This window comes from Stappia sp. P2PMeth1 (assembly GCF_900185735.1).
Lineage (GTDB): Bacteria > Pseudomonadota > Alphaproteobacteria > Rhizobiales > Stappiaceae > Stappia.
In genome coordinates this window covers 225340-280773 of record NZ_FYAW01000019.1, presented here as the reverse complement: position 1 = coordinate 280773, position 55434 = coordinate 225340, and the positions used below count along the sequence as shown (strand labels likewise).

52 protein-coding genes and 1 other RNA gene (2 of these 53 cut by a window edge) are annotated in these 55434 nt (G+C 65.9%); 37 read left to right on the top strand and 16 right to left on the bottom strand.

Annotation, left to right across the window (positions count from 1 at the left end; all coding sequences use genetic code 11):
* Window positions 1–694, bottom strand: the 5' portion of a protein-coding gene (locus P2PM1_RS12280; protein ID WP_186399230.1) for a prephenate dehydratase. It extends 197 nt beyond the left edge of the window; only the first 694 of its 891 coding nucleotides appear in the window; it begins with the start codon at window positions 692–694; the stop codon falls past the left edge of the window.
* Window positions 695–706: 12 nt separating this feature from the next.
* Complete coding sequence (locus P2PM1_RS12275) at window positions 707–1471, bottom strand: 3-deoxy-manno-octulosonate cytidylyltransferase (RefSeq protein WP_256376465.1); 765 nt, start codon at window positions 1469–1471, stop codon at window positions 707–709.
* 204 nt (window positions 1472–1675) lie between these two features.
* Here P2PM1_RS12275 and P2PM1_RS12270 point away from each other — a divergent pair, with 204 nt between their 5' ends.
* From P2PM1_RS12270 to P2PM1_RS12240, 7 genes are all read left to right on the top strand, one after another.
* The gene (locus P2PM1_RS12270; RefSeq protein ID WP_186399229.1) at window positions 1676–2296 is read left to right on the top strand and encodes a cytochrome c family protein; all 621 of its coding nucleotides are present in this window, start codon (window positions 1676–1678) and stop codon (window positions 2294–2296) included.
* 382 nt (window positions 2297–2678) lie between these two features.
* Window positions 2679–4082: a diguanylate cyclase domain-containing protein gene (locus tag P2PM1_RS12265; protein WP_186397117.1), complete on the top strand. Its 1404-nt coding sequence runs from the start codon at window positions 2679–2681 to the stop codon at window positions 4080–4082.
* Window positions 4083–4281: 199 nt separating this feature from the next.
* Window positions 4282–6192: an extracellular solute-binding protein gene (locus tag P2PM1_RS12260; RefSeq protein ID WP_186399445.1), complete on the top strand. Its 1911-nt coding sequence runs from the start codon at window positions 4282–4284 to the stop codon at window positions 6190–6192.
* On the top strand, window positions 6192–8120 hold the full coding sequence (locus P2PM1_RS12255) for an extracellular solute-binding protein (RefSeq protein ID WP_186399228.1): 1929 nt from the start codon (window positions 6192–6194) through the stop codon (window positions 8118–8120). The genes P2PM1_RS12260 and P2PM1_RS12255 overlap by 1 nt, the downstream gene beginning before the upstream one ends.
* 92 nt (window positions 8121–8212) lie before the next feature.
* Window positions 8213–9322 (top strand): microcin C ABC transporter permease YejB, encoded by a 1110-nt coding sequence (locus tag P2PM1_RS12250; RefSeq protein ID WP_186397119.1) that lies wholly within the window; start codon window positions 8213–8215, stop codon window positions 9320–9322.
* Between the two features lie 3 nt (window positions 9323–9325).
* The gene (locus tag P2PM1_RS12245; RefSeq protein ID WP_186399227.1) at window positions 9326–10501 is read left to right on the top strand and encodes an ABC transporter permease; all 1176 of its coding nucleotides are present in this window, start codon (window positions 9326–9328) and stop codon (window positions 10499–10501) included.
* A 7-nt stretch (window positions 10502–10508) separates the two neighbouring features.
* The gene (locus P2PM1_RS12240; RefSeq protein WP_186388686.1) at window positions 10509–12152 is read left to right on the top strand and encodes an ABC transporter ATP-binding protein; all 1644 of its coding nucleotides are present in this window, start codon (window positions 10509–10511) and stop codon (window positions 12150–12152) included.
* A gap of 1 nt (window position 12153) precedes the next feature.
* Here the strand turns inward: P2PM1_RS12240 and P2PM1_RS12235 are convergent, their stop codons facing one another.
* The 6 genes from P2PM1_RS12235 to P2PM1_RS12210 form a co-directional block, all read right to left on the bottom strand.
* Window positions 12154–13368, bottom strand: a complete 1215-nt coding sequence (locus P2PM1_RS12235; protein ID WP_186399226.1) for a lytic transglycosylase domain-containing protein — start codon at window positions 13366–13368, stop codon at window positions 12154–12156.
* A gap of 71 nt (window positions 13369–13439) precedes the next feature.
* Window positions 13440–14048 carry a recombination mediator RecR gene (gene recR, locus P2PM1_RS12230; RefSeq protein WP_186388688.1) on the bottom strand — a complete coding sequence of 203 codons (609 nt, stop codon included), beginning with the start codon at window positions 14046–14048 and terminating at the stop codon, window positions 13440–13442.
* Between the two features lie 4 nt (window positions 14049–14052).
* Window positions 14053–14373, bottom strand: a complete 321-nt coding sequence (locus P2PM1_RS12225; RefSeq protein ID WP_186388689.1) for a YbaB/EbfC family nucleoid-associated protein — start codon at window positions 14371–14373, stop codon at window positions 14053–14055.
* 84 nt (window positions 14374–14457) lie between these two features.
* Window positions 14458–16440, bottom strand: coding sequence for a DNA polymerase III subunit gamma/tau (locus tag P2PM1_RS12220; protein WP_186399225.1), 1983 nt, complete (start codon window positions 16438–16440; stop codon window positions 14458–14460).
* A 167-nt stretch (window positions 16441–16607) separates the two neighbouring features.
* An RNA gene (ffs, locus tag P2PM1_RS12215) (signal recognition particle sRNA small type) lies at window positions 16608–16705 on the bottom strand.
* A 54-nt stretch (window positions 16706–16759) separates the two neighbouring features.
* Entirely contained in the window at window positions 16760–18409 is a 1650-nt protein-coding gene (locus tag P2PM1_RS12210) for an acyl-CoA synthetase (RefSeq protein ID WP_186399224.1), read from the bottom strand.
* Between the two features lie 172 nt (window positions 18410–18581).
* On the opposite strand from P2PM1_RS12210, the gene P2PM1_RS12205 reads away from it, so the two are divergent.
* The 9 genes from P2PM1_RS12205 to P2PM1_RS12165 all read left to right on the top strand — a co-directional run bounded on the left by P2PM1_RS12205 (window position 18582) and on the right by P2PM1_RS12165 (window position 25923).
* On the top strand, window positions 18582–19025 hold the full coding sequence (locus tag P2PM1_RS12205; RefSeq protein ID WP_186388692.1) for an HIT domain-containing protein: 444 nt from the start codon (window positions 18582–18584) through the stop codon (window positions 19023–19025).
* Window positions 19026–19043: 18 nt separating this feature from the next.
* Window positions 19044–19985, top strand: coding sequence for an NAD(+) diphosphatase (gene nudC, locus P2PM1_RS12200; protein WP_186399223.1), 942 nt, complete (start codon window positions 19044–19046; stop codon window positions 19983–19985).
* Entirely contained in the window at window positions 19964–20593 is a 630-nt protein-coding gene (locus P2PM1_RS12195; RefSeq protein ID WP_244301487.1) for a histidine phosphatase family protein, read from the top strand. The genes nudC and P2PM1_RS12195 overlap by 22 nt, the downstream gene beginning before the upstream one ends.
* A 79-nt stretch (window positions 20594–20672) precedes the next feature.
* Entirely contained in the window at window positions 20673–21332 is a 660-nt protein-coding gene (locus P2PM1_RS12190; RefSeq protein ID WP_186399222.1) for a sulfate transporter family protein, read from the top strand.
* 203 nt (window positions 21333–21535) lie between these two features.
* On the top strand, window positions 21536–21934 hold the full coding sequence (sdhC, locus tag P2PM1_RS12185) for a succinate dehydrogenase, cytochrome b556 subunit (RefSeq protein WP_186388695.1): 399 nt from the start codon (window positions 21536–21538) through the stop codon (window positions 21932–21934).
* Between the two features lie 14 nt (window positions 21935–21948).
* A complete protein-coding gene (gene sdhD / locus P2PM1_RS12180) occupies window positions 21949–22332 on the top strand; it encodes a succinate dehydrogenase, hydrophobic membrane anchor protein (protein WP_186388696.1) in 384 nt (127 codons plus the stop codon).
* A gap of 5 nt (window positions 22333–22337) precedes the next feature.
* A complete protein-coding gene (gene sdhA, locus P2PM1_RS12175; protein WP_186399221.1) occupies window positions 22338–24167 on the top strand; it encodes a succinate dehydrogenase flavoprotein subunit in 1830 nt (609 codons plus the stop codon).
* A 61-nt stretch (window positions 24168–24228) separates the two neighbouring features.
* The gene (locus P2PM1_RS12170; RefSeq protein WP_186399220.1) at window positions 24229–25071 is read left to right on the top strand and encodes an FkbM family methyltransferase; all 843 of its coding nucleotides are present in this window, start codon (window positions 24229–24231) and stop codon (window positions 25069–25071) included.
* Window positions 25072–25140: 69 nt separating this feature from the next.
* Window positions 25141–25923, top strand: coding sequence for a succinate dehydrogenase iron-sulfur subunit (locus tag P2PM1_RS12165; RefSeq protein WP_067223334.1), 783 nt, complete (start codon window positions 25141–25143; stop codon window positions 25921–25923).
* 69 nt (window positions 25924–25992) lie between these two features.
* Here the strand turns inward: P2PM1_RS12165 and P2PM1_RS12160 are convergent, their stop codons facing one another.
* Entirely contained in the window at window positions 25993–26370 is a 378-nt protein-coding gene (locus P2PM1_RS12160) for an MAPEG family protein (RefSeq protein ID WP_186388699.1), read from the bottom strand.
* A gap of 152 nt (window positions 26371–26522) precedes the next feature.
* On the opposite strand from P2PM1_RS12160, the gene P2PM1_RS12155 reads away from it, so the two are divergent.
* Together P2PM1_RS12155 and P2PM1_RS12150 are read left to right on the top strand one after the other, a co-directional pair.
* Window positions 26523–26864, top strand: a complete 342-nt coding sequence (locus P2PM1_RS12155) for a carboxymuconolactone decarboxylase family protein (protein ID WP_186388700.1) — start codon at window positions 26523–26525, stop codon at window positions 26862–26864.
* Between the two features lie 223 nt (window positions 26865–27087).
* Window positions 27088–27537, top strand: a complete 450-nt coding sequence (locus tag P2PM1_RS12150) for a low molecular weight phosphatase family protein (RefSeq protein WP_186388701.1) — start codon at window positions 27088–27090, stop codon at window positions 27535–27537.
* 26 nt (window positions 27538–27563) lie between these two features.
* Here the strand turns inward: P2PM1_RS12150 and P2PM1_RS12145 are convergent, their stop codons facing one another.
* Complete coding sequence (locus P2PM1_RS12145; RefSeq protein WP_186388702.1) at window positions 27564–28136, bottom strand: GNAT family N-acetyltransferase; 573 nt, start codon at window positions 28134–28136, stop codon at window positions 27564–27566.
* Between the two features lie 351 nt (window positions 28137–28487).
* Here P2PM1_RS12145 and P2PM1_RS12140 point away from each other — a divergent pair, with 351 nt between their 5' ends.
* The 12 genes from P2PM1_RS12140 to lpdA all read left to right on the top strand — a co-directional run bounded on the left by P2PM1_RS12140 (window position 28488) and on the right by lpdA (window position 42501).
* Window positions 28488–29054 (top strand): AprI/Inh family metalloprotease inhibitor, encoded by a 567-nt coding sequence (locus P2PM1_RS12140; protein ID WP_186388703.1) that lies wholly within the window; start codon window positions 28488–28490, stop codon window positions 29052–29054.
* Between the two features lie 52 nt (window positions 29055–29106).
* Window positions 29107–29514 (top strand): carboxymuconolactone decarboxylase family protein, encoded by a 408-nt coding sequence (locus P2PM1_RS12135; RefSeq protein WP_186397134.1) that lies wholly within the window; start codon window positions 29107–29109, stop codon window positions 29512–29514.
* Window positions 29515–29656: 142 nt separating this feature from the next.
* Window positions 29657–30820 (top strand): cell division protein ZapE, encoded by a 1164-nt coding sequence (gene zapE / locus P2PM1_RS12130; protein ID WP_186397135.1) that lies wholly within the window; start codon window positions 29657–29659, stop codon window positions 30818–30820.
* A 143-nt stretch (window positions 30821–30963) separates the two neighbouring features.
* Window positions 30964–31926 (top strand): malate dehydrogenase, encoded by a 963-nt coding sequence (gene mdh / locus P2PM1_RS12125; RefSeq protein ID WP_186388706.1) that lies wholly within the window; start codon window positions 30964–30966, stop codon window positions 31924–31926.
* Between the two features lie 77 nt (window positions 31927–32003).
* Window positions 32004–33203: an ADP-forming succinate--CoA ligase subunit beta gene (gene sucC / locus P2PM1_RS12120; RefSeq protein ID WP_186397136.1), complete on the top strand. Its 1200-nt coding sequence runs from the start codon at window positions 32004–32006 to the stop codon at window positions 33201–33203.
* Complete coding sequence (gene sucD / locus P2PM1_RS12115; RefSeq protein WP_186388708.1) at window positions 33203–34111, top strand: succinate--CoA ligase subunit alpha; 909 nt, start codon at window positions 33203–33205, stop codon at window positions 34109–34111. The genes sucC and sucD overlap by 1 nt, the downstream gene beginning before the upstream one ends.
* A gap of 203 nt (window positions 34112–34314) precedes the next feature.
* On the top strand, window positions 34315–37299 hold the full coding sequence (locus P2PM1_RS12110) for a 2-oxoglutarate dehydrogenase E1 component (RefSeq protein WP_186397137.1): 2985 nt from the start codon (window positions 34315–34317) through the stop codon (window positions 37297–37299).
* Between the two features lie 132 nt (window positions 37300–37431).
* Complete coding sequence (gene odhB / locus P2PM1_RS12105) at window positions 37432–38958, top strand: 2-oxoglutarate dehydrogenase complex dihydrolipoyllysine-residue succinyltransferase (protein ID WP_186399219.1); 1527 nt, start codon at window positions 37432–37434, stop codon at window positions 38956–38958.
* 84 nt (window positions 38959–39042) lie between these two features.
* Window positions 39043–39609: an HXXEE domain-containing protein gene (locus P2PM1_RS12100; RefSeq protein WP_186399218.1), complete on the top strand. Its 567-nt coding sequence runs from the start codon at window positions 39043–39045 to the stop codon at window positions 39607–39609.
* Between the two features lie 18 nt (window positions 39610–39627).
* Window positions 39628–40242, top strand: a complete 615-nt coding sequence (locus P2PM1_RS12095) for a LysE family translocator (RefSeq protein ID WP_186388711.1) — start codon at window positions 39628–39630, stop codon at window positions 40240–40242.
* A 34-nt stretch (window positions 40243–40276) separates the two neighbouring features.
* Window positions 40277–41035: an SDR family oxidoreductase gene (locus tag P2PM1_RS12090; RefSeq protein ID WP_186399217.1), complete on the top strand. Its 759-nt coding sequence runs from the start codon at window positions 40277–40279 to the stop codon at window positions 41033–41035.
* Window positions 40939–42501, top strand: a complete 1563-nt coding sequence (gene lpdA, locus P2PM1_RS12085; protein WP_371636671.1) for a dihydrolipoyl dehydrogenase — start codon at window positions 40939–40941, stop codon at window positions 42499–42501. The genes P2PM1_RS12090 and lpdA overlap by 97 nt, the downstream gene beginning before the upstream one ends.
* 143 nt (window positions 42502–42644) lie before the next feature.
* On the opposite strand, the gene P2PM1_RS12080 is transcribed toward lpdA, so the two are convergent.
* The 4 genes from P2PM1_RS12080 to fsa all read right to left on the bottom strand — a co-directional run bounded on the left by P2PM1_RS12080 (window position 42645) and on the right by fsa (window position 45217).
* Window positions 42645–42863, bottom strand: coding sequence for a hypothetical protein (locus P2PM1_RS12080; protein ID WP_186399215.1), 219 nt, complete (start codon window positions 42861–42863; stop codon window positions 42645–42647).
* A 164-nt stretch (window positions 42864–43027) separates the two neighbouring features.
* Window positions 43028–43444 carry a hypothetical protein gene (locus P2PM1_RS12075; RefSeq protein WP_186388715.1) on the bottom strand — a complete coding sequence of 139 codons (417 nt, stop codon included), beginning with the start codon at window positions 43442–43444 and terminating at the stop codon, window positions 43028–43030.
* An 82-nt stretch (window positions 43445–43526) separates the two neighbouring features.
* The gene (locus P2PM1_RS12070; RefSeq protein WP_186399214.1) at window positions 43527–44486 is read right to left on the bottom strand and encodes a tyrosine recombinase XerC; all 960 of its coding nucleotides are present in this window, start codon (window positions 44484–44486) and stop codon (window positions 43527–43529) included.
* A 77-nt stretch (window positions 44487–44563) separates the two neighbouring features.
* Complete coding sequence (gene fsa, locus P2PM1_RS12065; RefSeq protein ID WP_186388717.1) at window positions 44564–45217, bottom strand: fructose-6-phosphate aldolase; 654 nt, start codon at window positions 45215–45217, stop codon at window positions 44564–44566.
* A 190-nt stretch (window positions 45218–45407) separates the two neighbouring features.
* On the opposite strand from fsa, the gene P2PM1_RS12060 reads away from it, so the two are divergent.
* The 7 genes from P2PM1_RS12060 to P2PM1_RS12030 all read left to right on the top strand — a co-directional run bounded on the left by P2PM1_RS12060 (window position 45408) and on the right by P2PM1_RS12030 (window position 53587).
* A complete protein-coding gene (locus P2PM1_RS12060; protein WP_208985262.1) occupies window positions 45408–47633 on the top strand; it encodes a primosomal protein N' in 2226 nt (741 codons plus the stop codon).
* A gap of 256 nt (window positions 47634–47889) precedes the next feature.
* Entirely contained in the window at window positions 47890–48450 is a 561-nt protein-coding gene (locus P2PM1_RS12055) for a F0F1 ATP synthase subunit delta (RefSeq protein WP_244293129.1), read from the top strand.
* Window positions 48450–49979: a F0F1 ATP synthase subunit alpha gene (gene atpA / locus P2PM1_RS12050; protein WP_186388718.1), complete on the top strand. Its 1530-nt coding sequence runs from the start codon at window positions 48450–48452 to the stop codon at window positions 49977–49979. Before P2PM1_RS12055 ends, atpA begins: the two co-directional genes overlap by 1 nt.
* A 33-nt stretch (window positions 49980–50012) precedes the next feature.
* Window positions 50013–50891 carry a F0F1 ATP synthase subunit gamma gene (locus P2PM1_RS12045; RefSeq protein ID WP_186388719.1) on the top strand — a complete coding sequence of 293 codons (879 nt, stop codon included), beginning with the start codon at window positions 50013–50015 and terminating at the stop codon, window positions 50889–50891.
* Window positions 50892–50915: 24 nt separating this feature from the next.
* The gene (atpD, locus tag P2PM1_RS12040; RefSeq protein ID WP_186399213.1) at window positions 50916–52355 is read left to right on the top strand and encodes a F0F1 ATP synthase subunit beta; all 1440 of its coding nucleotides are present in this window, start codon (window positions 50916–50918) and stop codon (window positions 52353–52355) included.
* A 24-nt stretch (window positions 52356–52379) separates the two neighbouring features.
* Complete coding sequence (locus P2PM1_RS12035) at window positions 52380–52787, top strand: F0F1 ATP synthase subunit epsilon (protein WP_186399212.1); 408 nt, start codon at window positions 52380–52382, stop codon at window positions 52785–52787.
* Window positions 52788–52939: 152 nt separating this feature from the next.
* Complete coding sequence (locus P2PM1_RS12030) at window positions 52940–53587, top strand: alpha-ketoglutarate-dependent dioxygenase AlkB (protein ID WP_186399211.1); 648 nt, start codon at window positions 52940–52942, stop codon at window positions 53585–53587.
* 21 nt (window positions 53588–53608) lie between these two features.
* Here P2PM1_RS12030 and ubiB read toward each other — a convergent pair whose 3' ends face one another.
* Both ubiB and ubiE read right to left on the bottom strand, forming a co-directional pair.
* Window positions 53609–55177 carry a 2-polyprenylphenol 6-hydroxylase gene (ubiB, locus tag P2PM1_RS12025; RefSeq protein WP_186399210.1) on the bottom strand — a complete coding sequence of 523 codons (1569 nt, stop codon included), beginning with the start codon at window positions 55175–55177 and terminating at the stop codon, window positions 53609–53611.
* A gap of 7 nt (window positions 55178–55184) precedes the next feature.
* Window positions 55185–55434, bottom strand: the final stretch of a protein-coding gene (gene ubiE, locus P2PM1_RS12020) for a bifunctional demethylmenaquinone methyltransferase/2-methoxy-6-polyprenyl-1,4-benzoquinol methylase UbiE (RefSeq protein WP_371328922.1). Its footprint extends 536 nt past the window's final position; 250 of the gene's 786 nt are visible here — the last part of the coding sequence; the start codon falls outside the window, past its right edge; the stop codon is at window positions 55185–55187.

Genomic DNA, 55434 nt, shown 5'->3' with positions numbered 1-55434 from the left:
CTTCGAGTTGATACGATTCCAGCTTGGTCATGTTGACGCCGTTGGTGGCGAAGCCTCCGAGCGCCTTGTAGAGCGCGGCCGGCACGTTGCGGACGCGGAAGATGAAGGTGGTAATGATGGGCTGCCCGGAATTTTCCGCGCGCAGGGTTTCGCGCGACAGGATCAGGAATCGGGTGGTGTTGTGGGCCTCGTCCTCCACGTCCCGGCGCAGGATCTCCAGCCCATAGGCCTGCGCGGCCATCTCCGGCGCCAGCGCCGCGGCGGTGCGGTCGCCCGCCTCGGCGATCTGGCGGGCCGACCCGGCCGTGTCGGCGCCCACGATCGGCCGCAATCCGAGCGTGCGGATGATCTTGCGGCACTGGCCGAGCGCCATGACATGGCTCTGCACGCTCTTCAGATCCTCGATCCGGGTGCCCGGCAGGGCCATCAGTTGGAAACGGATCGGAAGAAAATACTCGCCGATGATCTGGAGCGAGGAGCGCGGCAGCAGATGGTGGATGTCCGCGACACGCCCGGCGACGGAATTCTCCACCGGGATCATGCCGAGATCGGCCTCTCCGCTCTCGATGGCGGTAAAGCAGTCCTCGAATGTCGGGCACGGCACGGCTTCATACTCGGGATAGACGTTGTGGCAGGCCGTGTGCGAGTTGGCGCCGTATTCGCCCTGGAAGACGATGCGTTTCTTGTTGGACATGATGGACCGGTGTCAGCTTGGGTTTGAAGGGCGCGAGGCGAAGACCGCCCTTACGGCTTCGAGGTCGCGCGGGGTGTTCACGTCCATCGGCACGCTGTCGATGAGCCCGACATCGATGCGCATTCCCGCTTCGAGCGCCCGCAACTGCTCCAGGCTTTCGCGCATCTCGAGGGGAGAGGGCGGCAGGGCGACAAAGCGGTCGAGGGCATCGCGCCGATAGGCGTAAAGGCCGATATGCTGGTAGAGCGGTCCTGGCCCTGTCGGGGCCGTCGCGCGGGTGAAGTAGAGCGCCCGCAGCCGCCGATCCGTCACCGGTGTGCCGATGGTCTTGACGAAACTGGGGTCTGTCTTGCCCGCCTCGCTGCGAATTTCCGTGGCGATGGTGCCAATATCCACCAGCGGATCGGCGAGAGGGTCGAAAGCGGCGCGGATGGCTTGCGGATCGATCAAGGGCACGTCGCCCTGCAGGTTCAAGACGATGCCGTGCCGTCGTTCCGGATCGACGGCCTGTGCGGCGGCGCGAACCCGGTCGGAGCCGCTCGGCAGGTTCGGGTCAGTCATGATGGCCGTGCCGCCCGCCGCCTCGACGGCGGCCTTTATGTCCGGATGGTCGCACGCCACGATCACCGGCCCGATGCCGGCGGACAGGCCGCGCTCGATGACATGAACGATCATCGGCTTGCCGGCGATGTCGGCGAGGGGCTTGTCCGGCAGGCGCGTGGATGCCATGCGCGCGGGGATGACCACGAGTGCGGACGGGTCGGCAGCCGTTGTCACGGGCGTCCTTTCAGAGGGCGGACGGGCGTGCGGCGGGCCCGGCTGCGGCGTGCGATCATTTGTATCATGGATTGCTCTTTTAAACCTATGGACACGAGCGTCAAAAACTTTGTAGTTTCCGGCGACTTTTTCACCACGCGCCGCGTTGCGCGGGGCCTGCTTGCATTGGCCTTGCGGCAACCGAGGGAGTTGGAGCCAGCGGGAATGAATTCTGCCAAGCTAAATATGATCGCTGGTGCGATCCTGTCCGTCCTCCTCCTGACGATGGGGCTCGGCATCGTGTCGGAAATCATCTTCCATCAGGGGGCGCCGGAAAAGCCAGGCTATGAGATCATCGTGGCTGAAGCGGATTCGGAACCGGCTCCGGCTCAGGACGCTCCGCAGGTGGAACCCATCGCCGTGCGCCTCGCCAGCGCGTCGGCCGCGGACGGAGAACGCCTGATCCGCGCTTGCGTGGCCTGTCACGATTTCTCCAGCGCCAACACCAACAAGGTTGGCCCGGGCCTGTGGGAAGTGGTTGGCCGTGCTCCGGCGAGCCATGAAGGGTTCCGCTACTCGAGTGGCATGCAGGCCTATGCGCAGGAGCATGAGACCTGGACCTACGAGAACCTTGACCACTTCCTTGCCGCGCCGCGGCAGGAGGTCTCTGGAACATCGATGGGCTATGCCGGCATGCGCAGGCCCGAGGACCGCGCGAACCTCGTCGCTTATCTGCGCACGCTGTCGGACAACCCGCAGCCGCTGCCCGAGGCCCAGGCCGAGGAGGCTCCGGCAGAGGAGACTCCGGCCGACGCGGCGCCTGTCGAAGGCACACAGGCCCAGTGACCGCGGCAACCACGCCCCTGTGGCTTGGTTGCCATCCATTTCAGGTGCTGAAGGCCGGCGCGAAAGCGCCGGCCTTTTCGCTAATTGCATAGGCGTGATGGATCTTGGCCGGGGGAGCAGCGCTCATTCGGAAGACCATTCGGCGCCACCGAATGCCGTTGAGTTTCCCCTGTAACGGGGAAGGGCTTTCGGATATAACGCTTTCGGCCCGCGCTGGAGGGATGTTGTTGTTCGTCCCGAATTTCTTCATCGAGTTGAAAATACATCTTTAACTGTGCCGTGTTACGTAGTTTTATCAGGTGTGGAAGCGCGGTCTGATCGACGTGCAAGCCGACCTGAACCAGGCGGCTCGCCATAGCCGCATCATTTCCAGGTGGGGGGCATGACGCAGGCATCCGGTGTCAAGGAATTGACGCTCATCCGGTGGAAACACCGGATGATGGCTGGGGCCGTGGTGGCATTCGTCTGCGTCCTCGGGATCACTCTCACGGCGTATATTTCTGCATTGCTCACCGAGAATGCCCACAAGCGTCTGCAGAACGAGACGCTGGCGCGACTGTCGGAGGCGCGGGCGCGGCTCGAAGGAACGATCAGCGCGACGTTGTATATTTCGCAAGGCCTGGTGAGCTTCACGGCAATCAACGGCGAACTCACGCAAAGGCAGTTCCGACGCTTTGCGGAGGAACTTTCCTCGGCAAACCGCCATGTGAAGCTGATTGCCCTGGCTCCCGGCAATGTCGTCCGCTACGTCCATCCGTTGCTTGGAAACCTGAGAGTTCTTGGTCTGGATTACAGCAAGACCCCGGCGCAATGGCCGGTGGTGAAGCGAGTGATGGATGAGCGGCGCACCGTCGTCGCCGGCCCCGTCGACCTTGTTCAGGGTGGACGCGCCCTGATTGCTCGTTCGCCGGTTCTCATTCCGATGAACGAGGATGACGGCAGGTCCGAGCGCCGCTACTGGGGCGTGGCCTCGGTGGTGATCGACATGGATGCCCTGTTCGAGGATGCAGGCATTCGCCCGGAGATGAGCGGATACCAGTTTGCCCTTCGCGGGGCCGACGGGCTGGGCCCTGCCGGCGGAATGATCCTCGGCGACCCGGCGCTGTTCGAAACGCCCCTGTCCAGTGGTGGAGGGGTGATTCTGCCGGTCAGCCTGCCGAACGGCATGTGGCAGATGGCCAGCCGTCCGGTCGGCGGCTGGGTTGCCACCTCGCCGGAAGTTCAAATCGTCCAACTGGTTGGTCTCGGCGTCACCTTTGCGATCGCGCTCTTGTCCGTCATGGTGGTGATCGCACAGCAACGGGCGCGGTCGATGGCGCTGCATGACGCACTCACCGGCCTGCCCAATCGGCGATTGCTGGAGGATCGGCTCGAGCAACTCGCCGCGCTGGGCGAGCGGACGGGACTGGGCTTCCAGGTGTTCTTTGTGGATCTCAATGCGTTCAAGCCGATCAATGATACGTTCGGCCATGCGGTGGGAGATCTGGTGTTGCAAGAGGTCGGCAAGCGGTTGCGGGCCGAAACAAGGGACTCCGACACGATCGCCCGTATCGGTGGCGACGAGTTTGTCGTCGTAGTGCCTGGGATGACCCATCATCAGACCACCGCCAATATTGCTGCGCGACTGCGGGAGGCTGTCAGCGAGCCGGTGCGCGCGGGCGATAACATCATCGCCATTCGCGCCAGTGTCGGCTGGGCGGTCTACCCGGACGATGCCACGACGATTCCCGAGATCCTCGAACTCGCCGACCAGCGGATGTATCGCGAGAAGCTCGCCGCAGCGTGAGCGCCGGGCACGCACCGAACCATCCTGCCACGATTAAACTTTCGTCATGAAGCGTTTCACGTCTGTCGGCGGGGGGCGCAACTCCCTAATATGTGTCGGCAAGACAATGCAGCAGCAACCGTGCGCGGCCGTGGGTCGTGCGCCGCGGCAAGACAGATGGATCCGTTGAAGCGCCATGATGCAGTCAGATCGCCAGACGATGCCCTCCCGTTCAAGATCCCGTGCAACAGTCGCTGTACAGGGTTGGCCGGTTCCGCGGTGGATCATCGCCCTGCCCTTGGCGGCGCTGTGCCTGCTGCTTGCCGGGCTGTCGACGGCATCGTCGCAGGAGGAACCGGAATGGCGGTATGCCTCCTCGCTGAGCGGCGAGCCGAAGTATCCGCCTGACTTCCGGCATTTCGACTATGTCAATCCCGATGCTCCGAAAGCGGGCATCGTCCGCCTCGGCGACAGCAGTGGCTTCGACACGTTCAACCCCATCCTGCCAAGGGGCAATCCGGCGCCGGGCTTGGGTCTGATGTACGATTCTCTGCTGGAGCCGGCGCTCGACGAGATCAACATCAATTCGGAATACGGGTTGATCGCGGAAGCCATGCGCTACCCCTCCGACTATTCCTGGGTGGAGTATAGGCTCAATCCGCAGGCCCGCTGGCATGACGGAACCCCGATCAGCGTCGACGACGTCATCTGGAGTTTCGGCAAGCTCAAGGAGGTCAATCCCAGCCAGGCCTTCTACTATCGTCATGTCGAGAAGGCCGAGCAGGTGGCCGACGGCGTCATCCGCTTCACCTTCGATTCTCCCGGCAATCGCGAGTTGCCGAAGATTGTCGGCCAGATGATTGTCCTGCCGAAGCACTGGTGGGAGGGGACCGGACCGGGCGGCCGACCGCGCGATATCGGCAGCGGAACGCTGGAGCGACCGGTCGGATCCGGCCCCTATCGGATCGGCGCCTTCGAGGCCGGGCGGTACATCGAGTACGAGCGGGTCGAGGATTACTGGGCCAAGGACCACCCCACACGGGTCGGCACCAACAACTTCGACAAGGTTCGCTATGACAGCTATCGCGACCAGACGGTGATGCTGGAGGCGTTCAAGGCGGACCAATATGATTTCCGTGCCGAGAACAGCGCCAAGAACTGGGCGACCGGTTACGACTTCCCGGCCGTGAGGGACGGGCGCGTGGTGCTTGAGACATTCCCCGACAAGGCGCGCGGCATCATGCAGGGCTTTGTCATCAATCTGCGGCGGAAACCCTTCGCCGATGTCCGGGTGCGACAGGCGCTCAACCTGGTTTTCGACTTCGAGACCGCCAACAAGACGGTGTTCTTCGACCAGTACAAGCGCATCCCATCCTATTTCGCGGGCACCGAGCTTGCCGCGAGCGGACTGCCGGAGGGTCAGGAACTGGCCATTCTGGAGAGTGTGCGCGACCTCATTCCAGAGCGCGTCTTCACGATGCCCTATGAGAACCCGGTGAACGGCGATCCCGCCAACCTGCGCGACAACATGCGCAGGGCTGTCGAATTGCTGGGCGAGGCCGGCTATGAGCTTCGCGGTCGCCAGATGGTCGATCGCCAGACGGGCGAACCGCTGGTCATCGAGTACATCAACAATGATCCGAATTCCGAGCGCTACGTGCTTCCCTATGCGCGCAATCTCGAGCGCATCGGCATCAAGCTCACGCTTCGCACCGTCGACACGCCGCAATACATCAACCGCATCCGCGAACGCGACTTCGACATGACGACGCTGGGCTGGGCACAGTCCCTGTCTCCGGGCAACGAGCAGCGGGATTACTGGGGCAGCGAGGCGGCGGATCGGCCGCAGTCGCGCAACTATGGCGGCATCAAGGACCCCGGCATCGACGCACTCATCGAGAAGGTTATTTTTGCGAAGGACCGGGAGGAACTGGTGGCGGCGACACGCGCGCTCGATCGGGTTCTGATGGCGCATCAGTTCGTCGTGCCGCAATGGTATATCGATGTCGACCGCACGGCCCGCTGGAACCGGTTCGGTCATCCTGACAACATCCCCGAATACACCCACGGCTTCCCGACCATCTGGTGGTGGGATGAGGCGCGCGCGGCGCGCGTACGGGGAGGGCGGTGATGGTGGAAGACAGGCTGAAGGCACCGAGGGCTGCCGGCGGCGCCCGGTTTGATCTGGATCGCAGGACCGTGCTGGCCGGAGCGGTGGCCTTTTCCGCTGCAACGCTTCTGCCGCTCCCAGGCGGGCGGGCACGTGCCGATGTGGAACAGAACGCCGGCGCTGCAGCCCGGCATGGACTGTCGGTGTTCGGCGACCTCAAGTATCCGGCGGGGTTCAGCCATTTCGACTATGTGGTCCCGGACGCTCCGAAAGACGGGCGCATCGTCTTCACGGCACCCTTCTGGACCTTCAATCAGAACCCGCAGACCTTCAATACCTTCAATACGTTCATTCTCAAGGGGGATGCGCCACCCCGGATGGAGCTGTGCTTCGACACGCTGATGGTGAGGGCGCTGGACGAGCCGGATGCCGTCTATGGCTTGATCGCCGAGACTGTCGAGATTTCCGAAGATGGAAATGTCTATACGTTCACGCTGAGGCCCGAAGCCCGGTTTCACGACGAGAGCCCGCTGACGGCGGAGGATGTCGCCTTCTCGCTGATGACCTTGAAGGAGAAGGGGCACCCTTCGATCCGTCAGGGGCTGCGCGAACTTGATGACGCGCGCGTCGAGGATCCTCACAAGGTATCGCTGGTGTTTTCCGGCAAGCAGTCGCGCAAGGTGCCGCTCATCGCGACAGGCATGCCGATCTTCTCCAAGGCCTATTACTCGCGCTACGATTTCGCCCAGACGACCCTGACGCCGCCGCTCTCGTCCGGCCCCTACAAGGTCGGGCGCCACGAGGTGGGCCGTTTCGTAGAGTATGAGCGGGTGAAATCGTGGTGGGCGGCCGATCTGCCCGTCAGCCGCGGGCACTACAATTTCGACCGTATCCGGCTGGAATTCTTCCGTGACCGGCAGGTGGACTTCGAGGCCTTCAAGAAGGGCGTTCTCACCTTCCGCGAGGAGTTCACCGCCCGCACATGGGCGACGGAATACAACTTTCCCGCCGTTCAGGACGGTCGTGTGATCCGGGAAGAAATCCCCGACGGCCGGCCCTCGGGTGCGCAGGGCTGGTACCTGAACCTGCGCCGCTCAAAGTTTTCGGACCCGCGTGTTCGCCAGGCGCTGGGTCTGGCGTTCGACTTCGAATGGACCAACACCTCGCTGTTTTTCGGAGCCTACAAGCGGACGAGTTCCTATTTCCAGAATTCCGCGATGTCGGCCGAAGGCGAACCGGACGCAGCGGAACTGGCGCTGCTGGAGCCCTGGCGCGGACAGGTGCCCGACGCGGTGTTCGGTCCGGCCGTCGCGCCACCGGTTTCGGATGGAACGGGACAGGATCGTGCGATGCTGCGCGAGGCGGACCGGCTGCTGCGGGAGGCGGGATGCCGGCGCGAGGGAGCCCGGCTGCTTCTGCCGAGCGGAGAACCGCTGGCCTTCGAATTCCTGTCGAATACGAACAGCTTCGAGCGTGTCGTCCTGCCCTATATCGGCAATCTGGAGCGGCTCGGCATCCGGGCGAATTTCCGTGTCGTGGATCCGGCGCAGTATCAGTCCCGTCTGAACGACTACGACTTCGACATCGCCTCGCGCCGGTATTCCCTGTCCGCGACCCTTGGAGAGGAGATCCGCCAGATGTGGGGTTCGGAGGCGGCAAGCCAGCCGGGATCGAGCAACCTGTCTGGCATCGCGGAGCCGGCGGTCGATGCGCTGATCGATGCTGTCGTCGCAGCGTCCACCAGGGAAGAGATGACCGTCGCTGCCCGTGCCCTGGACCGGGTCCTGCGGGCCGGCCATTATTGGGTGCCGCAGTGGTACAAGCCGATCCATACGGTCGCCATGTGGGACGTGTTCGGGCATCCTGAGGCGCCACCGACGCATGGCTTCACGCCGGAACTCCACTGGTGGTACGACCGTGAGCGCGCAGAGCGAATCGGCATACGCTGACATGCGCGAGACACTCCAACGCATCAGGCATTGCGGAGGCCAACCGGCAGGTTTGCCTGTTGTCGGCCGGCAAGAAAGGGATCTCTGATACGATGGGCGCCTATATCCTGCGCCGGCTGCTGCTGATCGTGCCGACACTGGTCGGCATCATGGCCATCAATTTCATCATCATCCAGTTCGCTCCCGGCGGACCGGTCGAGCGCGTCATCGCCCAGCTTCAGGGCACGGATGTGTCCGCCACGGCCCGCATCTCCGGCGGCGGCGGCGATTTCGCCGGCAGCGGCGCGGACACGGCCGGGGACGCGGGAGCCGTCGGGTCGAGATATCGCGGCGCACAGGGCCTCGATCCGGCATTTATCAAGGAACTGGAGCGCCAGTTCGGCTTCGACAAGCCGCCGCTGGAGCGTTTCGCCGTGATGCTGTGGAACTACGCCCGCTTCGACTTCGGGCAGAGCTACTTCCGCGACATCTCGGTGATTGACCTGGTGATCGAGAAGATGCCCGTCTCGATTTCGCTCGGGCTATGGATGACGTTCATTTCCTACGCGATCTCGATCCCGCTGGGCATCCGCAAGGCGGTGAGGGACGGCTCGCGCTTCGATGTCTGGACCTCCGCCGTGATCGTGGTGGGCTATGCGATCCCCGGGTTCCTTTTCGCGGTGCTGCTGATCGTGCTGTTTGCCGGCGGCTCGTTCCTCGACTGGTTCCCGTTGCGCGGCCTCACCTCGGAGAACTGGCATCAGCTCTCCTGGCCCGAGCGCATTCTCGACTATTTCTGGCACCTCGCCCTGCCGTTGACCGCCATGGTTCTGTCGGCCTTCGCCACGGTGACGCTGCTGACGAAGAACTCCTTCCTCGACGAGATCCGCAAGCAGTATGTCCAGACCGCCCGCGCCAAGGGTCTGAACGAGCGCCAGGTGCTCTACGGCCATGTGTTCCGCAATGCCATGCTGATCGTGATCGCCGGCTTTCCGGGCGCCTTCATCTCGTCCTTCTTTGCCGGTTCGCTGTTGATCGAGACGATCTTTTCGCTCGATGGGCTCGGTCTGCTCGGCTTCGAGGCCGTGATCAACCGCGACTATGCCGTGGTCTTCGCGACGCTCTACATCTTCTCGCTGATGGGGCTTTTGGTGAATCTCATTTCCGACCTGACCTACACCTGGATCGATCCCCGGATCGATTTCGAGAGCAGGGAGGTCTGAGGCATGGATCTGAAGGCGGAACCCACGGGCAAGGTGGAGGCCGTGGCTGCGGCCACTGCCACTGCGACGATCGGCCGGCCGAAGGGCTTTCTGTCGCCGATCAACCAGCGCCGGCTGACGAACTTCAAGGCCAACCGGCGCGGCTACTGGTCGTTCTGGATCTTTCTTCTCCTGTTCGGCCTGTCGCTCCTGGCCGAGTTTCTTGTCAACGACCGGCCGATCGTCGTCGTTTACAAGAACGAGGTTCTGGCGCCGATCTTCGTTGACTACCCGGAGGAGAAATTCGGCGGTTTCCTCGCGGTGACCGACTACCGGGACCCCTATATCCAGGAAGAGATCAGCGCCAACGGCTGGATGCTGTGGCCGCCGATCCGCTATTCCTATCGCACCGTCAACAACGAGATTCCGGTGCCCGCACCCGCCCCGCCGTCCTGGCGGCTCGACAAGCAGGAGCGCTGCGTCCGCTATCCGCTGGGAGCGGAGGACCCCAACTGCACCCTCGGCAACTGGAACTGGCTCGGCACCGATGACCAGGGGCGCGACGTGGTCGCTCGGCTTGTCTACGGCTTCCGTATCTCCGTCCTGTTCGGCCTCGCCCTGACGCTGGCTTCCTCTGTCGTCGGCATCGCGGCCGGCGCCGTGCAGGGCTATTACGGCGGCTGGGTCGACCTTCTGTTCCAGCGCTTCATCGAGGTCTGGACGGCGATCCCCACGCTCTACCTCATCCTGATCGTGTCCTCGGTCCTCATTCCCGGTTTCTGGACGCTCTTCACCATCCTGCTCGCCTTCTCCTGGGTGGCGCTGGTCGGCGTGGTGCGGGCGGAATTCCTGCGAGCCCGGAACTTCGAATATGTGACGGCGGCGCGAGCACTCGGCGTCGGCAATCCCACGATCATGTGGCGCCATCTTCTGCCCAACGCGATGGTGGCGACGCTGACCTTCATGCCCTTCATCCTGAACGGCTCGATCTCGACGCTGACGGCGCTCGATTTCCTCGGCTTCGGCTTGCCGCCGGGCTCCGCCTCGCTGGGCGAACTGCTGGCGCAGGGCAAGAACAACCTGCAGGCGCCCTGGCTCGGGATCACCGGCTTCATCGTCATCTCGGCTATGTTGAGCCTGCTGATTTTCATTGGCGAGGCGGTGCGCGATGCCTTCGATCCGCGCAAGAGCTTCGCGTGAGGACCCCATGACGAGCGCACAGAACAAACCGCCGCTGCTTTCGGTCCGCGAGTTGTCGGTGGCCTTCACCCAGAACGGGGTGACCCATACGGCGGTGGACAGGATCTCCTTCGACATCGGCCCCGGCGAGACCGTGGCTCTGGTCGGCGAATCCGGCTCCGGCAAGTCGGTGTCGGCGCTCTCGACCGTCAAGCTGCTGCCCTATCCGGCAGCCTCCCATCCGAGCGGTGAGATCCTGTTCAAGGGCGAGGACGTGCTCAAGGCCGGCGAGGCGGCCCTGCGCCGCATTCGCGGCAACGAGATCTCGATGATCTTTCAGGAGCCGATGACCTCGCTCAACCCGCTGCACACGGTGGAGAAGCAGATCGCCGAGGTGCTGAAGGTCCATCGCGGCATGGGCGATGCGGCCGCACGGGCTCGGGTGGTGCAACTGCTCGACCAGGTCGGCATTCGTGATCCCGAGAGCCGCCTGCAGAGCTATCCGCATCAGCTCTCCGGCGGCCAGCGCCAGCGCGTGATGATCGCCATGGCGCTGGCCAACGAGCCTGACCTGCTGATCGCCGACGAACCGACCACCGCGCTCGACGTCACCGTGCAGGCGCAGATCCTCAAGCTCTTGAAGGAACTGCAGCGCGACGTCGGCATGGCGATGCTGTTCATCACCCACGATCTCGGCATCGTCCGCAAGGTCGCCGACCGGGTCTGCGTGATGACGAAAGGCAAGATCGTCGAAAGCGGCCCGGTGCGCGAGGTCTTCGAGAACCCGCAGCACAGCTACACCCAGCATCTGATCGCGGCCGAGCCCAAGGGCAAGCCGCCGGTGACGGACGAAAGCCGCCCAGTGGTGGTGGAAGCGCGCGACGTGAAGGTGTGGTTCCCGATCCGGCGCGGGTTGCTGCGCCGCACCGTCGATCACATCAAGGCAGTCGACGGTATCGATGTCACGGTGCGCGAGGGGCAGACGCTCGGCATCGTCGGCGAGAGCGGTTCCGGCAAGACGACGCTGGGGTTGGCTCTGCTGCGGATGATTTCTTCCACCGGCAAGATCCGCTTCGGTGCCCGCGAGATCGACACCCTGTCATGGAAGGATATGCGTCCGCTGCGCCGTGACATGCAGATCGTCTTTCAGGACCCGTTCGGCTCGCTCAGTCCGCGCATGTCGGTGGCCGATATCGTCGGCGAAGGCCTTGCCGTCCATTTCCCCGGCATCACCGCGGACGAGCGGGATGACCGGGTGGCGGCCGCCCTTGTCGAGGTCGGCCTCGATGCCGACACCCGCTTCCGCTATCCGCATGAGTTTTCCGGCGGCCAGCGCCAGCGCATCTCCATCGCCCGCGCCATGGTGCTGCAGCCGAAATTCGTCATGCTCGACGAGCCGACCTCGGCGCTGGACATGAGCGTGCAGGCCCAGGTGGTCGATCTCCTGCGCGATCTGCAGACGCGCCACGGTCTCGCCTATCTCTTCATCTCGCACGATCTCAAGGTGGTGCGCGCGCTCGCCAACGAGGTCATCGTCATGCGCGCCGGCAAGGTGGTGGAGGCGGGCGCGGCGGCGGAGGTCTTCGATACTCCGAAGACCGACTACACCAAGGCGCTGATGGCCGCCGCCTTCCGGATGGAGACGGCGGACGCCGGCATCGTCAGCGAGTAGGTTACTCCAGCCAGCAGGTTGCCCGCCGTCCGGCCTTTTCCTGTTCGAGCCCGAGGGTGCGGCGGGTCTTGAAGCCGATCAGCCCGTCGGCCCCGCCGACATCGTGGCCCTTGCCTTCCAACTGGAGCTGCAGGTCGCGGACGGCGCCGCGCGAGCGGGTCTTCACCTCTTTCCAGCCCTGGACGAAACCGGCACTGCTGCTGTAGCGGTCGGCAAGATGGCCGACGAACAGCGCGTAGACATCGGACTCGTTATAGGCCTTCAGCACATAGAAATTGTCCGTGACGATGAAGGCGGGGCCGTTGCGGCCGGCGGGCATCAGCAGGAAGCCCGGTTGCGGCAATTCATGGGAGGGGAAGGGACGATCCCTGACGCGGCTGACGCCTTCCGCGACCCAGGCGGAGATCGGCTGGCCGCGATCGGGCCCCTCGCGCGAGCAGGAGACGGAAGCCGGCACAAGTGCCTCGTAGCCCCAGTCGCGCCCTTTCACCCAGCCGTGCCAGGCGAGATAATTGGCGATCGAGGCGAGGGTGTCCGGCACCGACCGCCAGATGTCGCGCTTGCCGTCGCCGTCGAAATCCACCGCAAACCGCAGGAAGCTGGAGGGCAGGAATTGCGGCTGGCCGAGCGCGCCGCCCCACGAGCTCCGCAGGTCGGCCCGCGTGATGTGTCCCTCGGCGAGGATCTGCAGGGCGGCGACGGTCTCGCTGGCGAAGAACTCCCGCCGGGTCCCCATGAAGGCGCGGGTGGCCAGCGTCCTCAGAGCGTCGTTGGGAATACGGGCCGCGCCATAGCCGGATTCGCGGCCCCAGATCGCCAGGATGATCCGCGACGGGACGCCGTATCTGGCCTCGATGCGCGCAAGCGTAGCTGCGTGGGTCTGCGCCAGCCGCTGTCCCTGGGCGGCCAGCGCGTTGAACTGGTTGTCGCGGAAATAGCCGGCCGGGGCGCGGAACTCGGACTGGTAGTTGACCGAAGGCGGTCGTTCGGGGCCGTCGGGATCGCCAAGGCCGGGTAGCGAGGTGTCGGGCGACAGGCCGGCGAGTTCGCGGTCGATCACCCGTTGCGGCACGCCGGCCGCGCGGGCGGCCGGTGCGATGCGGGTTTCCAGAAACCGGTCGAATTTCGCCTGCAAACCCTGTTGCTGCGCATGGGCGGACGAGGTCCACAACGTTGCGAGCAGAACTGCGAGCAATGCGGAAAGGGCGCGGTGCATGACGATCCGTTGCGGTGGCTGACAGGAGCCAAGCCTAACATGGCCCTTACGGGGACGACACGGGAAGCGAACTAGAAGGACGTTCGGGCCTTCAGCGCCTGGACCAGCGTTCCCTCGTCGAGATAGTCGAGCTCGCCGCCGACAGGAACGCCGTGGGCAAGGCGCGTCACCTTGACGTCCATGCCGCGCAGGCGGTCGGTGATGTAATGGGCGGTGGTCTGGCCCTCGACCGTCGCGTTGACCGCAAGGACGATTTCCGTCACGCCGCCGGCCGCGACGCGCTCGATCAGCTTGTCGATGGTCAGGTCGTCCGGGCCGATGCCGTCGAGCGGCGACAGGGTGCCGCCGAGAACATGGTAGCGGCAGTTTAGCGCCCCGGCACGCTCCAGCGCCCACAGGTCGGACACGTCTTCCACCACGACGATGGTCGCCGTGTCGCGGCGCGGATCGGCGCAGATGGTGCAGGGGTCGCAGGTGTCGACGGTGCCGCAGGTCGAGCACACCGTCACCCGGTCCACGGCGACGCCCATCGCCTGCGCCAGCGGGACCAGCAACTGGTCCTTCTTCTTGATGAGGTGCAGCGCCGCGCGCCGGGCCGACCGGGGACCCAGCCCCGGCAGCTTGGCAAGCAACTGGATCAGCCGTTCGACCTCGGGTCCGGCGACCGCCCGGTTGGCCATGGGGTCAGAACGGCAGCTTGAAGCCGGCGGGCAGGCCAAGGCCACCCATCAGTTCCTGGGTCTTCTGCTGCAGCAGTGCCTCGGCCTTGGCCTTGGCATCCTGATGCGCCGCAAGGATCAGGTCCTCAAGGATCTCGACCTCGTCGGGCTTGGCCATGGACGGGTCGATGCGGATGGCCTTAAGCTCGCCCTTGCCGGTCATGGTCAGGGTGACCATGCCGCCGCCGGCCGATCCTTCGACCGAAAGCGAGGCGATCTCTTCCTGCAGCGAGCCCATCTGCTCCTGCATCTGCTTCGCCTGTTTCATCATCTTCAGGAAGTCCATGGGTCTCTCCTTGAGAGCGGTGCGGCAGGGCGCCGGTTCAGACCTGCCAATCGGCGGACGGCCGTGCCGGGTTCCGCCGGTGTATCATGCGTCGGGGTCGATTTCGTCCTCGGTCGGCGCCATGTCAAGGGGCGCGTCCTCGGCCGCCATCATTCTGACGTCGACGACCTTGGCTCCCGGAAAGGCCGAGAGCAGGGCGGCAACGGTGGGCTCGGCCTTGGCATCGGAAAAGAGCTGGCGCTGGTTGGCCTCGCGCTCCTCGTGCAGCGTCGGCCGGCCTTGCGTACGTGAGACGGTTACGATCCAGCGGGTGCCGGTCCATTCCGACAGGCGACGACCGAGCCGGCCGGCGAGATCGGGGTCGGCGCCCTCGACCGGCTGGAATTCGATTCGGCCCGGCTCGAAGCGGACCAGCCGCATCTGCCGTTCGATCTCGACCTTCAGACGAATATCGCGTTTTTCGCCCGCCAGGGCCGCACAGTCAGCAAGCGAGGCAAGTCCGTGGCTAGGTGCTGGCTGAGAGGCGCCAGCGGGCTGGGCGCGCGTCGCCTCCGGCGCAAGGCCGCCCGCCAGTCCCCCGGCCAGCGCCTGCAGGCGCGGCGGCGAGGTGGGAGCGATCTGCGACCGTGGGGCCTGACCAGGTAGCGCCTGACCGGGCAGTGCCTGTGCGGAGGTGCGCATCTGCGCTGAGACAGCGACCGGCTCCGCCGTCGGGGGGGAGTAGGGGGCGCCGGAAGCGACTGGCGACGAGGCGGCTTGCGCCGGCTCGCCTGGCGCCTGTCGGCCGGAAGCGTCTCCGCCGGACGTCTGCGGGCGAGCTGGCGGCGCGGGCAGGCTGGAGCCGAGTGCCGCGGCCTTGCCCTCGCGCAGCATTCGCAGGGCATCTTCCGGGTCGGGAAGGTCGGCGGCATAGGCAAGGCGCACCAGCACCATGTCGGCGGCCAGTTGCGGCTTCGGCGCGGCCTGGACCTCCTCGATGCCCTTCAGCAGGATCTGCCAGGCGCGCGACAGCAGGCGCAGCGACAGGCGGCCGGCAAGCTCGCGGCCGCGCGCGCGCTCCGTCTCCGTCACGGAGACATCATCGCCGGCATCGGGAACGATCTTCAGACGGGTGACGAGATGGGTGAACTCGGCAAGATCGGACAGCACGACCACCGGGTCGGCGCCGACTTCGTATTGCTGGCGGAATTCGGCCATGGCCGCGCCCGCATCGCCGCGCATCAGGTGCTCGAAGAGATCGATGACGCGGGCGCGGTCGGCAAGGCCGAGCATCGCCCTCACGGTCTCGGCGCCGATCGTGTCGCCGCCTCCCAGGGAGATGCTGCCATGGGCGATGGCCTGGTCGAGCAGCGACAGCGAGTCGCGCGCCGAGCCTTCGCCCGCCCGGGCAATCAGCGCCAGCGCCTCGTCGGCAACAGCGATGCCCTCGGCCTGCGAGATGCGGCGCAGCAGGCCGACGATCTTCTCGGCATCGATGCGGCGCAGGTCGAAGCGCTGGCAGCGCGACAGGACCGTCACCGGCACCTTGCGGATCTCGGTGGTGGCGAAGATGAACTTCACATGCTCGGGCGGCTCTTCGAGCGTCTTCAGCAGGCCGTTGAAGGCCGACTTCGACAGCATGTGCACTTCGTCGATAATGTAGACCTTGTAGCGGGCGGAGGCTGGCCGGTAGCGCGCCGCGTCGGTGATCTCGCGAATGTCGTCGATGCCGGTATGTGAGGCGGCATCCATCTCGATCACGTCGACATGGCGGCCGTCCATGATCGCCTCGCAATGCACGCCGAGCTTGTCGAGGTTCACCGTTGGCCGGTCGACTTCGCCGGGAACCTCATAGTTGAGCCCGCGGGCGAGAATGCGTGCCGTCGTGGTCTTGCCGACGCCGCGCACGCCGGTCAGCATCCAGGCCTGGGCGATGCGTCCGGTGTCGAAGGCGTTGCGCAGGGTCTGGACCATCGGTTCCTGGCCGACCAGATCGTCGAAGCTGCGCGGGCGATACTTGCGCGCAAGCACGCGATACGCGGAAGCGCCGGAATTCTCGTCGGAAGAGGTGGGGATGAGACCGTCCATGGGCCCGAGCTTAACGGCGCGACCGCCGGATGTTGAGGCCTATTCGGCGCGTCAGGCAGGATTTCCCCGCCGCCGCTTGCGATAACGCGCCATCAAGCATCCCCGCGCTGATCGTGATGACCTCGCGAACAGGAAGGAAAACCGGGTCGGCGCCTGAAACGGAAAGGGTGGGAGGCTGGCACGGTGACCCGTGCCGCGACTCGTTGGGGCTGCTTCCTTCCGGACCTGACCCGGTTGGCGAGTGGCTCGTCCACCACCAACCTCCCGCGCCCTATATCGTGATTTTATCCCGCCGATGCAAGGGGAAATCCCGCAAGGATCACCGGCGGTCCCCGCTCTCCCCGGTCTCGGCGACCGCCTGGGCGCGCAGGTCCTTGCGGATGATCTTGCCGGTCGTCGTCATCGGCAGGGCCTCCACGAAGGCGATCTCGCGCGGATATTCGTGCGCGGCGAGCCGCGACTTGACGAAGTCCTGCAGCTCGCGCGCCAAGGCCTGCGACGGTGCATGTCCCTCCGCCAGCACCACATAGGCCTTGACGATTTCCGTGCGCGCCGGGTCCGGCTTGCCGACGACGCCTGCCATGGCGACGGCCGGGTGACCGATCAGGCAATCCTCGATCTCGCCGGGGCCGATGCGATAACCGGCCGAGGTGATGACGTCGTCGTCCCGTCCGACGAAGCGCAGCCAGCCGTCGGCATCGCGCACGCCCATGTCGCCGGTCAGCAGGTAATCGCCGGCGAACTTCGCCTGCGTCGCCTCGGGGTTGTTCCAGTAGCCGAGGAACATCACCGGGTCTGGGCGCCGGACGCCGATCGTGCCCTGCTGGCCGTCGGGGAGCGGCGTGCCCGTGGCATCGACGATGGCAAGGTCGTGGCCGGGCACCGCACGGCCCATGATACCCGGCCGCGCCGGCATCAGCCGCGCGCAGGATGAGACGATCATGTTGCACTCGGTCTGGCCGTAGAACTCGTTGATGGTGACGCCGAACACCCGCCGGCCCCACTCCACCAGCTCCGCACCCAGCGTCTCGCCGCCGCTGGCGATCGTTCGCATGTTGAGACGCAGGCCCGCCGCCGGCTCGCCATGGGCCCGCATCATCTTGAGTGCGGTGGGCGGCAGGAAGGCGTTGCGGATTCCCTCCTCGGCGATCAGCTTGAACGCGGCCTCTGCGGTGAATTTGCGGAAGCGGCAGGCGACGACGGTGATGCCGTGATGCAGCGCCGGCATCAGCACGTCGAGCAGCCCGCCGATCCAGGCCCAGTCGGCAGGCGTCCAGATGCGGTCCCCGGGCTGGGGAAAGAGATCGTGGCTCATCTCGACGCCGGGCAGGTGGCCGAGCAGCACCCGCTGGGCATGCAGCGCGCCCTTTGGCTGGCCGGTGGTGCCGGAGGTGTAGATGATGATCGCAGGATCGTCGGCCAGCGTGTCGACCGGCGTGAAGGCGGCGGACTGGCTTGCGAGTTGCGCATGCAGATCGATGGTGCCGGGAGCCGCGCCATCGATCGTATAGACGATCTGTAGATCGGGAAGCTGATCGCGGATCCGGGCGAGCTTGGCTGCGCCCTCGGCATTGGTGACGACCGCGCGGGCACCGGAATTGCCGAGCCGGTAGGCCAACGCCTCGTCGCCGAACAGCATGAACAGCGGGATGGTGATCGCACCCATCTTGAGGGCGGCGATGTGGGTCGCGGCTGTCTCCACCGCTTGCGGCAACAGGACGGCGACCCGGTCGCCCTGGCGGACACCATCGCGGCAAAGCAGATTGGCGATGCGATTGGACAGCGCCTTCAGGGCCGCAAAGCTGACGACCTCCCGGCGGCCGTCTTCCGAGATGGCGATGATCGCCGTGCGCTCCGGGTCGACGTCGGCCCACTTGTCGCAAATGTCGAGGCCGATATTGTACCGCTCCGGCACCTGCCAGGCGAAACGCGCGGCAAGGTCCTCGTAGCTCGTTGCCTCAGGCAGCATCGGCGTCCTCCCTCTCGCCGGCGGTTCCGGCCTTGTCGTTTCTGTTGTCTGGCATGCCTTTTCGCGAGGAGCCCCGTCAACGGGAAACGCTGCTTCGCGAAGGGCTGGCGCTGGCATCTGCGGCGGCTATAGTGCGCTTTCCTGTCCCAGCCCGCCTCCCGACGGAGCATTCATGGCGTCCTTCAGTCTCGACTCGCGGCTTGCGGCCGACAGCCTGGCCGTCGCCGATCTGTCGCTGTCTTCCCTGCGCCTCATGCGAGACAGCCGATTTCCCTGGTTGTTGCTGGTTCCGCGCCGGCCGGACCTCGTCGAGATCATCGATCTGGCTGAGGCGGAGCAAGCCGTTCTGATGCGTGAGATCGCCCTTGCCAGCGAGGCCCTGAAGGCGGAGACGGGATGCGACAAGCTGAATGTCGGAGCGCTGGGCAACATCGTGTCGCAGCTTCATGTTCATGTCATCGCCCGCCGTGAGGGAGATGTCGCCTGGCCGGGCCCCGTGTGGGGATCGGGCCCTGCGGTGCCCTACGCTGCCGGGCAGGCCGAAGCGCTGGCTGCCGCGATTGCCGGTCGCTTGCCGAAGGACGCCTGGGTCCCGTTCACCAGCCACGCGACCTGAGCCGAGGACCGTTTCAGCATGACCAACACACCCGATACCGCCTTCGGGTTTGCCTATCATGGCAATCCGTTGGAGCGTCTGTCCGAATATCGCGGAGATGCGGAGTGGATGGCAGGGCACCGGAGCAATCCGCAGGCCCGCTTCGTCTTCTTCTGCGAGGGCAAGCCGCTGGTGGGGACGGACAGCGGGCCGCTGTCCGTGCTCTGGCAGGAGCAGGCCGGGGCGGTCTTTGCCCCGATCGAGAAGGAAGAGACGATCCTGCTCGGCTTCCAGCCCGATACGCGGGCACCGGTCTTTGCCGCCGCGCTGGCGGCGGACCCGGTGCGCATCGAGGCGGGTGGACGCAAGTTGATCGACATCCGCTCCCTGGCGCTACAGGGAGTGCTGCCGCCCCCGCAACTCGGCATGCTGGCTCAGGCCAGTGCCTTGCTGCACTGGCACACAAGCCATCGCTTCTGCTCACGCTGCGGGGCCCCCAGCGTCATGGCGCTGGGCGGATACCGGCGCGACTGCCCCGCCTGCGGTGGTCAGCATTTTCCGCGGACCGATCCGGTGGCGATCATGCTGGTGACGGATGGCGACGCCTGCCTGATGGGGCGTCCGCCGCGCCTGCCGGAGGGGGTGTTTTCCACCCTTGCCGGCTTCATCGAGCCGGGAGAGACGATCGAGGAAGCGGTGCGCCGGGAAGTGTTCGAGGAATCCGGTATCCGGGTCGGTGCCGTCAGCTATATGGCGAGCCAGCCCTGGCCGTTCCCGGCGTCCCTGATGATCGGCTGCCACGGTACCGCGCTCAGCCGCGACATCACCATGGACGCGGCCGAACTTGAGGCCTGTCGCTGGTTCTCTCGCGACGAGGTGACGGCGATGCTGGCGGATGCCCATCCCCAGGGCCTGAAGGTGCCGCCGCCGCTTTCCATCGCCCACTGGCTGATTCGCAGATGGGCCGAGGGGCAGGGCTGAAGATGGTGCTGGGGCCCGCCGACTGTCTTTATCTTACCCATCCGCAGGTGCGCATCGATCCCGACGTTCCCGTCCCCGACTGGAGCCTGTCCGAGAAGGGGCTCGGGCGCGCCCGCCTTGGCCTGCTGCGGCCGGAATTCGCCTCCCTCGGGCACATCGTCTCGAGTGGCGAGAGGAAGGCGATCGAGACGGCTGCGGTCTTCGCCGATCGCTTCGGTCTCGAACTGGTGGTCGATGACTTGATGCACGAGAACGACAGGTCGTCGACGGGTTTCCTGCCGCCGGAAGAATTCGAGCGCGTGGCCGATGCGTTCTTCGGGAGCCCGCACACCAGCGTTCGCGGCTGGGAGCGGGCCTGCGATGCCCAGGCCCGAATCGTCGACCGGGTGGCGGTGCATCTGGAGCGCATCCCGGAGGACGAGTGGGTGCTTTTCGTCGGCCATGGCGGTGTCGGCACCTTGCTCAAGTGCCATCTTGGCGGCTGGGCGATCGATCGCAGGCATGACCAGCCAGCGGGCGGGGGCTTCTTCTATTCCTTCGCGCGGCAGGCGCTGCAGGAGCGAAATGCCCCGGCGCCGGATCTTGCCTGGCGGCCCGTCGACCGGTGAGCCGGACCGGCTTGTGGTGGACGCGCCGGCTTCCTAAGTGAGGGGCGAAACAGCCCGCGACAAGGACCGCGTTCCCGATATGATTTCCTCCGCCCTGCGCGCGCTCACCCAGATCTTCGAGCCCCCCTTGCGGGCAATCTTCTGGAAGACGCTCGGCTACACCCTGGCGCTGCTGTTCGTGGTCTGGCTCGCCCTGAACGGTGCCGTCGCGGCCTTGGTCAGCCTGCCCTATCCCTGGCTTGAAACGGTCCTGTCGCTGCTGACGGGCATCGGGGTGATCTTCCTGCTCGGCTTTCTCGTCGCACCCGTGACCGCGATCATCGCCGGCCTGTTGCAGGATGATATCGCCGAGGTGGTGGAGCGTGACGACTATCCGGCGCACCCGCCGGGCAAGGCCCTGCCGCTGTCGGTGGCCCTGCCGCAGGCGATCAAGTTTGCCGGCATCGTCATCGCCGGCAACCTTCTGGCCTTGCTGCTGCTGCTCGTGCCCGGCGTCAATCTGGTCGCCTTCTTCGTGATCAACGGATATCTGCTCGGCCGCGAGTTCTTCGAGTTCGCGGCGACGCGGTTTCGTCCGCCGGAAGAAGCGCGCGCATTGCGACGCGCCCATTCGGGCACCGTTTTCCTGGCTGGGCTGGCAATCGCCGCCTTCCTCGCCGTGCCGCTGCTCAACCTGCTGACGCCGATCTTCGCCACCGTGATGATGGTACATCTGCACAAGCGTCTGACGTATAGGTAAGGCGTTTCGGGCGGTGGAGCGCCGACCGGCCGCCGCACGCGTCGAAGCCTGCTTTGGATCGGCATCGAAATCCGTGCTCCGTCTTATCCGACAGGATATTTTGACGTACCCGTCCGATGGAGTTAGAAGGCGGGTATACAAGGCCCTGATTTAGCTAACGTTTACGTAAGCGTAAGCCGATGAGGGAGACGGGAGAACAATCCATGTCGGACGTCGGGACGAGAAACAGCCGGCCGCTTTCGCCGCATCTCCAGATCTACAAACCCATCCTCACAATGGTCATGTCGATCCTGCACCGCATCACGGGCGGGGCGCTGTATTTCGGCACGATCCTTGTTGCCTGGTGGCTGGTGGCGGCAGCAGCGGGGCCGGAGTATTTCGACTTCGTCAACACTCTGTATGGGTCGATTCTCGGGCGGCTGGTGCTGTTCGGCTTCACCTGGGCGCTGGTCCACCACATGCTGGGCGGAATGCGGCACTTCATCTGGGACATGGGACACGGATTCGGTCCCGAGGCCCGTGAGTGGCTCGCCCGCGCGACGATCATCGGTTCCGTGTCCTTGACGATCCTGCTGTGGGTCGTCGGCTATGCGGTTCGTTGAAGGAGGCTCGACCCATGACTGACATGCGCACACCGCTCGCGCGCGTTCGCGGCCTCGGCTCCGCCAGGGACGGCACCATGCATTTCTGGCGCCAGCGCGTCACCGCCGTCGCCAATGTCTTCCTGATCACCTTCTTCGTGATCCTGATCATTGCCCTGCAGGGCGATGATCACGCATCGGTCGCGGCCGCCCTCGCCAATCCGCTGGTGGCGATCGTCATGCTGATGGTGGTGGTCTCCGGCACCTATCACATGAAGCTCGGCATGCAGGTCATCATCGAGGACTATGTGCACGGCGAGTTGACCAAGTTCCTGGCGCTGATGGCCAACACCTTCTTTTCGGCGTTCATCGGCCTTGCGTCGATCTTTGCCGTCCTCAAGATCAGCTTCGGAGGCTGAACACCATGGCAGGACAAGCCTATTCCTTCGTCGATCACCGCTATGACGTGGTGGTCGTGGGAGCCGGTGGCGCCGGCCTGCGGGCGACGCTCGGCATGGCCGAGCAGGGTCTCAGGACCGCCTGTATCTCCAAGGTCTTCCCGACCCGCTCCCACACGGTCGCGGCGCAGGGCGGCATCGCCGCCTCGCTGCAGAACATGACGCCCGACTGCTGGCAGTGGCACATGTATGACACGGTGAAGGGCTCCGACTGGCTCGGCGACACCGACGCCATGGAGTATCTGGCCCGCGAGGCGCCGAAGGCGGTCTACGAACTGGAGCATTACGGCGTGCCGTTCTCGCGCACCGAGGACGGCCGGATCTATCAGCGTCCCTTTGGCGGCCACATGCAGAACTATGGCGATGGCCCCCCGGTGCAGCGCACCTGCGCCGCCGCCGACCGCACGGGCCATGCCATCCTGCACACGCTCTACGGCCAGTCGCTGCGCAACAATGCCGAGTTCTTCATCGAGTATTTCGCGCTCGATCTGATCATGTCCGAGGACGGGATCTGCCAGGGCGTCATCGCCTGGAATCTCGACGACGGCACCATTCACCGTTTCGCCGCCAAGATGGTGGTGCTGGCCACCGGCGGCTATGGCCGGGCCTATTTCTCGGCGACGTCCGCCCACACCTGCACCGGTGACGGCGGCGGCATGGTGGCGCGTGCCGGCCTGCCGCTGCAGGACATGGAATTCGTGCAGTTCCATCCGACCGGAATCTACGGCGCCGGCTGCCTGATCACCGAAGGCGCGCGCGGCGAAGGCGGCTATCTCGTAAACTCCGAGGGCGAGCGCTTCATGGAGCGCTATGCTCCCTCGGCCAAGGATCTCGCTTCCCGCGACGTCGTCTCGCGCTGCATGACGATGGAAATCCGCGAGGGGCGTGGTGTGGGCAAGAACAAGGACCACATCTTCCTGCATCTCGACCATCTCGATCCGGCCATCCTGGGCGAGCGCCTGCCGGGCATTTCCGAGTCGGCGAAGATCTTCGCCGGCGTCGACGTGACCAAGGAGCCGATCCCGGTCCTGCCGACCGTTCACTACAACATGGGCGGCATTCCCACGAACTACTGGGGCGAGGTGCTGAACCCGACGGCGGACGATCCGCATGCCATCCAACCGGGTCTGATGGCCGTCGGCGAGGCGGGCTGCGCCTCGGTGCATGGTGCCAACCGCCTCGGGTCCAACTCGCTGATCGACCTTGTCGTCTTCGGGCGGGCTGCGGCGATCAAGGCCGGCGAGGTGATCGATCGCAAGTCGGCGGTGCCGACGCCCGACGAAGCCTGCTGCGACCGGATCATGGGACATTTCGACCGGCTCCGTCATGCCAATGGCGGCACGCCGACCGCGCAGTTGCGCGAGAAGATGCAGCGCGCCATGCAGGAGGACGCCGCCGTCTTCCGCACCCAGGAAAGCCTGGAGCAGGGCTGCCGGCGCCTGACCCAGATCTGGGGCGAGATGGCCGACCTCAAGGTCACCGACCGCTCGATGATCTGGAATTCCGATCTGGTGGAAACGCTGGAGCTTGAGAACCTGATGGCCAACGCCATCACCACGGTCTTCGGCGCCGAAGCGCGCAAGGAGAGCCGTGGCGCCCATGCCCGCGAGGACTACAAGGACGGTCCGATGGGCGGTCGCGACGACGAGAACTGGCGCAAGCACACGCTTGCCTGGGTCGACGAGGCCGGCAAGGTGACGCTCAAGTATCGCCCGGTGATCACCGAGCCGCTGACCACCTACGAGGAAGGCGGCATCGACCCGAAGAAGATCGCGCCGAAGGCGCGCGTCTACTGATGGAGACTGCGCACCGACCGGGCCTTGAAGGCTTTGCCGGTGCGCCTGGAGCCCTGCGGACATGACGGCGGCAGCCACACTCGTCGATACGACCTCTCCCTTCGGGACCTACCGGGCCCGGGGACTGGCGCGTTTCGCGTGGCGGCTCGCCGATTGGCACGATCTCGCACCGACCTTACGCAAGAAGCTGCGGGCGGTCGTTGCCCACCTGTTCGCGGGCCCCTTCGATGCAGAGGTGGAAGGCATCCGCTTCCGGCTCTATCCCGGCTCCAACTATGACGACCGCAAGATCCTGGCGCGGCAGCGCCTGCCCGAGCGGGCCGAGCGGCGGTTTCTCGCCGCCCATCTGCGGCCGGGCACGGTCTTCGTCGATGTCGGGGCCAATGTCGGCAGCTACAGCCTTGCCGCAGCGCGCTGCGGCGCCACCGTTCTGGCGGTGGAGGCCAATCCGGAAACGGCGGGGCGCCTTGCCTTCAACATCGCCGCCAACGGACTGGCGGGAATAGATCTGGCGACGGTTGCCGTCGGCGAACGCCGCGGAACGATGGAGTTGTGGAGCGAGCCCAGCAATTGCGGCTTTGCGACCCTGTTGCCGGACCTGACGGAGGAATGGCAGGGCGACTGGCGGCCGCGCCAGGTTCGCGTGGAGCCGCTGGCGGAGATCCTGGTGAGCCACGGCGTGACGCGAGTCGACGTTCTGAAGGTCGATGTCGAGGGATACGAAGACCGGGTTCTGCTGCCCTATATCAGGTCGACGGATCCGAGCGGCCACCCCGGTGCGATCCTACTGGAAACCAACTGCCGCGAGCATTGGCAGGAAGACTGCCTCGCCGTGCTCGCTGCCTCCGGCTATCGGGTCGAAGGCGAAACGAAAGACAATGTGCTGCTGAGGCGTGCTGCCTGAGCGGCTGGAACGTGAACGGAATGGACGGCTGGCCCGAATTCGGCCGACCGAAACGCGGAGCGACGAGACATGGTACAGTTGACGCTTCCCAAGAACTCCCAGGTCACCCAGGGCAAGGTCTGGGACAAGCCGGCCGGCGCCACCAACCTGCGGGAATACCGCATCTATCGCTGGAACCCGGATGATGGCCGCAACCCGCGCGTCGACACCTATTTCGTTGACCTCGACGATTGCGGCCCGATGGTTCTGGATGGCCTGATCTACATCAAGAACAACATCGATCCGACGCTGACTTTCCGTCGTTCGTGTCGCGAGGGCATCTGCGGCTCCTGCGCGATGAACATCGACGGGACCAATACGCTGGCCTGTACCCGCGGCATGGAGGAGATCGGCGACGGCCCGGTGAAGATCTATCCGCTGCCGCACATGCCGGTCGTGAAGGATCTCGTGCCGGACCTGACGCGCTTCTACGCCCAGCACCGCTCCATCGAACCCTGGCTGCAGACGACGACGCCGGCGCCGGAGAAGGAGTGGCGCCAGAGCCATGAGGACCGCGCCAAGCTCGACGGCCTCTACGAGTGCATCCTGTGCGCCTGCTGCTCGACATCCTGCCCGAGCTACTGGTGGAACGGCGACCGCTATCTCGGCCCGGCGATCCTGCTGCAGGCTTATCGCTGGTTGATCGACAGCCGCGACGAGGCGACCGGCGAGCGCCTCGACAACCTCGAGGATCCGTTCCGCCTTTACCGTTGCCACACGATCATGAACTGTTCACAGGCCTGCCCGAAGGGCCTGAACCCGGCCAAGGCGATCGCCGAAATCAAGAAGATGATGGTCGAGCGCCGCGTCTGACGCACCGCCGCCGGCTTTGCATCTGCCGAAGGGCCGCCCGAACAGATCGGGCGGCCCTTTCGCGTTGCCTCAGCTCCAGGCCGGACTGGTGAAGATCGCCACGCTGGACAGGAAGCCGACGGCCCAGGCCAGGGAACGGGGCGTTGCCCGGTCGGTCCAATAGCAGAAGATGAAGATCAGCCGCGCACCGATGAACAGGCCGGCCAGCCGGTCGATCCAGTCCGGATTGCCGCCTTGCCACAGCCCGACGATGACGGCCGCGGCGAACAGCGGCAGGGCCTCGAAGCCGTTCGCCTGGGCGGCGGCGGCGCGGGCGCGAAACCCCTCTTTCCAGTAGTCCGGATCGCGCGGGCGCGCATTGTCGAACTCCTTGGAGAGCTTGCCCGGAAACGCGGAGACAATGGGCAGGATGGCGGCGGCAAGAATGCACCAGATAGCGAAGGGCATGGGCGGTCTTCCGGTTGGTTGCGCTCGGCGAAGAGGTGACCGGATTGCATCGACCGGTCAAGCGGAAGCCTCCGTGCTTGATCCAGCGCAAGGTCCGTCTCTCGCCGCGCGGTTAGCGTCGCCGCACTCAAATCAACGCGGGATGACGCATCATGGCTGTCAACGACTGGAGTGCTTTTCTTGATCAGACGGATCTTAGGATGGCGGAGCTGCGCAGCGGGATACCCGGCGTTGCCAAGGGCTTCCACGAGACCGCGAAAGCTGCGATCGGACCGGGAGCGCTCGATTCCAAGACCAAGGAACTGATCGCCCTGGCGATCGGTATTGCGGCGCGCTGCGATGGCTGCCTTGCCTACCATGCAAAGGCGGCCGCGAAGTATGGGGCAACGCGCGAAGAGGTGCTCGAGGCGATCGGTGTCGCGGTCTATATGGGCGGTGGCCCCTCGATGATCTATGGGGCGGAGGCGCTGGCCGCCTACGACAGTTTCGCATGATGCGGCAGGGTGCATCGGACGCCGGCTGCGCCTTCTGATTGCCGTCTTTTCGCCCTGAACTCTCTCCCTGCTCGTCATATTGGCGTTTCCGATCCTCCGTATCACCTGCGCGGGGGCGGAAATCCGATTCGTTGTGCTGTCGTCGTGGGGCCGGCGGTGGAAACCGGCGTACGCAATGCCCATCTGCCATGCGAATGGGCCATGCGTGCAGCAAGGAGTACCGATGACTGTGAATGTCCTGTTCCTGTGCGATGACAACGCCAGGCTCAGCCCGATGGCCGAAGCCTATCTGAACGCAGATGACGGTCGCAGCATTCGCGCGTTCTCCGCCGGCCTCTCGCCGGCGCCCCGCCTTGCCGAAGGTGTCGAGCGTGTGCTCGCCGCCCATGGATTGTCAGCGGCAGATCTCCAGCCCAAGAGCTGGCAGTTGTTCGCGCTGCCACATGCTCCGGTGCCGGATGTGGTGGTCGGCCTGAGCGCCGCCGCGCTGGCTGCAACGCGCCGGGTCTGGCCGACCCATGCGCGGTTGCTTGACTGGTGCGTGGGCCCGCATACGTCGCGGCTGGTCGGGCGCGACGCGTTGCGCGATGCGTTTCATGAGCTGCGCCGGCGCATCAATCTGGCTCTTGAGGACGGGCTGTTCCGCCCGGTGGCCATGCGCCGGATCGCCTGACATGCGGCCACCAGCCGCGCGGGCCTTCACCCGCCGATCGGTCTGCGGGAGCGGTCCGTCAGCGCGCCGATCAGCCCGAACAGGTCGGCGAGCCCTTCGCGGACCAGGCTGAACGCGGAAAAGCTGCGCGGCTCGATCCGGCCGACGATGTCGCCCATCTCGAATGTCAGGTCCGCGGTGAACTTGCGCGCCAGTTGCTGCATCGCGCGGTTGGTGGCGAGGCAGTTCATGTAGATATGCCGGCAGCCGCGGTTGCGGGCGGCGATCAGCGTCAGCTCCATCAGCCGGGTGCCGATGCCTGTCTGCTGGCAGCAAGGCTCGACCGAGAACGCGGCCTCGGCGATGGCGCGATCCTCGAACGGGCGCAATTCGGCGACCGCGCGCAGGCAGCCATCGACGAAATAGCCGTGAATCACCGTTCCGAGCGTGAAGCTGGTGTCTGCGTAGCACCGCAGAAAAGCATCGCTTGCAGGCATGGCGAAGCGGGCCCGGCGGGCGGTCGCGTCAAGCCGCAAGAGATGGTCGCGGAACTGCGCCAGATCGTTGTAGGTCAATTTCCTGTAGTAGCCGGCCTGCGGCTTGTCGGTTCGATACGACATGCGATGCTCCTGACAAAGACAGCACCGCTCCTCGGGTCTCCCCAGACCGCCCGGCAGTCATGACATCGCTCTGCGGCGGATTCGTGGCCGAGGCCGGAGATCCGACATCAGCTTGGTCTGGGCCATGATTTGGACCAATTGCCTCCGCATTGAAGGCGCGTCAACCATTTGGTCACCAAAACCGACAAGAATCGGCCGGGCCTGCGATGTGGGGTTGCGTCGGGAAATCCGCCTCTGCGGAGGCTGAAGCCGGAAGATGTCCGGTGGGGACGGACTGTCCCTGCGACGTTGCCGTCTGCAGATCCGCGAGCCGACCGTCCAGAGCATAGAACGAGCAAGGACAGATACATCATGACCCGTTCCTCCCGGTATGGCTCCCCCCTGGCAGCCGCGCTCTGCCTGACCGTGGCGCTCGCCGGCTGTCAGCGCCTGGGATACGGAGACCGAAGCGCCCCGCTTCCGGCAACGCCGACGGCCCCCGTCGCGAGCCAGTCGCTGGAGCCGTTGCGGCCGATGGAGCCGGCTCCCGGTACGGCGGGGCAGCCGCTTTACAGTGAACCGATGGGCCAGACGGATGTCGCTGCGGTCGATCCCGGCGCCGGTGCGGCCCCGAGCGGCCCCCCGGCCGGGGCACGGGAGATCGGCCGCAGCGATATGCTCGGCGGCTGGTCGATCACCTCCGGCGCGGACAATTGCAAGCTCTTCATGACGCTGACCACCTGGAGCGGCGGGTATCGCGCGAACTCCCGCGGCTGCGCGTCGCCGCAGATGCAGACGATCTCGGCCTGGGACCTGCAGGGCAAGCAGGTGCTGCTGAAGGATGCCAGCGGCACGACCATCGCGGAACTCTATGCGACCGGCGCCGAGACGTTCTCCGGCCGCACCACCTCCGGTGCGCCGATCCAGGTCTATCGGTAAGAGCCTGTCGCCCGAAGCCGCGGGCACGGGTTGAGACGTAAGGGACGAGGCGATGTCGATCTGGCCGATCCTGCAAGATGATCAACTCTCGCCTCGCGCGGCGGCGGTGATCGCGGATATCCGCGCCACCCGCAAGACGGATTTCATCAACAATTTCTGGCGCGTCCTTGCCAATGATCCGGCGCTTCTCGAGCGGACATGGGCGAGCCTGAAGGAGGTGATGGCCCCCGGCGCGCTCGACCCGCTCGTGAAGGAGATGCTCTACGTCGCTGTGTCGATCGCCAATGGTTGCGAGTATTGCATTCGCTCCCATACGACCGCAGCGCGCGCCAAGGGCATGAGCGAGGAGCAACTTGGCGAGTTGCTCGCCGTGGTCGGCATGGCCAGCGAGACCAACCGCCTGGCGACCGGCCTCCAGGTGCCCGTAGATCGTGCCTTTCTCCCCGGCGAGACGGTCTGAGGCAGCGGGAGCCAGGCACTTGCCCTTGGCCGTACGCTCGGGCTATCCAGCGCAGGAGAGGCCCCTTGCGGGCAAGGGTTGCGTTTTCCAGAACCCGGCTCCACGGTCGGGTCTTTCACGGGCTGGTTTCAGGGACGGGTTGATGGCTGCTACGCACCCGGACGGGCGAACAATTCCGCTCGCGCATACGGTCACGGGACGCTACGACGCGCTCGTGGCTGCCGGAGAAATCGAGCGGGATCCGGCCCAGACCGAAGTTGCCGACGCCCTCGACCGGCTGAACGCGCTGCTGGCCGAGACCGGGCCCGCCTCCAAGAAGAGCGCTCTCGGCTGGCTGTTCGGCAAGCGCGGTGCCGCTAGGGCACCCGTCAGGGGGCTCTATGTCTGGGGCAAGGTCGGCCGCGGCAAGACCATGCTCATGGACCTGTTCTTCGATATCGCGATGATGAAGAAGAAGCGGCGGGTGCATTTCCATGAATTCATGGCGGACGTGCATGAGCGCGTCCATGCGGTCCGCGCCGCGATCCGGGACGGCAGGCTCGCGGGCGATGATCCGATCCCTCCGGTGGCGGCGGATCTGGCCGCCGACACCCGTCTCCTGTGCTTCGACGAGTTCACGGTGACCGACATCGCCGATGCGATGATTCTCGGCCGTCTCTTCACGCGGCTGTTCGAATTGGGCGTGGTGGTGGTCGCGACGTCGAACGTGGCCCCTGACGACCTCTATCGCGACGGGCTCAATCGGGGCCATTTCCTCGGCTTCGTCGACCTGCTCAAGACGCGCGTCGACGTGGTCTGCCTTGATGCGCGCACCGACTACCGCCTGGAGAAGCTTGCCGGCGCGCCGCTCTATCTGTCGCCGCTGGGCGCCGGCACCGAGCGGATGCTGGACGAACTCTGGCGCAAGCTCACCCATGGGCTGCCGGCGCACGAGGAGGTACTGGAGGTGAAGGGACGCAAGATCCCGGTGTCCCGCACAGCCGCCGGCGTTGCCCGCTTCACCTTTGCCGAACTGTGCGAGAAGCCGCTCGGCGCGGCGGACTATCAGCGCCTGGCACTCTCCTATCACACATTCGTGCTGGAGGGCGTTCCGGTGATGGACCTGCCCCAGCGCAATGCCGCCAAGCGCTTCATCAACCTGGTGGATACGCTCTACAACAACCGCAACAAGCTGATCGTCTCCGCCGAGGCCGAACCCGAAGGGCTCTATCTCGCCTCCACCGGAACGGAGGCCTTCGAGTTCCAGCGCACGATCTCGCGTCTCGTCGAGATGCGGTCGCAGGCCTGGCTGAGCGAGCCGGCCTGAGGAAAACCGGCGCCTGAGTTGGGCCAGCGGACCTGCCGCTAGCCCTTCGATTAGCTTGCACGCACGCGCCAAAGGGTTTAGTGCCATGCGCGACCGTTGAGAACGGCCAATGCTCCATTTTACGTAAAGGGAAGCAACAGGATATGGCTCGGAACAAGATCGCTCTGATCGGCGCAGGACAGATCGGCGGCACGCTCGCCCACCTCGCCGGCCTGAAGGAACTCGGCGACATCGTCCTCTTCGACATCGCTGAAGGCACCCCCCAGGGCAAGGCGCTCGACCTTGCCGAATCCTCCCCGGTCGATGGCTTCGATGCCAAGCTCTCCGGCGCCAATTCCTACGAGGCGATCGCCGGTGCCGATGTGGTGATCGTCACCGCCGGCGTGCCGCGCAAGCCCGGCATGAGCCGCGACGACCTGCTCGAGATCAACCTCAAGGTGATGGAGCAGGTGGGCGCGGGCATCAAGGCGCATGCTCCGAACGCCTTCGTCATCTGCATCACCAACCCGCTCGACGCGATGGTCTGGGCCCTGCAGAAGTTCTCCGGCCTGCCGGCCAACAAGGTCGTCGGCATGGCCGGCGTGCTGGACTCCGCCCGCTTCCGCTACTTCCTCGCCGAGGAGTTCAACGTCTCCGTCGAGGACGTGACCGCCTTCGTGCTGGGTGGCCATGGCGACACCATGGTGCCGCTGACCCGCTACTCCACCGTCGCCGGCATTCCGCTCCCGGACCTCGTCAAGATGGGCTGGTGCACCGCCGAGCGTCTGGAAGAGATCGTCCAGCGCACCCGTGACGGCGGCGCCGAGATCGTCGGCCTGCTGAAGACCGGCTCGGCCTTCTACGCGCCGGCCGCCTCTGCCATCGCCATGGCCGAGAGCTACCTGAAGGACAAGAAGCGCGTGCTGCCCTGCGCCGCGCATCTGACCGGCCAGTACGGCCTCACCGACACCTATGTGGGCGTTCCGGTGGTGATCGGTGCCGACGGTGTCGAGCGCATCATCGAGATCTCTCTCGAAGGCGAGGAAAAGGCCAATTTCGACAAGTCCGTCGCGGCTGTCGACGGCCTGGTCGAGGCCTGCAAGAAGATCCAGCCGGCGCTTGCCTGAGGACGTTTTCACGGGAGGCCGCTGGCCTCCCGTCTCGCATCGGGCGAGCTCTGTCAAAACCATCCGGGGATAGACACATGAACATCCACGAATACCAGGCCAAAGAGGTTCTTAAGGCCTACGGCGCGCCGGTGGCCAAGGGCGTGGCCATCTTCTCGGCCGACGAGGCCGAGGCCGCTGCCAAGCAGCTTCCCGGCCCGCTCTGGGTCGTCAAGTCCCAGATCCATGCCGGCGGTCGCGGCAAGGGCAAGTTCAAGGAACTCGGCCCCGACGCCAAGGGCGGCGTTCGTCTCGCCTTCTCGCTGGACGAGGTGAAGTCGCACGCGGCCGAAATGCTCGGCAACACGCTGGTGACCAAGCAGACCGGCGCGGCCGGCAAGGTCGTCAACCGCCTCTATATCGAGGACGGCGCCGACATCGAGCGCGAGCTTTATCTCTCGATTCTCGTCGACCGCACCGTCGGCCGTCCGGCTTTCGTCGTTTCGACTGAAGGCGGCATGGACATCGAGGCCGTGGCCGAGGAGACGCCGGAGAAGATCCATACGCTCCCGATCGATCCGGACACGGGCGTGACCGAGGCCGATGCGGCCAAGCTCTGCGATGCGCTGGAGCTGACCGGTGCGGCGCGCGAGGACGGCATGACGCTGTTCCCGATCCTGCACAAGGCCTTCGTCGAGAAGGACATGAGCCTGCTTGAGGTCAACCCGCTGATCGTCATGAAGGACGGCCGCCTGCGCGTTCTCGACGCCAAGGTCTCCTTCGACGGCAACGCTCTCTTCCGCCATCCGGAGATCGTCGAACTGCGCGACATCACCGAGGAGGACGAGAAGGAAATCGAGGCCTCCAAGTACGACCTCGCCTATGTGGCGCTCGAGGGCGACATCGGCTGCATGGTCAATGGCGCTGGCCTTGCCATGGCGACCATGGACATCATCAAGCTCTACGGCGCCGAGCCGGCGAACTTCCTCGATGTCGGCGGTGGCGCCTCCAAGGAGAAGGTCACGGCCGCGTTCAAGATCATCACCTCCGATCCGAACGTGAAGGGCATCCTGGTCAACATCTTCGGCGGCATCATGCGCTGCGACGTGATCGCGGAAGGCGTGCTGGCGGCGGTGAAGGAAGTCGGCCTCCAGGTGCCGCTCGTCGTTCGCCTGGAAGGTACCAATGTCGAACTCGGCAAGAAGATCATTTCCGAAAGCGGTCTCAACGTGATCGCCGCGGATGACCTCGACGACGCTGCTCAGAAGATCGTCAAGGCCGTGAAGGAGGCCGCCTGATGTCCATTCTCGTCAACAAAGACACCAAGGTCATCGTCCAGGGCCTGACCGGCAAGACCGGTACGTTCCACACGGAGCAGGCTCTGGCCTATTACGGCACCAAGATGGTCGCCGGCGTTCATCCCAAGAAGGGCGGCGAAAGCTGGACTTCGGGGGTTGATGCGGCCGCTTCGCTGCCGATCTTCGCCAGCGTCGGCGAGGCCAAGGAAGCGACCGGTGCCGATGCATCGGTGATCTACGTGCCGCCGGCAGGTGCGGGCGCCGCGATCATCGAGGCGATCGAGGCGGAAGTGCCGCTCATCGTCTGCATCACGGAAGGAATTCCGGTCGCCGACATGGTCAAGGTCAAGGCCCGGCTGGAGAAGTCCAAGTCGCGCCTGCTTGGCCCGAACTGCCCGGGCGTCCTGACGCCGGAAGAGTGCAAGATCGGCATCATGCCGGGCTCCATCTTCAAGAAGGGCTCGGTCGGCGTCGTCTCGCGCTCCGGCACGCTGACCTATGAGGCGGTGTTCCAGACCTCGAACGCGGGCCTCGGCCAGACCACGGCCGTCGGCATCGGCGGCGATCCGGTCAAGGGCACCGAGTTCATCGACATCCTGGAGATGTTCCTTGCCGACGACGCGACCAAGTCGATCATCATGATCGGCGAGATCGGCGGTTCGGCCGAGGAAGAGGCCGCTCAGTTCCTCAAGGATGAGGCCAAGAAGGGTCGCAGCAAGCCGATGGCCGGCTTCATTGCGGGCCGTACCGCGCCTCCGGGCCGCACCATGGGCCATGCCGGTGCGGTCATCTCCGGCGGCAAGGGTGGTGCCGAGGACAAGATCGCGGCGATGGAAGAGGCGGGCATCCGCGTCTCCCCGTCACCGGCCAAGCTCGGCGAGACCCTGCTTGAGGTTCTCAAGGGCTGATTTTTCGCGATAACCGGTTTTTTACCGAGTTCGCAGCCACATATGGAGCACGGGAGCTTCCCTCAAGGAAGTTTCCCGTGTACCGCTTTGAACAGGAGCGGCGCGGGACACGCATCGCGCTGCTTCATCCCACATCCGTTTATCGGGGCGCTGCGTGAAAGGGCTCCCCTCAACAGGCGGGCGGGGGTAACCTCGCTATGGTGATGGCTCGGCAGGACGCGAACAATGCCTTCGCGATGACGTCGTTTCTTTACGGCGGCAACGCAGCGTATATTGAAGATCTCTACGCGCGCTTCAAGGAAGATCCCGGCTCTCTCGACGAGACGTGGCGCGACTTCTTCTCCAACTTGGCGGATGAAACGGCCGACGTTCTCAAGGAGGCGCGCGGCGCATCCTGGAAGCGTGCCGACTGGCCACCGACGGCCAGGGGCGACCTCGTCAACGCCTTCGACGGCAACTGGGCGCCGGTGGAGAAGGCGATCGGCGACAAGCTGAAGGCAAAGGCGGAAGAGAGGGGCAAAGCCCTGACCGATGCCGACGTCCAGCAGCAGACGCGCGATTCCGTGCGCGCGCTGATGATGATCCGCGCCTATCGCATGCGCGGTCACCTGCACGCCGACCTCGATCCGCTGAACCTCAAGGAGCAGATGGATCACGAGGAACTGCATCCCTCGTCCTACGGCTTTACCGAGGCCGACTGGGATCGCAAGATCTTCATCGACTACATGCTCGGCCTCGAATTCGCGACGCTTCGCGAGATGCTCGAGATCCTCAAGCGCACCTATTGCTCGACCCTCGGCGTCGAGTTCATGCACATCTCCAATCCGGCGGAGAAGGCGTGGATCCAGGAGCGCATCGAGGGGCCGGACAAGGAGATCGAGTTCACGCCGCGAGGCAAGAAGGCGATCCTCAACAAGCTGATCGAGGCCGAGGGCTTCGAGAAGTTCCTCGACGTCAAATACACCGGCACCAAGCGCTTCGGTCTTGACGGCGGTGAGGCGCTGCTTCCCGCGCTCGAACAGATCATCAAGCGCGGCGGTGCGCTTGGCGTCCAGGAGATCGTGCTCGGCATGGCCCATCGCGGCCGTCTCAACGTGCTCTCCCAGGTCATGGGCAAGCCGCTGCGGGCGATCTTCCACGAGTTCAAGGGCGGCTCCTTCGCCCCTGACGAGGTGGAGGGCTCGGGCGACGTCAAGTATCACCTCGGCGCCTCGTCGGACCGCGAGTTCGACGGCAACAAGGTGCACCTGTCGCTGACCGCCAATCCCTCGCATCTGGAGATCGTCGACCCGGTGGTGCTGGGCAAGGCGCGCGCCAAGCAGGACCAGCTTTCGGCGGTCAACGGCCACTGGGTCGAGACCACCGAAGTCGACCGCTCCAAGGTCCTGCCGCTGCTGCTGCATGGCGATGCGGCCTTCGCTGGCCAGGGCGTGGTCGCCGAGTGCTTCGGCCTCTCGGCGCTGCGCGGCCACCGGACCGGCGGGTCGATCCACTTCATCATCAACAACCAGATCGGGTTCACGACCAACCCGCGCTTCTCGCGGTCCTCGCCCTATCCCTCGGATGTGGCGAAGATGATCGAGGCGCCGATCTTCCACGTGAACGGCGACGATCCGGAAGCCGTGGTCTATGCGGCGAAGGTCGCGACGGAGTTCCGTCAACTCTTCGGCAAGCCGGTGGTGATCGACATGATCTGCTACCGCCGCTTCGGCCATAACGAGTCGGACGAGCCGGCGTTCACCCAGCCGATCATGTATCGCAAGATCCGCAGCCATCCGACGACGCTGCAGATCTATGCCGAGAAGCTGATCGGGGAAGGGGTGATCACCGCCGAGGAACTGGAGGCGATGCGCGCCGGTATGCGTGCCCGTCTCGACGAGGAGTTTGACGCCGGTCAGGCCTACAAGCCGAACAAGGCCGACTGGCTCGACGGCAAGTGGTCGGGCCTGAAGCAGGCTGAGGATCTCGACGATCCGCGGCGCGGCCAGACGGCGGTACCGACGGAAGACCTCAAGCTTGTCGGCAGCGCGCTGGCGCGGGTGCCCGAGGGCTTCAACATCCACCGCACGATCCGCCGCTTCCTCGACAATCGCGAGAAGATGTTCGACACCGGCGAGGGGATCGACTGGGCGACCGCCGAGGCGCTGGCCTTCGGCACCCTGCTGCTGGAAGGCCATCCGGTGCGCCTGTCGGGCCAGGATTGCGAGCGCGGCACGTTCTCGCAGCGCCATTCGGTCCTCTACGACCAGGAGGACGAGCAGCGCTACATTCCGCTGAACCATCTGCGCGAGGGGCAGGCCCGCTACGAGGTCATCAATTCGATGCTCTCCGAGGAGGCCGTGCTCGGGTTCGAATACGGCTACACGCTGACGGAGCCGAACGCCCTGACCCTTTGGGAAGCCCAGTTCGGCGACTTCGCCAACGGCGCGCAGGTGGTCTTCGACCAGTTCCTGTCGTCGGGCGAACGCAAGTGGCTGCGCATGTCGGGTCTCGTCTGCCTGCTCCCGCACGGCTACGAGGGCCAGGGTCCCGAGCACTCCTCGGCGCGCCTGGAGCGCTTCCTGCAGATGTGCGCGGAAGACAACATGCAGGTCGCCAACTGCACCACGCCGGCGAACTACTTCCACATCCTGCGCCGGCAGTTGAAGCGCGACTTCCGCAAGCCCTTGATCCTGATGACGCCGAAGTCCTTGCTGCGGCACAAGCGCGTGGTCAGCCGCCTCGACGAGTTCTCCGACGGGTCGGCGTTCCACCGCCTGCTGTGGGACGATGCGCAGCTTGAGGGCTACAGCGACATCAAGCTGAAGCCGGACAACAAGATCCGGCGCGTGGTCATGTGTTCGGGCAAGGTCTACTATGACCTGTTCGAGGAGCGCGAGAAGCGCGGCATCGACGATGTCTATCTCCTGCGCGTCGAGCAGCTTTATCCGTTCCCGACCAAGGCGCTGGTCTCCGAGCTGTCGCGGTTCAAGGATGCGGACTTCGTCTGGTGCCAGGAAGAGCCGAAGAACATGGGCTCCTGGTTCTTCGTGCAGTCCTATCTGGACTGGGTGCTGAGCCAGATCAACGCAAAGCATCCGCGTCCGCGCTATGTCGGCCGCGCCGCCTCCGCGGCGACGGCGACGGGTCTGATGTCCAAGCACATGGCGCAGTTGCAGGCGTTCCTCGACGAGGCGTTTGCCGACTAGCCCTTCCGGCTCCCGGGCGCAGGTCCGGGAGCCGATACCGTCCCGGTCCAAAGCAGCCGGGGATGCCCGACTCCATCGCTCGCGCGGACGCGAGAACCTGCTCCGCGCCGCCACCGGAAAGAGATTTTGATCATGGCGACCGAAATTCGAGTGCCCACCCTCGGAGAATCCGTGACCGAGGCGACCATCGCCCAGTGGTTCAAGAAGCCTGGCGACAAGGTGAACGCGGATGAGCCGATCGTCGAACTGGAGACCGACAAGGTGACGGTCGAGGTTCCCGCGCCTGCCTCCGGCACGCTCACCGATATCCTGGTCAAGGAAGGCGATACCGTCGAGGTCGGCGCCCTGCTGGGACAGATTTCGGAAGGTGCGGGTGCGGCCGCCGCCTCGCCCGCAAAGGCGTCCGCGCCCAAGGCCGAGAGCGCCAAGCCCGCTCCGGCCGCTTCCGCATCCGCCGAGACCGTCGACGTGGTGGTGCCGTCGGCCGGCGAGAGCGTGACGGAGGCCGATGTCGGCGAGTGGTTCGTCAAGGTCGGCGATCAGGTCAAGGCCGACGACGTTCTCGTCGAACTGGAGACCGACAAGGCCGCCCAGGAGATCCCGGCACCGGCCGCGGGCACCGTGGTCGAGATCGCCGCCAAGACCGGCGACACGGTCACGCCCGGCCAGTTGCTGCTGAAGATCGCCGTCGGCGCGGGTGCCGCGGCCCCCGCCAAGGCGCCGGCCCCTGCGAAGCCGGCTCCGGCCGCTGCCGCCGGCACGAGCATGCCGCCGGCCCCGGCCGCCGCCAAGATGATGGCGGAAAAGGGTCTTGCCGCCGATCAGGTCGCCGGTTCCGGCAAGCGCGGTCAGGTGCTGAAGGGCGATGTCATCGCCGCCGTCGCCTCCGGCATGGCTCAGCAACCCTCTGCCTCCGCGGCGCCTGCTGCCGCGCGTGCGCCGTCCGTTGGCGAAGATGCGGCGCGCGAGGAGCGCGTGCGCATGACCAAGCTGCGCCAGACCATCGCCCGCCGTCTGAAGGACGCACAGAACACCGCCGCCATGCTGACCACCTATAACGAGGTGGACATGGGCCCGGTGATGGATCTGCGCTCCACGTACAAGGACCTGTTCGAGAAGAAGCATGGCGTGAAGCTCGGCTTCATGGGCTTCTTCACCAAGGCCGTCTGCCATGCGCTGAAGGAGATTCCGGCGGTCAATGCCGAGATCGACGGCACCGACATCATCTACAAGAACTACTGCCATGTCGGCGTCGCCGTCGGCACCGACAAGGGGCTGGTGGTTCCGGTCGTGCGCGATGCCGACCAGATGTCGATCGCCGAGATCGAGAAGAAGATCGCCGAACTCGGCCGCAAGGCGCGGGACGGCAAGCTCGGCATGGACGAGATGCAGGGCGGCACCTTCACCATCTCCAATGGCGGCGTTTACGGCTCGCTGATGTCGTCGCCGATCCTCAATGCCCCGCAATCGGGCATTCTCGGCATGCACAAGATCCAGGAACGCCCGATGGTCGTGAACGGCCAGATCGTCGCCCGTCCGATGATGTATCTGGCGCTGTCCTACGATCACCGCATCGTCGACGGCAAGGAAGCGGTCACCTTCCTCGTGCGCGTCAAGGAGAGCCTTGAGGACATCAAGCGGCTCGTTCTCGACCTGTAAGTCCGAGCCGGGGCGGCGCGAACCGCGCCGTCCCGCGACACGTCGCGACGGTGCGGACGCGCACCTGACCTCCGGAGGGCGGCCATGCGTGAGACAATCGCAAGATTGCAGGCGAACTGGGTCTATGGCGGCGCCCTCGCCGGGGTCGTGCTGCTCGTTCTGGCGCCGCTTCTGACCGCCGGCTGGCCTTGGGCCGAGATCCTCGTCTTCCTGGGCCTGCCCGTCTACATGCTGCACCAGCTCGAGGAACATGACGGCGACCGGTTCCGCCGCTTCGTCAACGAGGTGATCGGCAAGGGGCGTGAGGTGCTGTCGGTCGCCGCCGTCTTCGTGATCAATGTCGGCGGGGTCTGGGGCACGATGGCGGTGACCCTGTGGTTGATGCGCGCCGTATCGCCGGGCTGGGGCCTGATCGGCGTCTATCTGCTGCTCGTCAACGCTGTCCTGCATATCGTACAGGCGGTTGCGCTGAGACGCTCCAACCCCGGCCTGGTGACGGCGACGGTGTTGTTCCTGCCGCTAGGGGCGCTTGCCTTCGGCGAGCTTGCCGGTGCGGCCAGCCCGGTTCAGCACGCGGTGTCCCTGGCGCTGGTGCTGGTGCTGCACGGTGCGATCGTTGTCAGCGTGCGCCGCCGGCTCGCGGGCAGCTAAAGTAACGGGAGGCGGATCATGGGTTGGGAATTCCTGCTGACGGCACTGGTGGTGGTGCTCTCCCCAGGCACGGGTGTCGTCTACACGGTCGCGACCGGCCTTGCGCGTGGCCGCCTGCCGGGGATCGCCGCGGCCTTCGGTTGCACGCTCGGCATTCTGCCGGCGCTGATCGCCGCCACCTTCGGGCTCGCCGCGCTGTTGCACGCGAGCGCACTCGCCTTTCAGGTGCTGAAATATGCGGGCGCCGCCTATTTGTTCTATCTCGCCTGGCAGGCGCTCAGGAATGCTGGACCGCTGGCCTTCGACCGTGACACCTCCGGGCCTGCGGACCTGGTTGCGGTGGCGCGGACGGGCTTTCTGATCAATATGCTCAACCCGAAGCTCTCGCTGTTCTTCCTCGCCTTCCTGCCGCAGTTTTTGGCCCCGGGGCAGGGGGCAGTGGAACTGCAGATCCTGTCCATGGGCTCCGTTTTCATGGGGCTGACGCTGGTGGCGTTCATCGGTTACGGCGTCTTTGCGGCGGCCGTTGGTGCCCGTGCGCTGCGCAGCAGGCAGGTGATGGCCTGGATGAGCCGGACGGTTGCGGTGGCCTTTGCCGGTTTCGGCGCCAGGCTCGCTCTGGCGGAGCGCTGATCTGGTGACGCAGGTATCTTGAACGGAGAGGCCGATGACCGAAACCGTCATGATCGTGACAGGCGGCAGCCGCGGCATTGGCGCTGCGACGGCCATTCGCCTCGCCGCTACCGGCTCAACGGTCCTCTTGACCTATGTCGCCAATCCTGAGCGCGCCGATGACGTCGTCTCGGCGATCGAGGCGGGTGGCGGCCGGGCAAAAGCGATTAGGGCGGATGTCGCGAGCGAGGACGATTGCCTGAGAACCTTTGCCGAGGCGGACAGGATCGGCCGGCTGATCGGGCTGGTGAACAATGCCGGTGTGGTCGACGTTGCCGCGCGGCTGACGGACATGTCCTTTGCCCGGCTGCGGCGCATCTTCGATATCAACGTGCTGGGCACGATCCTGTGTTCCCGCGAGGCGGTGCGCCGCATGTCGACCACTCATGGCGGTAAGGGCGGGGCCATCGTCAACGTGTCGTCGGCCTCTGCCAAGATCGGCTCGCCGGCGCAATATATCGACTATGCCGCCGCCAAAGGGGCGATCGACACGTTCACGGTGGGCCTTGCCAAGGAAGTGGCCGCCGAGGGCGTGCGGGTCAATGCGGTGCGTCCGGGCATCATCGAGACGGAAATCCACGCTTCGGGAGGCGATCCCGACCGGGCGACGCGCGTGGCGGCCGAGCTGCCGATGCGCCGGGCCGGACGGGCCGAGGAATGCGCCGAGGCGATTGCTTGGCTGTTGTCGGACGCCGCGAGCTACACGACGGGCGCGATCCTGGACGTGTCCGGCGGTCGCTCGATCCTCCCCTGAGTCAGGAAACATGGCAGCGGACGCTGCCGGAACGAACGCAACAAGAGGCGAATGCTATGTCACAGTTTGATCTCGTCGTCATCGGCACCGGACCTGGCGGCTATGTCTGCGCCATCAAGGCAGCGCAGCTCGGGCTCAAGGTGGCGGTGGTCGAGAAGCGCGCCACCCATGGCGGCACCTGCCTGAACATTGGCTGCATCCCCTCCAAGGCGATGCTGCACACCTCGGAACTGTTCGAGGAGGCGTCCGAGCATTTCGAGGACTTCGGCATCAAGGTCGGCAAGCCGAAGCTCGATCTCAAGGCGATGATGGGTCACAAGCAGAAGACCGTCGACGGCAATGTCAGCGGCATCGAATTCCTGTTCAAGAAGAACAAGGTGACGCCGTTCCACGGCACGGGCCGCATCCTTGCGGCCGGCCGTGTCGAGGTGACCGCCGAGGACGGCTCGAAGCAGGAGATCGCGGCGAAGTCCATCGTCATCGCCACCGGCTCCGACGTGGCGCCGCTTCCCGGCGTGGAGATCGACGAGAAGCAGATCGTCTCTTCCACCGGCGCGCTGGAACTCGACAAGGTGCCAGGCAAGCTGGTGGTCGTCGGCGCCGGCGTCATCGGCCTCGAGCTCGGCTCCGTGTGGCGGCGGCTCGGCTCCGAGGTGACGGTCGTCGAGTTCATGGACAAGATCCTCGGCCCGATGGACGCCGACATTTCCCGCAACTTCCAGCGCATCCTCAAGAAGCAGGGCGTCGAGTTCCACCTGTCGTCCAAGGTGACGGCCGTGGAGAAGACCGGCAAGCAGCTCGCCGTCACGGTGGAGCCGGCCGCCGGCGGCGAGGCAGCCGCGAAGACGCTGGAAGCCGACGTGGTGCTCGTTGCCATCGGCCGCCGTCCCTATACGGCAGGGCTCGGCCTCGACGAGGTCGGCGTGGCGCTCGACGAGCGCGGGCGGGTCAAGACCGACGGCCACTACCAGACCACCGTTCCTGGCATCTACGCGATCGGCGATGTGATCGCCGGGCCGATGCTGGCCCACAAGGCCGAGGACGAGGGCGTCGCCCTTGCCGAAATGCTGGCGGGACAGGCCGGCCATGTGAACTACGGGGTCATTCCCGGCGTCGTCTATACCAGCCCCGAGGTTGCCGAGGTCGGCAAGAGCGAAGAGGCGCTGAAGGCGGAGGGCGTGTCCTACAAGGTCGGCAAGTTCGCCTTCATCGCCAATGGCCGCGCCAAGGCGACGAACCATACGGAAGGCTTTGTCAAGGTTCTGGCCGACGCGGAGACCGACAAGGTGCTCGGCGTTCACATCATCGGCCATGGCGCCGGCGAGATGATCCACGAGGCGGCTGTGCTGATGGAGTTTGGCGGCTCCGCCGAGGATCTGGCGCGCACCTGCCATGCGCATCCGACGATGAGCGAGGCCGTGAAGGAAGCCGCAATGGCCGCTTTCGCCAAGCCGATCCACGCCTGAGGGCAGGGAGACCCTGCGGCTGCAAGCCTTGTGCGCCCGCTTGGCCGAGCGTCTGTGTCGACTGAAAAGGCCCGCATCGGTTTTCCGGTGCGGGCCTTTTGCTTGATCGCGGGGAAGCGGCTACCGGCGCCGTTGCGGCCGGCCTACTCTGCGGTCTGGGTTCCGGTCTGCGCGGTCGTGTTGCCGGCCACGATGAGGGCCTCGCTGAGGTCATTGGTGGCGATGGAACTCTGCGGAGCCTCGGCGGTCGTCGTCGGGGTGGTCTTCTGCGACATCTTGGACCAGTTGCACTCGGCCATGGCCGGCGCGGCGGAGAAGGCGATGAGGGCGGCGACGCCCGTCAGTCCTGCGAGAATGCGCATGCTACTCTCCCTTGCTCGCGACATGTCGGGACGACATGCCTCCGTCCGCCCGGTCGTGCGGCAGGATTCGAGGGCGAGTCCTGCGCAGACGAGGAAGACGCTACGGGAAGTGTAGTGCAGAAAGGCTGTGACGACCAGTTTTGCCCGGTTGAAAGCCCGCGGGATTATTCCCGATCAAGGATCGCCGCGTGAAAGGCATCCGGTGTGCCGGGCGTATGCGACTGAATCTTTACCAGAGCCTCGATCCGGTCTTCCATCCGGATGACCTCGACTTCCCTGGCTCCGAACAGGCCGGGGAACCGGGCCAGCAACCGACCGTTGGTGAGGCGGGTAGCCTCGGTCCATCCCCATTTGCAGTCCCTGGGGGAACAGCGCGTGAAGACCCGCATCCGCGACACGACCTGCCCGCCGGAGCAGTGGCTTTCAATCTCGATGCGGCGGACCTGCTGGCTGGCCGCGCGAGGGTTATACCAGCGTCCGGCTTCGGGGATGCGGCATCGGTTCTCCGCGTAGGCGATGCTCGGTGGAGCGGCGAAGAACAGGACAAGGGCGGCAGCCAAGGGAATCAGAAGGTTCCACATGCCGGATTCTTGTCCAGCCCCGGCAGCATCGCAAGGGAATTCGATGTTGCGATGCAATCCCGGCGTTCATTGCGGCAACATGTCACTTCTGCTGATGGGCGCGTGGATGGGCTCGGTCATAAGCCTCCAGCAGGCGGGCCGCATCCACCTCGGTGTAGATCTGGGTGGTCGACAGGCTGGCATGGCCGAGCAGTTCCTGGATCGTCCGCAGATCGCCGCCGCCGGCCAGCAGATGGGTCGCGAAGGAATGGCGCAGGGCGTGGGGGGTGGCGCTTTCGGGCAGGCCGAGCGCTCGTCGCAACCCCGCCATGGCCAGTTGGACGATGCGCGGGCTGAGCGGCCCGCCGCGAACGCCGAGGAACAGCGGGCCGTCCGGCTGCGGCACGTAGGGGCAGAGGGCGAGATAGCTTTCCACCGCGTCGCAGACCACGGGCAGCACGGGAACCACGCGCTCGCGCCCGCCCTTGCCGACGATCCGCAGGCTTCTCGTGCCACGGCGCGGCGCCATCCTGCCAGTCAGCGACAGCGCCTCGGAGATGCGCAACCCGCAGCCATAGAGCAGGGTCAGGACGGCGGCATTGCGCGCCGCCACCCAGGGCTCGGCATCCATGGCCGCATCCGCATCGACGAGCGTCATCGCATCGCCGGCCGAGACCGGCTTGGGCAGCGAGCGCTTCTGTCGAGGCGGACGGATCGCCGCGCTGGCCGCGGCATTCACCTCGCCGCGCGTCTCGAGATACCGCAGGAAGGAGCGGATGCCGGCCAAGCCGCGCGCCAGTGTCCGGCTTTCCGCCCCCGACTGCCGGCGCGAGGCGAGAAAGCCGCGAAAGTCCGCCGGGCGCAGCTCCTCTAGGGCGTCGAGCCCCGGCGGCTCGGCAAGGTGGTTGGTCAGAAAGCGCAGGAACTGGCGCACGTCGCGCTCATAGGCGACCAACGTCCGGTCGGCGAGCCGCCGCTCCGATCCGAGATGGTCGAGCCAGTCTCCGACGGCGGCGTTCACATCGGCTTTCGCCGACACAAGCAGGGAATCAGCGGCGCTCATGAAACAAGGCTAGCATGCCTTGAGGCAGACACGAATCGGGGCGGCCAGCGGCGTGGCGGCCGCCCCTTCGCTTGCGTTCAAAGGATGCTCTGTCCGGTCTTGGCCCAGTCGGCCAGAAACTGCTCCAGCCCCTTGTCGGTCAGCGGGTGCTTGACCAGTCCCTTCAGCACGGCCGGCGGCACGGTCGCGACATCGGCGCCGACAAGCGCGCATTCGCGCACATGGTTGGCGGTGCGGATCGAGGCGGCGAGGATCTCCGTCTCGAAGCCGTAATTGTCGTAGATGATCCGCATCTCGCGAATGAGGTCCATGCCGTCGATGTTGACGTCGTCCAGCCGGCCGATGAACGGCGAGACGAAGGTCGCGCCGGCCTTGGCGGCGAGCAGCGCCTGATTGGCGGAAAAACACAGAGTGACGTTCACCATGTGCCCCTCGTCCGTCAGGGTGCGGCAGGCCTTCAGGCCGTCAAGGGTCAGCGGCAGCTTCACGGCGATATTCTCGGCGATCTCGGCGAGCGTGCGGCCTTCGGCGATCATTGCGTCCGCCTCGGTGGCGGTGACCTCGGCCGAGACGGGACCCTCGACGATGTCGCAGATCTCTGCGATGACGTCCTTCATCGGGCGTCCGGACTTGAGGATCAGCGACGGATTGGTGGTGACGCCATCGAGCAGGCCGGTCGCGGCGAGATCCCGGATCTCCCCGGTGTCTGCGGTGTCGACGAAGAACTTCATGGCGGGCTCTGGCTCCTTCGGGAAACGGGTTCTTGCGGAGTTTCGGGTCGGCGGGGCATCTGCCTCGCCCGGGCCTGACTGCATACCTTAGGATGGCCTGCGGCGACAGCCCCGATTCGCCCGCGGCCGATCCTCTGGCGGAACGGTTTGCCCAGGCCGCAAACAGCAACGAGCAGGAACGAGGACGCGGGTGCCCGATCTTTTTGGCAATGCCGGCAAGGTGCGGCCGGCCACGGTCGCCAGGGTTTTGTTGCCGGTCGCCATCGGCACGGCATACAGCTACCGCGTGCCGGCGGGGCTGCGCGTGCAGCCCGGCTCCATTGTCCGCGTGCCGCTCGGCCCGCGTGAGGTGGTGGGCGCCGTGTGGTCGCTGGAGCCGGAGGGCGGTTCCGCGGCCGGCAGTGTTGCCCCCTCACGGCTCAAGGACATCCTGCATGTCTACGAGGATGCTCCGCCGCTCGACGACGAGCTGCGCGCCCTGGTCGACTGGGTGGCGAACTGGACGCTCGCCGCGCCCGGCATGGTGCTGCGCATGGTGCTGCGCTCGGAAGAAGCACTGGAGAGCGAGCCGCCGCTCGCCGGCGTCCGCCTGTCGCCCACCGGCGAACGTCCCGAGCGCCTGACGCCGGCGCGCCAGCGGGTTCTGGCGCTGTTGCAGGACGGCACCGGCTTCACCCGCAGCGGTCTTGCCCATGCGGCCGGCGTCAGTTCTTCCGTGGTCGACGGGTTGCTGGCGCACGGCGCGCTGGAAAGCGTCGAGCTGCCGGCGATCCCTCTCTCGCCACGGCCGGATCCCGATTGGGCGCCCCCCGTCCTGACACCGGCGCAGGCGCGGGCCGCGGCGGAGCTGGTCGCCGCGGTGGGGCAGGGGTTCCGCACCTTCCTGATCGACGGCGTCACCGGGTCGGGCAAGACGGAAGTCTATTTCGAGGCGGTGGCGGAAGCCCTGCGCCAGGGGCGCCAGGCGCTGGTCCTGATCCCGGAGATCGCCCTTACCAGCGCCTTCCTGCAGCGCTTCGAGCGCCGTTTCGCCGTGCTGCCGGCCGAATGGCATTCGGAGGTCGCCACCCGCCAGCGGGCGCGGGTCTGGCGCGGGGTGGCGACGGGCGACGTGCGGGTGGTGGTGGGTGCCCGCTCGGCATTGTTCCTGCCGTTCCGCGAGCTCGGCCTCGTCGTCGTCGACGAAGAGCACGACGGCGCCTACAAGCAGGACGACCGGGTGCCCTACAATGCCCGCGACATGGCGGTGGTGCGCGGGCACATCTCGCGCTTTCCCGTGGTTCTCGCCTCGGCCACCCCGTCGGTGGAAAGCCGCGTCAATGCCGACCAAGGTCGCTATGCCCGCCTCGAGCTGCCCGAGCGCGCCACCGGTGCGCCTATGCCGGAAATCTCGGTCATCGACATGCGCCAGGATGGACCGGAGCGCGGGCAGTGGCTGGCGCCCACCCTGCGCCATGCGATCGGCGAGACGCTGACCGGCGGCGGTCAGGCGCTGCTCTTCCTCAACCGTCGTGGCTATGCGCCGCTGACCCTGTGCCGCTCCTGCGGCCATCGCTTCCAGTGTCCCAACTGCTCGACCTGGCTGGTCGAGCATCGGTTCCGCGGCCGCCTGTCCTGCCATCATTGCGGCCATGAGGAGCCGAGCCCCGACCACTGCCCGGCCTGCGGCGACACCCAGTCGCTGGTCGCCTGCGGCCCCGGCGTCGAGCGCATCGCGGAAGAGGCGGCGGATCTCTTTCCGCAGGCGCGGGTGCTGGTGCTGTCCTCCGATCTGCAGGGCGGCCCCGACCGGCTGCGCCGCGAGATGCGGATCATCGAGGAGGGCGGGGCCGATATCGTGGTCGGCACCCAGCTTGTCGCCAAGGGCCACAATTTTCCGCTCATGCGCCTCGTCGGAGTGGTCGACGCCGATCTCGGCCTCGCCAATGGCGATCCGCGCGCGGCGGAGCGGACTTTCCAGCTTCTGGCGCAGGTGACGGGCCGCGCCGGGCGCATCGGCGGCGGCGGGCGCGGTCTGCTGCAGACCTACGCGCCGGACCATCCGGTGATCCGCGCGCTGGCGTCCGGAGACAGTACCGCCTTCTACGAGGCGGAGATTGCTGCGCGCAAGGCGGCCGGCCTGCCGCCCTTCGGACGTCTTGCCGCGCTGATCGTTTCGGCGCCCGACCGGGGGCGGGCACAGGACTATGCCCGCCAGGTGGCGCGGCTGTCGCCGACGAGCCCCGGGCTCACGGTCCTTGGTCCGGCGGAGGCGGCGTTGGCGCTGGTGCGCGGGCGCTACCGCTTCCGTCTGCTGGCGATGGCGCCGCGCACTGTCGACCTGCAGGCGCTCATGCGCTCCTGGATCGCCCGTCTGCCGAAGCCGGCGGGCGGTGTCCGCCTGCAGGTCGACATCGATCCGCAGAGCTTCTTCTGAGCAGGGTAAAAAGCCGCAGCAGGGGCGTTTGCCGGCCACTTTTGCTCTGTTCGACCTTTTTCGGGCGCAATTGCGGCATTTGGACACCGTGGCGATGTTGCTCCGCCTTGAAGCCTGTGCTAATCGAAGCGCGGCTTTCCGGGGCAGTTGTGACCAAGCACACTCGCCTGACCGCGAAAGATCAGATTTTCCAAAGCCTTGCGGTCAGCCCTGCTGGGCGCATCGGCTCAAACCTGCCGAAGAGAGCACGGACCCTGTGACCGACAACGTATCTCTCATTTCAGGTGTGGCGCACCGTTACGCAACGGCACTGCTCGACTTGTCAGAGGAGCAGGGCTCCGTGGCGGACGTCGAGAAGGCGCTGGAAGCGTTCGACAAGCTGCTCCAGGACAGCGCAGACCTGCGCCGCCTCGTGGAAAGCCCGGTGTTTTCCGCCGATGAACAGCTCAAGGCCCTGACGGCGGTTCTGGACAAGGCCGGCGTTACGGGGCTGGCCGCCAACTTCCTCAAGCTCGCCGCGAAGAATCGGCGTCTCTTCGCCGTTCCGGGCATGATCGCCGCGTTCCGCGCTGGTCTCGCCCGTCGCCGCGGCGAAGTGCCGGCCGACGTCGTCTCCGCGGCACCGCTGTCGGAGGCCCAGCTCTCCGCCCTCGCCGACGCGCTCAATGCGTCGACCGGCAAGAAGGTGGTGATTTCGCCGAAGGTCGATCCCTCGCTGATCGGCGGCCTTGTCGTCAAGGTCGGCAGCCGGATGATCGACACTTCGCTCAAGACAAAACTCAACTCCCTCAAGTTCGCGATGAAAGAGGTCGGCTGATGGATATTCGGGCAGCGGAAATCTCCGCCATCCTCAAGGACCAGATCAAGAATTTCGGCCAGGAAGCCGAAGTTACCGAAGTCGGTCAGGTTCTTTCGGTAGGTGACGGTATCGCGCGCGTCTATGGCCTCGACAAGGTCCAGGCGGGCGAGATGGTCGAGTTCCCCGGCGGTATCCGGGGCATGGCGCTGAACCTCGAGACCGACAATGTCGGCGTCGTGCTCTTCGGCTCCGACCGTGACATCAAGGAAGGCGACACGGTCAAGCGGACCGGTGCGATCGTCGAGATCCAGGTCGGCAAGGGGCTGCTCGGCCGCGTCGTCGACCCGCTCGGCAACCCGCTCGACGGCAAGGGCCCGATCGAAGGGTCCGAGATGCGCCGCGTCGACGTCAAGGCGCCGGGCATCCTGCCGCGCAAGGGCGTTCACGAGCCGATGTCGACGGGCCTGAAGGCCATCGACGCGCTGATCCCGGTCGGTCGCGGCCAGCGCGAGCTGGTGATCGGCGACCGTCAGACCGGCAAGACGGCGATCATTCTGGACACGTTCCTGAACCAGAAGCCGATGCACGCGACGGACAATGAGGGCGAGAAGCTCTATTGCATCTACGTCGCCGTCGGCCAGAAGCGTTCGACCGTTGCCCAGTTCGTCAAGCAGCTCGAGGAATCGGGCGCTCTCGAGTACTCGGTGATCGTCGCCGCGACGGCTTCCGACCCGGCGCCGCTGCAGTTCCTGGCGCCGTTCTCCGGCACCGCCATCGGCGAGTTCTTCCGCGACAACGGAATGCACGCCGTGATCGGTTACGACGATCTGACCAAGCAGGCCGTGGCCTATCGCCAGATGTCCCTGCTGCTCCGTCGTCCGCCGGGACGTGAAGCCTTCCCGGGCGACGTGTTCTATCTCCACTCTCGCCTGCTCGAGCGTTCGGCCAAGCTCAACGAGGCCAACGGCTCCGGCTCGCTGACCGCCCTTCCGGTCATCGAGACCCAGGGCAACGACGTGTCGGCCTTCATTCCGACCAACGTGATCTCGATCACCGACGGCCAGATCTTCCTCGAGACGGATCTGTTCTTCCAGGGCATCCGCCCGGCGGTGAACGTCGGTCTGTCGGTGTCGCGCGTGGGCTCTTCGGCCCAGATCAAGGCGATGAAGCAGGTTGCCGGCAAGATCAAGGGCGAGCTTGCCCAGTATCGCGAGATGGCGGCTTTCGCCCAGTTCGGTTCGGATCTCGACGCCACGACCCAGCGCTTGCTGAACCGTGGTGCGCGCCTGACCGAGCTTCTGAAGCAGGGCCAGTTCCAGCCGCTGAAGACCCAGGAGCAGGTCGCCGTCATTTATGCCGGCGTCAATGGCTACCTGGACAAGCTGCCGGTCAACAAGGTCAGGGACTTTGAAGAGGGCCTGCTTCTGAACCTGCGCGGCGAACATGCGGATCTCCTGGATGGCATCTGGGAGAAGAAGGCGCTCGACGCCGACCTTGAGGCTCGTCTCAAGGCGGCCATCGAGGCCTTCGCCAAGAACTTCGCCTGACGCGACTGACGGCATCCAGGACAAGGGGCGGCCATGCCGAGCCTGAAGGACTTACGAAACCGGATCGCCTCCGTTAAGGCGACGCAGAAGATCACCAAGGCCATGCAGATGGTGGCCGCGGCGAAGCTGCGTCGCGCCCAGGAGGCGGCCGAGGCTGCACGGCCCTATGCGGAACGCATGGAGGCCGTCCTCGCCAACCTCGCCAGCGCTTTCGAGGGCCGGGACGATGCTCCGCGCCTTCTCGCCGGCACCGGCAAGGATGACGTGCATCTCCTGCTGGTCGCGACCGCGGAGCGCGGCCTGTGCGGCGGCTTCAACTCCTCGATCGCCAAGCTGGCGCGCGAGCGGGCGAAGTCGCTGATCGCGCAGGGTAAGACGGTGAAGATCGTCTGCGTCGGCAAGAAGGGCTTCGATGCCCTGAAGCGTGATCTCGGTGCGTATATCGTCAAGACGATCGAACTGCGGCACGTCAAGCGGGTCGCCTTCGAGAACGCGAACGAGATCGGCGACCTGGTCCGCGCGATGTTCGATGCCGGCGAGTTCGACGTCTGCACCCTGTTCTATGCGCGCTTTCAGTCAGTGATCAGCCAGGTTCCGACGGCCCAGCAGCTCATTCCGGCGACCTTCGGCGAGGCGGCGAAGACCGTCCAGACCGACGCGGTCTACGAGTACGAGCCGGACGAGGGCGAGATCCTGGCCGAGCTCCTGCCGCGCAACATTTCTGTGCAGATCTTCCGTGGACTTCTGGAAAACGCAGCGTCCGAGCAGGGCGCGCGCATGTCCGCGATGGACAACGCCACGCGCAACGCCGGTGACATGATCAACAAGCTGACGCTCAGTTACAACCGTCAGCGGCAGGCTCAGATCACCAAGGAGCTGATCGAAATCATTTCGGGCGCCGAGGCGCTCTGACCGGATCGAGACGAGGATAGCAAAATGGCTGACAAAGCAGTCGGGCGCATCACGCAGGTCATCGGCGCCGTCGTCGACGTTCAGTTCGACGATCATCTGCCGGCGATTCTGAACGCCCTGGAAACCGATAACAACGGCAACCGCCTGGTTCTCGAGGTTGCTCAGCACCTCGGCGAGAACACCGTTCGCACCATCGCCATGGATGCGACCGAGGGTCTCGTTCGCGGCCAGAAGGTGATCGACACGGACGAGCCGATTTCGGTTCCGGTCGGTGCCGGCACGCTCGGCCGCATCATGAACGTCATCGGCGAGCCGGTCGACGAGGCCGGCCCGATCGTTCATGAGACGAAGCGCGGCATCCACCAGGAAGCCCCGACCTTCACCGAGCAGTCCACCGAGGCCGAGATCCTGGTGACGGGCATCAAGGTCGTCGACCTGCTCGCGCCTTACGCCAAGGGCGGCAAGATCGGCCTGTTCGGCGGCGCCGGCGTCGGCAAGACCGTTCTGATCATGGAACTCATCAACAACATCGCCAAGGCGCACGGCGGTTACTCCGTCTTCGCCGGCGTGGGAGAGCGTACCCGCGAGGGCAACGATCTCTACTGGGAGATGATCGAATCCAACGTGAACCGCGATCCCAAGGAGCACAACGGTTCGACCGAGGGTTCCAAGTGCGCGCTGGTCTACGGCCAGATGAACGAACCCCCCGGAGCCCGTGCCCGTGTGGCGCTGACCGGCCTGACCGTCGCCGAGCATTTCCGCGACGAAGGCCAGGACGTGCTGTTCTTCGTCGACAACATCTTCCGCTTCACCCAGGCGGGTTCGGAAGTGTCGGCGCTGCTCGGCCGTATTCCTTCGGCCGTGGGCTACCAGCCGACGCTCGGCACCGACATGGGTGCGATGCAGGAACGCATCACCACCACGACCAAGGGGTCGATCACCTCGGTGCAGGCCGTGTACGTGCCGGCCGACGACCTTACCGACCCGGCGCCGGCCTCGACCTTTGCCCACCTCGACGCGACGACGGTGCTCAACCGCTCGATCGCCGAGAAGGGCATCTACCCGGCGGTGGATCCGCTCGACTCGACCTCGCGCATCCTTGATCCGCGGATCATTGGCGACGAGCACTACGAGACGGCTCGTGCCGTGCAGGCGACCCTGCAGCGCTACAAGGCGCTCCAGGACATCATCGCCATTCTCGGCATGGACGAGCTGTCGGAAGAGGACAAGCTCACCGTGGCCCGCGCCCGCAAGATCGAGCGCTTCCTGTCGCAGCCGTTCTTCGTCGCCGAGATCTTCACCGGTTCGCCGGGCAAGCTCGTCGCGCTCGAAGACACCATCAAGGGCTTCCAGGGCCTGGTGAACGGCGACTACGACCACCTGCCCGAGGCGGCCTTCTACATGGTCGGCTCGATCGATGAGGCGGTCGAGAAGGCGCAGCGTCTGGCCGCCGAAGCGGCCTAAGCACGGGAAGGATCGAGGCACGACATGGCGGGAGCATTCCAGTTCGAGCTCGTCTCTCCGGAGCGGCTTCTTCTGTCGGAGGAAGTCACGATGGTGGTGGTGCCGGGCTCCGAGGGCGAGTTCGGCATCATGGCCGGACATGCCCCAATGATGTCGACCCTGCGCCCGGGCCTTCTGCGCGTCTCGCGTGAGGGCGGTGCGGACCAGGCCTATTTCGTGCGCGGCGGTTTCGCCGAGGCGGGGCCGAAGGGGCTGACGGTGCTGGCCGAGCACGCGACGTCGCTGAACGATCTCAAGGCGGAAGACATCGCCGGCCAGATCAAGGATGCGGAAGAAGACCTTTCGGACGCGTCCGACGACGAGGCGCGCGCACGGGCAGCGGCAACGCTGTCCCACCTGCGCGAGGTCCAGGCCGCCCTCAAGGCGGCGTGACGCCGGCGTCCGAGCCCGGCTCCGGCCGGCATCATCGCGAAGATTGAAAAAGGGCGCTTTCGGGCGCCCTTTTTGCGTTTGCGGTTCACATGACGGTCGAGGACGTCGCTTCCGGGTGGACAGCACCGGCCGTCAGCGGCGAGACTTCGGGCATGCAGGACGATCAGTCACAGGACACCGAGAGCAGGCCGGCGGCGGCACCGGCGGGGTTCCGCTTGCTGCCGGGACGGCTTGGCCGCGAGGCGCAGAAGGGGCTGCTCGACGAGATTCGCGCCGTCGTGGCGGCCGCACCCCTCTTCACGCCGGTCATGCCGCGCACGGGCACGCCCTTCTCGGTGCGCATGACCAATTGCGGCCCCCTCGGCTGGGTCTCGGACAGGGCCGGCTATCGCTATCAGCCCCTGCATCCGGTGACGGGAGAGCCTTGGCCGGTGATGCCGCAGCAGCTTCTGGATCTCTGGCGCGAGCTCGCTCCGGATGCGCCGCCGCCGGAGGCATGTCTCGTCAACTTCTACGGACCGAAGGCCCGCATGGGCCTGCATCAGGACAAGGATGAGGCGACGTTCGAGGCGCCGGTGGTGTCCGTCTCGCTGGGGGCGACGGCGCTCTTCCGCCTCGGCGGCCGGAGCCGGAAGGATCCGACCCGCTCCTTTCGCCTTGCTTCGGGCGATGTGCTGGTGCTGGGCGGCGAGGCACGCCTTGCCCATCACGGGATCGACCGGCTGCTGCCCGGCACCTCGACCCTCGTGCGCGGCGATGGGCGGATCAACCTGACCCTGCGGCGGGTGACGCCGGCCTGACGGGCCTCTCGGCGGCGGGTGTCAGGTGAAGACGGCGATCGCGATCAGCGCGGCGATGACCCACAGCGCAATGCGTCCCGAGCGCGTGTGACGGGCTTCCGCGCGGCCGATTGCCTCGGCTGTGGCCGGGTCGAAGCGCAGGCCCCTCTCCGCCATGGTCTCGAGTTCGCTCGACAGCCGGCCGGCCCGCTCGGCGAGGATCGGCAGGTCGGCCGCAAGCCGGCCGAGGGCGACAAGACCGCCGGCGGCATCCTGCAGGCGCCCCGCGGGGCCGAGGTTCCGCTCGATCCAGCCGCGCACCACCGGCTCGGCGGTCCGCCACATGTCGAGATGCGGGTCGAGCGTGCGCGCGACGCCTTCGACCACGACCATGGTCTTCTGCAGCATGATCAACTGCGTCTGGGTGCGCATGTTGAACAGTTCGGTCACTTCCAGAAGCTGGGTGAGCAGCCGGGCCATGGAGATCTCCGAGGCATCGTGCCCGTGGATCGGCTCGCCGATCGCCCGGATCGCCTGGGCGAACACGTCGACGTCCTGGTCGGAGGGAACGTAGCCGGCCTCGAAATGCACCTCCGCCACCCGGCGATAGTCGCGGGTGATGAAGCCGAACAGGATCTCGGCGAGGAACCGCCGTTCCGCCGTGCCGAGCCGGCCGGTGATACCGAAGTCGACGGCGACGAGTTGGCCGTCCTCATCCAGGAACAGGTTGCCCTGGTGCATGTCGGCATGGAAGAAGCCGTCGCGCACCGCATGGCGCAGGAAGGACTGGATCACCATGGCGCCGATGGCCGGCAGGTCGTGCCCGTCGGCGGCGATCCCCTCGATGTCGGAGAGCTTGCGGCCCGAGATCCATTCCATCGTCAGCACGGCCTTGGCCGTGCGTGTCCAGTTGACCTCCGGCACCCGGAACCCCGGGTCGTCGCGGGTGTTCTCCGCCATTTCCGACAGGGCGGCGGCTTCCAGGCGGAAGTCCATTTCCAGCTCGACGGAGCGGGCCAGCGTGTCGACCACCGCGACCGGGCGCAGGCGGCGCGAGGGCGGGTGGATCCGCTCTACCAGCCGCGCCATCAGGTAATAGCTCTTCAGGTCGCGGCGGAAGCGCTCGGCAACGCCGGGGCGCAGCACCTTGACCGCCACCTTGCGGCGCGTTCCGTCCCGCTCCTCGATTTCCGCCGGATGCACCTGGGCGATCGAGGCGGCGGCGACCGGCTCGTCGAAGCGGACGAACAACTCCTCGACCGGGCGTCCGAGCTGGCTTTCCACCACCCGCCGGGCTTCCTCCATGCCGAAGGACGGGATCTGGTCCTGCAGCGCGGTCAGGTCGCTGGCGATCTCCCGCCCGACGACGTCCGGGCGGGTGGCCAGGAACTGGCCGAGCTTCACATAGGAGGGGCCAAGCCGGGTCAATGCGTCCGACAGGCGCTTGTCGGCCGCCTTGTCGCGTACGGAGCTCCGCTCCAGCAGGCGGACCGCGCGCAGGGCCATCCGCTGGGCGGGCGGCAGGTCAGGGAGATCGACGATGCCGAAAACGCCTTCCCGCGCCATGACGAAGCCGGCGCGGGCGAGCCGGAAGAGGGATGCGAGCGGCATGGAGGCCTCAGATCGCCCAGGCGGAGTGCAGGCAGGCGATCCCGCCCGAATAGTTGCGGTAGCTGACGCGCGCGAACCCGGCCTCGCGGATCATGTCGGCGAAACGCTCCTGGTTCGGGAACTTGCGGATCGATTCCACCAGATAGCGATAGGGCTCGCCGTCGCCGGTCACCATCCGGCCCATGACCGGGATCGCATTGAAGGAGAACAGGTCATAGACCTTGTCGAGGCCGGCGACATCCACCTGGCTGAACTCC

Excerpts from the sequence above, each read along its gene's own strand:
- P2PM1_RS12270 (WP_186399229.1), top strand. The coding sequence starts at position 1,676 with ATGAATTCTGCCAAGCTAAATATGATCGCTGGTGCGATCCTGTCCGTC.
- P2PM1_RS12265 (WP_186397117.1), top strand. The coding sequence starts at position 2,679 with ATGACGCAGGCATCCGGTGTCAAGGAATTGACGCTCATCCGGTGGAAA.
- P2PM1_RS12260 (WP_186399445.1), top strand. The coding sequence starts at position 4,282 with ATGCCCTCCCGTTCAAGATCCCGTGCAACAGTCGCTGTACAGGGTTGG.
- P2PM1_RS12255 (WP_186399228.1), top strand. The coding sequence starts at position 6,192 with ATGGTGGAAGACAGGCTGAAGGCACCGAGGGCTGCCGGCGGCGCCCGG.
- P2PM1_RS12250 (WP_186397119.1), top strand. The coding sequence starts at position 8,213 with ATGGGCGCCTATATCCTGCGCCGGCTGCTGCTGATCGTGCCGACACTG.
- P2PM1_RS12245 (WP_186399227.1), top strand. The coding sequence starts at position 9,326 with ATGGATCTGAAGGCGGAACCCACGGGCAAGGTGGAGGCCGTGGCTGCG.
- P2PM1_RS12240 (WP_186388686.1), top strand. The coding sequence starts at position 10,509 with ATGACGAGCGCACAGAACAAACCGCCGCTGCTTTCGGTCCGCGAGTTG.
- P2PM1_RS12235 (WP_186399226.1), bottom strand. The coding sequence starts at position 13,368 with ATGCACCGCGCCCTTTCCGCATTGCTCGCAGTTCTGCTCGCAACGTTG.
- recR (WP_186388688.1), bottom strand. The coding sequence starts at position 14,048 with ATGGCCAACCGGGCGGTCGCCGGACCCGAGGTCGAACGGCTGATCCAG.
- P2PM1_RS12225 (WP_186388689.1), bottom strand. The coding sequence starts at position 14,373 with ATGGACTTCCTGAAGATGATGAAACAGGCGAAGCAGATGCAGGAGCAG.
- P2PM1_RS12220 (WP_186399225.1), bottom strand. The coding sequence starts at position 16,440 with ATGGACGGTCTCATCCCCACCTCTTCCGACGAGAATTCCGGCGCTTCC.
- P2PM1_RS12210 (WP_186399224.1), bottom strand. The coding sequence starts at position 18,409 with ATGCTGCCTGAGGCAACGAGCTACGAGGACCTTGCCGCGCGTTTCGCC.
- P2PM1_RS12205 (WP_186388692.1), top strand. The coding sequence starts at position 18,582 with ATGGCGTCCTTCAGTCTCGACTCGCGGCTTGCGGCCGACAGCCTGGCC.
- nudC (WP_186399223.1), top strand. The coding sequence starts at position 19,044 with ATGACCAACACACCCGATACCGCCTTCGGGTTTGCCTATCATGGCAAT.
- P2PM1_RS12195 (WP_244301487.1), top strand. The coding sequence starts at position 19,964 with ATGGGCCGAGGGGCAGGGCTGAAGATGGTGCTGGGGCCCGCCGACTGT.
- P2PM1_RS12190 (WP_186399222.1), top strand. The coding sequence starts at position 20,673 with ATGATTTCCTCCGCCCTGCGCGCGCTCACCCAGATCTTCGAGCCCCCC.
- sdhC (WP_186388695.1), top strand. The coding sequence starts at position 21,536 with ATGTCGGACGTCGGGACGAGAAACAGCCGGCCGCTTTCGCCGCATCTC.
- sdhD (WP_186388696.1), top strand. The coding sequence starts at position 21,949 with ATGACTGACATGCGCACACCGCTCGCGCGCGTTCGCGGCCTCGGCTCC.
- sdhA (WP_186399221.1), top strand. The coding sequence starts at position 22,338 with ATGGCAGGACAAGCCTATTCCTTCGTCGATCACCGCTATGACGTGGTG.
- P2PM1_RS12170 (WP_186399220.1), top strand. The coding sequence starts at position 24,229 with ATGACGGCGGCAGCCACACTCGTCGATACGACCTCTCCCTTCGGGACC.
- P2PM1_RS12165 (WP_067223334.1), top strand. The coding sequence starts at position 25,141 with ATGGTACAGTTGACGCTTCCCAAGAACTCCCAGGTCACCCAGGGCAAG.
- P2PM1_RS12160 (WP_186388699.1), bottom strand. The coding sequence starts at position 26,370 with ATGCCCTTCGCTATCTGGTGCATTCTTGCCGCCGCCATCCTGCCCATT.
- P2PM1_RS12155 (WP_186388700.1), top strand. The coding sequence starts at position 26,523 with ATGGCTGTCAACGACTGGAGTGCTTTTCTTGATCAGACGGATCTTAGG.
- P2PM1_RS12150 (WP_186388701.1), top strand. The coding sequence starts at position 27,088 with ATGACTGTGAATGTCCTGTTCCTGTGCGATGACAACGCCAGGCTCAGC.
- P2PM1_RS12145 (WP_186388702.1), bottom strand. The coding sequence starts at position 28,136 with ATGTCGTATCGAACCGACAAGCCGCAGGCCGGCTACTACAGGAAATTG.
- P2PM1_RS12140 (WP_186388703.1), top strand. The coding sequence starts at position 28,488 with ATGACCCGTTCCTCCCGGTATGGCTCCCCCCTGGCAGCCGCGCTCTGC.
- P2PM1_RS12135 (WP_186397134.1), top strand. The coding sequence starts at position 29,107 with ATGTCGATCTGGCCGATCCTGCAAGATGATCAACTCTCGCCTCGCGCG.
- zapE (WP_186397135.1), top strand. The coding sequence starts at position 29,657 with ATGGCTGCTACGCACCCGGACGGGCGAACAATTCCGCTCGCGCATACG.
- mdh (WP_186388706.1), top strand. The coding sequence starts at position 30,964 with ATGGCTCGGAACAAGATCGCTCTGATCGGCGCAGGACAGATCGGCGGC.
- sucC (WP_186397136.1), top strand. The coding sequence starts at position 32,004 with ATGAACATCCACGAATACCAGGCCAAAGAGGTTCTTAAGGCCTACGGC.
- sucD (WP_186388708.1), top strand. The coding sequence starts at position 33,203 with ATGTCCATTCTCGTCAACAAAGACACCAAGGTCATCGTCCAGGGCCTG.
- P2PM1_RS12110 (WP_186397137.1), top strand. The coding sequence starts at position 34,315 with ATGGCTCGGCAGGACGCGAACAATGCCTTCGCGATGACGTCGTTTCTT.
- odhB (WP_186399219.1), top strand. The coding sequence starts at position 37,432 with ATGGCGACCGAAATTCGAGTGCCCACCCTCGGAGAATCCGTGACCGAG.
- P2PM1_RS12100 (WP_186399218.1), top strand. The coding sequence starts at position 39,043 with ATGCGTGAGACAATCGCAAGATTGCAGGCGAACTGGGTCTATGGCGGC.
- P2PM1_RS12095 (WP_186388711.1), top strand. The coding sequence starts at position 39,628 with ATGGGTTGGGAATTCCTGCTGACGGCACTGGTGGTGGTGCTCTCCCCA.
- P2PM1_RS12090 (WP_186399217.1), top strand. The coding sequence starts at position 40,277 with ATGACCGAAACCGTCATGATCGTGACAGGCGGCAGCCGCGGCATTGGC.
- lpdA (WP_371636671.1), top strand. The coding sequence starts at position 40,939 with ATGCGCCGAGGCGATTGCTTGGCTGTTGTCGGACGCCGCGAGCTACAC.
- P2PM1_RS12080 (WP_186399215.1), bottom strand. The coding sequence starts at position 42,863 with ATGCGCATTCTCGCAGGACTGACGGGCGTCGCCGCCCTCATCGCCTTC.
- P2PM1_RS12075 (WP_186388715.1), bottom strand. The coding sequence starts at position 43,444 with ATGTGGAACCTTCTGATTCCCTTGGCTGCCGCCCTTGTCCTGTTCTTC.
- P2PM1_RS12070 (WP_186399214.1), bottom strand. The coding sequence starts at position 44,486 with ATGAGCGCCGCTGATTCCCTGCTTGTGTCGGCGAAAGCCGATGTGAAC.
- fsa (WP_186388717.1), bottom strand. The coding sequence starts at position 45,217 with ATGAAGTTCTTCGTCGACACCGCAGACACCGGGGAGATCCGGGATCTC.
- atpA (WP_186388718.1), top strand. The coding sequence starts at position 48,450 with ATGGATATTCGGGCAGCGGAAATCTCCGCCATCCTCAAGGACCAGATC.
- P2PM1_RS12045 (WP_186388719.1), top strand. The coding sequence starts at position 50,013 with ATGCCGAGCCTGAAGGACTTACGAAACCGGATCGCCTCCGTTAAGGCG.
- atpD (WP_186399213.1), top strand. The coding sequence starts at position 50,916 with ATGGCTGACAAAGCAGTCGGGCGCATCACGCAGGTCATCGGCGCCGTC.
- P2PM1_RS12035 (WP_186399212.1), top strand. The coding sequence starts at position 52,380 with ATGGCGGGAGCATTCCAGTTCGAGCTCGTCTCTCCGGAGCGGCTTCTT.
- P2PM1_RS12030 (WP_186399211.1), top strand. The coding sequence starts at position 52,940 with ATGCAGGACGATCAGTCACAGGACACCGAGAGCAGGCCGGCGGCGGCA.
- ubiB (WP_186399210.1), bottom strand. The coding sequence starts at position 55,177 with ATGCCGCTCGCATCCCTCTTCCGGCTCGCCCGCGCCGGCTTCGTCATG.